At 65.4% G+C, this 57,671-nt stretch carries 50 protein-coding genes, 1 other RNA gene, 1 pseudogene and 2 CRISPR repeat arrays (2 of these 54 only partly in view); of the genes and pseudogenes, 13 read left to right on the plus strand and 39 right to left on the minus strand.

The genetic code is table 11. The annotated features are described in order from the left end of the window. From HLH36_RS13075 to HLH36_RS13100, 6 genes are all read right to left on the minus strand, one after another. Positions 1-788, minus strand: the 5' portion of a protein-coding gene (locus HLH36_RS13075) for a PQQ-dependent sugar dehydrogenase (protein WP_182986803.1). It extends 316 nt beyond the left edge of the window; 788 of the gene's 1,104 nt are visible here — the first part of the coding sequence; it begins with the start codon at positions 786-788; its stop codon lies beyond the left edge, outside the window. Positions 789-807: 19 nt separating this feature from the next. Further along, positions 808-1,287 (minus strand): low molecular weight protein-tyrosine-phosphatase, encoded by a 480-nt coding sequence (locus tag HLH36_RS13080; RefSeq protein ID WP_182986804.1) that lies wholly within the window; start codon positions 1,285-1,287, stop codon positions 808-810. 93 nt (positions 1,288-1,380) lie between these two features. Then, positions 1,381-2,238: a carboxylating nicotinate-nucleotide diphosphorylase gene (nadC, locus tag HLH36_RS13085; RefSeq protein ID WP_182986805.1), complete on the minus strand. Its 858-nt coding sequence runs from the start codon at positions 2,236-2,238 to the stop codon at positions 1,381-1,383. Further along, positions 2,235-3,776 carry an L-aspartate oxidase gene (locus HLH36_RS13090; protein ID WP_182986806.1) on the minus strand — a complete coding sequence of 514 codons (1,542 nt, stop codon included), beginning with the start codon at positions 3,774-3,776 and terminating at the stop codon, positions 2,235-2,237. The genes nadC and HLH36_RS13090 overlap by 4 nt, the downstream gene beginning before the upstream one ends. After that, positions 3,773-4,756 carry a quinolinate synthase NadA gene (gene nadA / locus HLH36_RS13095; protein ID WP_182986807.1) on the minus strand — a complete coding sequence of 328 codons (984 nt, stop codon included), beginning with the start codon at positions 4,754-4,756 and terminating at the stop codon, positions 3,773-3,775. The genes HLH36_RS13090 and nadA overlap by 4 nt, the downstream gene beginning before the upstream one ends. A 243-nt stretch (positions 4,757-4,999) precedes the next feature. Continuing rightward, positions 5,000-5,887 (minus strand): NUDIX hydrolase, encoded by an 888-nt coding sequence (locus tag HLH36_RS13100; protein ID WP_182986808.1) that lies wholly within the window; start codon positions 5,885-5,887, stop codon positions 5,000-5,002. Between the two features lie 194 nt (positions 5,888-6,081). Here HLH36_RS13100 and HLH36_RS13105 point away from each other — a divergent pair, with 194 nt between their 5' ends. Next, positions 6,082-6,846, plus strand: coding sequence for a VOC family protein (locus HLH36_RS13105; RefSeq protein ID WP_182986809.1), 765 nt, complete (start codon positions 6,082-6,084; stop codon positions 6,844-6,846). 24 nt (positions 6,847-6,870) lie between these two features. On the opposite strand, the gene HLH36_RS13110 is transcribed toward HLH36_RS13105, so the two are convergent. The 15 genes and pseudogenes from HLH36_RS13110 to cas3 form a co-directional block, all read right to left on the minus strand. Beyond that, the gene (locus tag HLH36_RS13110) at positions 6,871-7,971 is read right to left on the minus strand and encodes a sulfate/molybdate ABC transporter ATP-binding protein (RefSeq protein ID WP_182986810.1); all 1,101 of its coding nucleotides are present in this window, start codon (positions 7,969-7,971) and stop codon (positions 6,871-6,873) included. After that, positions 7,968-8,783, minus strand: a complete 816-nt coding sequence (cysW, locus tag HLH36_RS13115) for a sulfate ABC transporter permease subunit CysW (RefSeq protein WP_182986897.1) — start codon at positions 8,781-8,783, stop codon at positions 7,968-7,970. Before cysW ends, HLH36_RS13110 begins: the two co-directional genes overlap by 4 nt. Further along, on the minus strand, positions 8,783-9,628 hold the full coding sequence (gene cysT, locus HLH36_RS13120) for a sulfate ABC transporter permease subunit CysT (protein WP_182986811.1): 846 nt from the start codon (positions 9,626-9,628) through the stop codon (positions 8,783-8,785). The genes cysW and cysT overlap by 1 nt, the downstream gene beginning before the upstream one ends. 11 nt (positions 9,629-9,639) lie before the next feature. After that, positions 9,640-10,674: a sulfate ABC transporter substrate-binding protein gene (locus HLH36_RS13125; protein ID WP_182986812.1), complete on the minus strand. Its 1,035-nt coding sequence runs from the start codon at positions 10,672-10,674 to the stop codon at positions 9,640-9,642. 44 nt (positions 10,675-10,718) lie between these two features. Then, positions 10,719-12,389: an OprO/OprP family phosphate-selective porin gene (locus tag HLH36_RS13130; protein ID WP_182986813.1), complete on the minus strand. Its 1,671-nt coding sequence runs from the start codon at positions 12,387-12,389 to the stop codon at positions 10,719-10,721. A 293-nt stretch (positions 12,390-12,682) separates the two neighbouring features. Beyond that, positions 12,683-12,937: pseudogene (locus HLH36_RS13135) on the minus strand (porin); the annotation flags it as partial. 127 nt (positions 12,938-13,064) lie between these two features. Further along, positions 13,065-14,660: an isocitrate lyase gene (locus HLH36_RS13140; protein WP_182986815.1), complete on the minus strand. Its 1,596-nt coding sequence runs from the start codon at positions 14,658-14,660 to the stop codon at positions 13,065-13,067. Between the two features lie 465 nt (positions 14,661-15,125). Continuing rightward, a CRISPR array of direct repeats spans positions 15,126-15,581; the repeat unit is 29 nt; unit sequence CGGTTCATCCCCGCGTATGCGGGGAACAC. 72 nt (positions 15,582-15,653) lie between these two features. Further along, the gene (gene cas2e / locus HLH36_RS13145; RefSeq protein WP_182986816.1) at positions 15,654-15,995 is read right to left on the minus strand and encodes a type I-E CRISPR-associated endoribonuclease Cas2e; all 342 of its coding nucleotides are present in this window, start codon (positions 15,993-15,995) and stop codon (positions 15,654-15,656) included. Beyond that, positions 15,976-16,935, minus strand: a complete 960-nt coding sequence (gene cas1e / locus HLH36_RS13150) for a type I-E CRISPR-associated endonuclease Cas1e (protein ID WP_182986817.1) — start codon at positions 16,933-16,935, stop codon at positions 15,976-15,978. Before cas1e ends, cas2e begins: the two co-directional genes overlap by 20 nt. An 11-nt stretch (positions 16,936-16,946) precedes the next feature. Continuing rightward, a complete protein-coding gene (cas6e, locus tag HLH36_RS13155) occupies positions 16,947-17,630 on the minus strand; it encodes a type I-E CRISPR-associated protein Cas6/Cse3/CasE (protein ID WP_182986818.1) in 684 nt (227 codons plus the stop codon). Further along, complete coding sequence (cas5e, locus tag HLH36_RS13160; RefSeq protein ID WP_182986819.1) at positions 17,627-18,415, minus strand: type I-E CRISPR-associated protein Cas5/CasD; 789 nt, start codon at positions 18,413-18,415, stop codon at positions 17,627-17,629. The genes cas6e and cas5e overlap by 4 nt, the downstream gene beginning before the upstream one ends. An 8-nt stretch (positions 18,416-18,423) precedes the next feature. Then, the gene (gene cas7e, locus HLH36_RS13165; RefSeq protein ID WP_182986820.1) at positions 18,424-19,485 is read right to left on the minus strand and encodes a type I-E CRISPR-associated protein Cas7/Cse4/CasC; all 1,062 of its coding nucleotides are present in this window, start codon (positions 19,483-19,485) and stop codon (positions 18,424-18,426) included. After that, positions 19,482-20,075, minus strand: a complete 594-nt coding sequence (gene casB / locus HLH36_RS13170; protein WP_182986821.1) for a type I-E CRISPR-associated protein Cse2/CasB — start codon at positions 20,073-20,075, stop codon at positions 19,482-19,484. Before casB ends, cas7e begins: the two co-directional genes overlap by 4 nt. Next, positions 20,072-21,721 (minus strand): type I-E CRISPR-associated protein Cse1/CasA, encoded by a 1,650-nt coding sequence (casA, locus tag HLH36_RS13175; RefSeq protein WP_182986822.1) that lies wholly within the window; start codon positions 21,719-21,721, stop codon positions 20,072-20,074. The genes casB and casA overlap by 4 nt, the downstream gene beginning before the upstream one ends. A gap of 136 nt (positions 21,722-21,857) precedes the next feature. Beyond that, positions 21,858-24,569 carry a CRISPR-associated helicase Cas3' gene (gene cas3 / locus HLH36_RS13180; protein WP_338030455.1) on the minus strand — a complete coding sequence of 904 codons (2,712 nt, stop codon included), beginning with the start codon at positions 24,567-24,569 and terminating at the stop codon, positions 21,858-21,860. 212 nt (positions 24,570-24,781) lie between these two features. After that, positions 24,782-26,641: a CRISPR direct-repeat array (repeat unit 29 nt; unit sequence CGGTTCATCCCCGCGTGTGCGGGGAACAC). Between the two features lie 307 nt (positions 26,642-26,948). On the opposite strand from cas3, the gene HLH36_RS13185 reads away from it, so the two are divergent. Then, the gene (locus HLH36_RS13185) at positions 26,949-27,782 is read left to right on the plus strand and encodes a DODA-type extradiol aromatic ring-opening family dioxygenase (protein WP_182986824.1); all 834 of its coding nucleotides are present in this window, start codon (positions 26,949-26,951) and stop codon (positions 27,780-27,782) included. Positions 27,783-27,791: 9 nt separating this feature from the next. Here the strand turns inward: HLH36_RS13185 and HLH36_RS13190 are convergent, their stop codons facing one another. The 5 genes from HLH36_RS13190 to HLH36_RS13210 all read right to left on the minus strand — a co-directional run bounded on the left by HLH36_RS13190 (position 27,792) and on the right by HLH36_RS13210 (position 33,079). Continuing rightward, positions 27,792-29,930, minus strand: a complete 2,139-nt coding sequence (locus HLH36_RS13190; RefSeq protein ID WP_182986825.1) for a TonB-dependent receptor — start codon at positions 29,928-29,930, stop codon at positions 27,792-27,794. A gap of 156 nt (positions 29,931-30,086) precedes the next feature. After that, positions 30,087-30,536, minus strand: a complete 450-nt coding sequence (locus HLH36_RS13195; RefSeq protein ID WP_338030456.1) for a DUF2946 family protein — start codon at positions 30,534-30,536, stop codon at positions 30,087-30,089. A 108-nt stretch (positions 30,537-30,644) separates the two neighbouring features. After that, positions 30,645-31,337 (minus strand): YfdX family protein, encoded by a 693-nt coding sequence (locus tag HLH36_RS13200; protein WP_182986826.1) that lies wholly within the window; start codon positions 31,335-31,337, stop codon positions 30,645-30,647. Positions 31,338-31,580: 243 nt separating this feature from the next. Next, positions 31,581-32,276: a uracil-DNA glycosylase gene (ung, locus tag HLH36_RS13205; protein ID WP_182986827.1), complete on the minus strand. Its 696-nt coding sequence runs from the start codon at positions 32,274-32,276 to the stop codon at positions 31,581-31,583. Between the two features lie 95 nt (positions 32,277-32,371). Beyond that, a complete protein-coding gene (locus tag HLH36_RS13210; RefSeq protein WP_182986828.1) occupies positions 32,372-33,079 on the minus strand; it encodes a pirin family protein in 708 nt (235 codons plus the stop codon). A 194-nt stretch (positions 33,080-33,273) separates the two neighbouring features. Here HLH36_RS13210 and HLH36_RS13215 point away from each other — a divergent pair, with 194 nt between their 5' ends. After that, entirely contained in the window at positions 33,274-34,206 is a 933-nt protein-coding gene (locus HLH36_RS13215) for a LysR family transcriptional regulator (RefSeq protein ID WP_182986829.1), read from the plus strand. Positions 34,207-34,234: 28 nt separating this feature from the next. On the opposite strand, the gene HLH36_RS13220 is transcribed toward HLH36_RS13215, so the two are convergent. The 5 genes from HLH36_RS13220 to HLH36_RS13240 form a co-directional block, all read right to left on the minus strand. Next, positions 34,235-36,535: a putative bifunctional diguanylate cyclase/phosphodiesterase gene (locus HLH36_RS13220; protein WP_220792833.1), complete on the minus strand. Its 2,301-nt coding sequence runs from the start codon at positions 36,533-36,535 to the stop codon at positions 34,235-34,237. Next, entirely contained in the window at positions 36,532-38,574 is a 2,043-nt protein-coding gene (locus HLH36_RS13225; protein ID WP_182986830.1) for an EAL domain-containing protein, read from the minus strand. The genes HLH36_RS13220 and HLH36_RS13225 overlap by 4 nt, the downstream gene beginning before the upstream one ends. Before the next feature lie 167 nt (positions 38,575-38,741). Continuing rightward, positions 38,742-40,517 (minus strand): FUSC family protein, encoded by a 1,776-nt coding sequence (locus HLH36_RS13230; protein ID WP_246376816.1) that lies wholly within the window; start codon positions 40,515-40,517, stop codon positions 38,742-38,744. Between the two features lie 265 nt (positions 40,518-40,782). Next, the gene (locus HLH36_RS13235) at positions 40,783-41,685 is read right to left on the minus strand and encodes a LysR family transcriptional regulator (protein WP_182986831.1); all 903 of its coding nucleotides are present in this window, start codon (positions 41,683-41,685) and stop codon (positions 40,783-40,785) included. A 99-nt stretch (positions 41,686-41,784) separates the two neighbouring features. Beyond that, positions 41,785-42,240, minus strand: coding sequence for a hypothetical protein (locus tag HLH36_RS13240; RefSeq protein WP_182986832.1), 456 nt, complete (start codon positions 42,238-42,240; stop codon positions 41,785-41,787). Positions 42,241-43,485: 1,245 nt separating this feature from the next. On the opposite strand from HLH36_RS13240, the gene HLH36_RS13245 reads away from it, so the two are divergent. From HLH36_RS13245 to HLH36_RS13260, 4 genes are all read left to right on the plus strand, one after another. Beyond that, positions 43,486-44,856, plus strand: coding sequence for a carbohydrate porin (locus HLH36_RS13245; RefSeq protein ID WP_408871894.1), 1,371 nt, complete (start codon positions 43,486-43,488; stop codon positions 44,854-44,856). Between the two features lie 161 nt (positions 44,857-45,017). Beyond that, positions 45,018-46,271, plus strand: a complete 1,254-nt coding sequence (locus HLH36_RS13250; RefSeq protein WP_246376837.1) for an MFS transporter — start codon at positions 45,018-45,020, stop codon at positions 46,269-46,271. A gap of 479 nt (positions 46,272-46,750) precedes the next feature. Beyond that, a complete protein-coding gene (locus HLH36_RS13255; protein ID WP_182986835.1) occupies positions 46,751-47,422 on the plus strand; it encodes a hypothetical protein in 672 nt (223 codons plus the stop codon). A 250-nt stretch (positions 47,423-47,672) separates the two neighbouring features. Continuing rightward, complete coding sequence (locus HLH36_RS13260) at positions 47,673-48,278, plus strand: DUF6037 family protein (RefSeq protein WP_182986836.1); 606 nt, start codon at positions 47,673-47,675, stop codon at positions 48,276-48,278. Between the two features lie 219 nt (positions 48,279-48,497). Here the strand turns inward: HLH36_RS13260 and HLH36_RS13265 are convergent, their stop codons facing one another. The 5 genes from HLH36_RS13265 to HLH36_RS13285 all read right to left on the minus strand — a co-directional run bounded on the left by HLH36_RS13265 (position 48,498) and on the right by HLH36_RS13285 (position 50,770). Beyond that, positions 48,498-49,313, minus strand: coding sequence for a YmdB family metallophosphoesterase (locus HLH36_RS13265; RefSeq protein WP_182986837.1), 816 nt, complete (start codon positions 49,311-49,313; stop codon positions 48,498-48,500). A 165-nt stretch (positions 49,314-49,478) separates the two neighbouring features. Then, positions 49,479-50,084, minus strand: a complete 606-nt coding sequence (locus HLH36_RS13270; protein WP_182986838.1) for a 5-formyltetrahydrofolate cyclo-ligase — start codon at positions 50,082-50,084, stop codon at positions 49,479-49,481. Further along, positions 50,071-50,227, minus strand: a non-coding RNA gene (ssrS, locus tag HLH36_RS13275) — 6S RNA. Before ssrS ends, HLH36_RS13270 begins: the two co-directional genes overlap by 14 nt. Positions 50,228-50,236: 9 nt before the next feature. After that, positions 50,237-50,578 (minus strand): cell division protein ZapA, encoded by a 342-nt coding sequence (locus HLH36_RS13280; RefSeq protein ID WP_182986839.1) that lies wholly within the window; start codon positions 50,576-50,578, stop codon positions 50,237-50,239. Positions 50,579-50,581: 3 nt separating this feature from the next. Then, positions 50,582-50,770 carry a hypothetical protein gene (locus HLH36_RS13285; RefSeq protein ID WP_246376818.1) on the minus strand — a complete coding sequence of 63 codons (189 nt, stop codon included), beginning with the start codon at positions 50,768-50,770 and terminating at the stop codon, positions 50,582-50,584. Positions 50,771-50,971: 201 nt separating this feature from the next. Here HLH36_RS13285 and HLH36_RS13290 point away from each other — a divergent pair, with 201 nt between their 5' ends. Together HLH36_RS13290 and thiE are read left to right on the plus strand one after the other, a co-directional pair. Then, positions 50,972-51,409 carry a hypothetical protein gene (locus HLH36_RS13290; RefSeq protein ID WP_182986840.1) on the plus strand — a complete coding sequence of 146 codons (438 nt, stop codon included), beginning with the start codon at positions 50,972-50,974 and terminating at the stop codon, positions 51,407-51,409. 44 nt (positions 51,410-51,453) lie between these two features. Continuing rightward, positions 51,454-52,080 (plus strand): thiamine phosphate synthase, encoded by a 627-nt coding sequence (gene thiE, locus HLH36_RS13295; RefSeq protein WP_182986841.1) that lies wholly within the window; start codon positions 51,454-51,456, stop codon positions 52,078-52,080. A gap of 16 nt (positions 52,081-52,096) precedes the next feature. On the opposite strand, the gene HLH36_RS13300 is transcribed toward thiE, so the two are convergent. The 3 genes from HLH36_RS13300 to epmA form a co-directional block, all read right to left on the minus strand. Beyond that, the gene (locus tag HLH36_RS13300) at positions 52,097-52,801 is read right to left on the minus strand and encodes a fasciclin domain-containing protein (RefSeq protein ID WP_182986842.1); all 705 of its coding nucleotides are present in this window, start codon (positions 52,799-52,801) and stop codon (positions 52,097-52,099) included. 65 nt (positions 52,802-52,866) lie between these two features. Then, entirely contained in the window at positions 52,867-53,295 is a 429-nt protein-coding gene (locus HLH36_RS13305) for a hypothetical protein (protein WP_182986843.1), read from the minus strand. A 110-nt stretch (positions 53,296-53,405) separates the two neighbouring features. Beyond that, the gene (gene epmA, locus HLH36_RS13310; protein ID WP_182986844.1) at positions 53,406-54,452 is read right to left on the minus strand and encodes an EF-P lysine aminoacylase EpmA; all 1,047 of its coding nucleotides are present in this window, start codon (positions 54,450-54,452) and stop codon (positions 53,406-53,408) included. A 47-nt stretch (positions 54,453-54,499) separates the two neighbouring features. Between epmA and HLH36_RS13315 the strand changes: the two genes are divergently transcribed. The 4 genes from HLH36_RS13315 to HLH36_RS13330 all read left to right on the plus strand — a co-directional run. Beyond that, positions 54,500-55,609 (plus strand): lysine-2,3-aminomutase-like protein, encoded by a 1,110-nt coding sequence (locus tag HLH36_RS13315; protein ID WP_182986845.1) that lies wholly within the window; start codon positions 54,500-54,502, stop codon positions 55,607-55,609. A 40-nt stretch (positions 55,610-55,649) separates the two neighbouring features. Then, positions 55,650-56,216, plus strand: a complete 567-nt coding sequence (gene efp / locus HLH36_RS13320) for an elongation factor P (RefSeq protein WP_182986846.1) — start codon at positions 55,650-55,652, stop codon at positions 56,214-56,216. Positions 56,217-56,323: 107 nt separating this feature from the next. Beyond that, positions 56,324-57,154 (plus strand): inositol monophosphatase family protein, encoded by an 831-nt coding sequence (locus tag HLH36_RS13325; RefSeq protein WP_182967848.1) that lies wholly within the window; start codon positions 56,324-56,326, stop codon positions 57,152-57,154. Between the two features lie 75 nt (positions 57,155-57,229). Further along, positions 57,230-57,671: the 5' portion of an OmpA family protein gene (locus HLH36_RS13330; RefSeq protein ID WP_246376820.1), read on the plus strand. It continues 362 nt past the right edge of the window; the window shows 442 of its 804 coding nt (coding positions 1-442); the start codon lies at positions 57,230-57,232; the stop codon falls past the right edge of the window.

Here is a 57,671-nt window from a genome sequence, read left to right on the forward strand (position 1 = left end):
TTCAGCACCGGCGGGGTGAAGGCACGGCAATCCTGCCCACGCCCGAAAACCGGGTCCAGGATGTCGCCCTGATGGCAGAAGGGATAACCGAAGGACTGGCCGGGATGGTCCAGCCGGTTCAGCTCGTCACTGGGAATATCATCGCCCAGCAGGTCGCGCCCATTATCGGTGAACCACAGCCTCCCCGTGCCCGGCTGCCAGTCGAACCCGACACTGTTGCGGATGCCCCAGGCCATATCCTCGCGGCCGGACCCGTCCGCATTCATCCGCATCAGCTTGCCGAAACGATGGCCGACATCGCAGATATTGCACGGCGCGCCGATCGGCACATACAGCTTGCCGTCGGGCCCGAAGGCGATGAATTTCCAGCCGTGATCGCCCATCCGCCATGGCAGGCCGGTCACGGCCACCTCGGGCTTCGGCGGGTCGTCCAGATGGTCCTCGATCCCGCGCAGCACCACGATGTCCCGCACGTCGGAAATATACAGGTCGCCCTCATGAAAGGCGACGCCCACCGGCATGGTCAGCCCGCGCGCCACGATCCGCACCCGCGTGGCCCGCTCGGGCCCACCCGTCACCGCATAGACCACGCCCCCGCTCATCGAGCCCACGAACAGCGTGCCCCGCGCCCCCACCGCCATTTCCCGCGCCGAAGGAACCTGGTCGGTATAGACCGAGACATGGAACCCCGCCGGCAGGCGCAGCCGCTCGACCGGCGGCGCGGCCCACCCGCCCGCTGGCACCGCCAGCATGGCCCCCAGGCAGGCGATCAGCCCATATCGCGCCATCACGCGTCTCCTCTGCCGGTCACATCATGGTGGCCCGCGCCAGCTTCAACGCCAGGGCCTCGGCCCCCTGCCGCACATCCGCCCATGTCACGTCGAAAGCCCGCGCGTCCCCGTAATACGGATCGGCCACGCCCTGCCCCTCCCGCCCCGGCACATGATCCAGCAGCAGCGAGAGTTCGGCCTCCGAATCGATAGGCCGGCGACTGCGCAATATCTTCAGATGGCCCGGATCGAGGGCGACGATATGGGTAAAGGTCCGGAAATCGGCCGCGCTGACCATCCGCGCCCGATAATCGGCGATATCGAGCCCATGCCGCCGCGCCACCGCCTGCGCCCGCCGGTCGGGCGCCTCGCCCCGATGCCAGTCGCCGGTCCCGGCCGAATCGACCAGCCCCTCCAGCCCATGGCGTTCGGCCGCCACCCGAAACGCCGCCTCGGCCAGCGGCGAGCGGCAGATATTGCCGGTACAGACAAACAGAACGGCGGGACGCATGGACATCGCGCGGCTTCCATCATCGACGGGCGCACCGGAGCGCCCGATCCGTCATGATGGACAGGGACACGCTCCGCTGTCGAGCCACCAGTGTGGCTTTCAGCCATCCACCTCATGATCCAGCCCGATATCCAGCGCCCGCACCGTATGGGTCAGCCAGCCGACCGACAGGATATCCACCCCCGTCGCGGCAATCCCGGGCGCGCTATCGGGCGTGATCCCGCCCGAGGCCTCGGTCACGGCGCGCCCGTTCACCATGGCAACGGCCTCGCGCAACTGGTCGGGATTCATGTTGTCCAGCAGGTACGCATCCGCTCCCCCCGCCCGCAGCGCCTGCGCCAACTGGTCGAGCGTATCGACTTCCAGCTCGATACTCACCAGATGCCCCGCCCGCGCCCGCGCCGCCGCCAGCGCATGCGCCACATCGCCGCCAGCCAGCGCGATGTGATTGTCCTTGATCAGGATCGCATCATCCAGCCGAAAGCGATGATTCGCCCCGCCACCGGCCCGCACCGCATATTTCTGGATCGCCCGCATCCCCGGCAGCGTCTTGCGCGTACAGCACACGCGCGCCTTCGTCCCCGCGACGGCACGGACGATCCCGGCCGTGGCGGTGGCGATCCCGCACAGATGCGACAGGAAATTCAGCGCCACCCGCTCGCCGCCCAGAATCGCCGGCGCCGGCCCGGTGACGCGCGCAATCCGCTCACCGGACGCCACCGCGCTGCCATCCGGCCGCTCGATCTCGAAGCGCACCGACGGGTCCATCAGCGTGAAGGCCAGCCGGGCCAGTGCCAGCCCCGCCACCACGCCGGGCTGCCGCGCCACCAGGGCGGTGCGGAGCCTCTGGCCGGGCGCCGCCAGCGCATCGGTCGTCAGGTCGCCGCCGCAACCGAGATCCTCCAGCAATCCCGCACGCACCAGCGGTTCCAGCATCAGGTCGGGCAAAGGGGTCATGGCACGGTCAATCCATCGGCAGGAGTAAGGACAGGCTCGCCGGACGACAGGTCGGCCAGCATGGTCAGGGTCCGCGCCAGCGTCAGGCGCGAATGCACGGCGGTCCCGGCGGTTCGCGGATAATCGGTACGATAATGGCCACCACGGCTTTCCCGGCGCTCCAGCGCCGCCAGGCACAGCATGGCCCCGACCAGCGCACGATCGTCAGTGGCCACATGCGGTGCCAGCGCCCGCGCGGCGCGGGCCAGCCCGGCACCATCGCGCAGAATGCCGGCGGCACGGCCAAGGCAGGCGTGAATATCCGCCAGCCCCACCCCGTCCCCGGCATCGGGCGCCGGCTCCCCGACCGGACGCGGCATGGGCAGCGAAGCGGCATCCAGGTCACGCGCCACGAACCCTGCGCAGACGAAAGCCTCCAGCAGCGAATTGCTGGCCAGCCGGTTGGCGCCGTGCAGCCCGGTCGACGCCGCCTCACCGCAGGCCCACAGGCCGGGCACGGTGCTGCGCCCGTTCAGGTCGGTCTCGATCCCGCCCATATGGTAATGCACAGCCGGCCGCACCGGCATCGGCTGGCGGTCGGGGTCCAGCCCCCGCGCCGCACAGGCACGCGCGATCCCGGGAAAATGCCGCGCAAACGCCCCCCGCGTGGCCGTCCGCGCATCCAGCAACACCTGATGCCCGGCCGCCAGATGGGCCTCGATCGCACGCGCCACCACGTCGCGCGGCGCAAGCTCGTCGGTAAAGCGCGCCCCGGTCTCATCCACCAGGATCGCGCCGGCCCCCCGCACCGCCTCGCTGACCAGCGCCCGCGGCGCACCGGCCGGCCCATCGGCCAGCGCCGTGGGATGAAACTGCACGAACTCCATGTCGCGCAGCACCGCCCCCGCCCGCGCCGCGCAGGCCAGCCCCATTCCCTGCCCACCCACCGGGCTGGTGGTGGCGGGAAACAGCGCCCCCACCCCGCCGGTGGCGATGACGCAGGCAGCCGTCGGCAAGGCCCGCACCACGCCGCCCCGCATGAACTCGACCCCGACCACCCGCCCGTCCCGCAGGACCAGGCGGCGCAGCGCAGCCCCCTCGATCACCGTAATGCGCGGCGTGGCCCATACCCGCGCCACCAGCGCCCGCATGATCTCGGCCCCGGTGCCGTCGCCCCGCGCATGGGCTATACGCGCGCGGGCATGCGCGGCCTCCAGATGCAGGTCGGGCTGCCCGTCGGCACCCAGGTCGAAGACCACGCCCAGCGACCGCAACCCCGCCACCGCCTCCGGGCCCGCCCCGACAATGGCGGCAACGGCGTCCGGGTCGCACAGCCCGGCACCGGCGGCCAGCGTGTCCGCCGCATGCAGGGCCACCGAATCATCCGTCCCGATCGCCGCCGCGATCCCGCCCTGCGCCAGCGCACTGGCGGCATCCCGCCCCAGCGGCGCGGGCGACAGCAGCACGCAGGGCCGGTCCATCAGCAGCGCGGTCGCCAGACCGGCCAGCCCGCCCCCGGCAATGACCGGCTGCCCGGCCAGGGCGGCGAGAGCGGTCATGCCGCCAGCATCCGTTCGACCGCGCGGCGCCCGCCCGCCACCAGATGCGCCGGGATCGTCACCTCATGGCTCATGGTCTCCAGCGCATGGCGGATGGCCCGCAGGGTGATGCGCTTCATGTGCGGGCACAGATTGCACGGCCGGACGAACTCCACCTCCGGATGCGCGGCAGCGAGATTGTCGCTCATGGAACATTCGGTCACCAGCAGCACCTTGCGATGCGCGCCACCGGCGACGAAATCCGACATCGCGGCCGTCGAGCCCGAAAAATCGGCCTCCGCCACCACGCCGGGCGGGCATTCCGGATGCGCCAGCACCGCGACGTCCGGATTGTCGGCGCGCCAGTCGCGGATCTCCTGCGGCGTGAAGCGCTCATGCACCTCGCAATGGCCGCGCCAGGTGATGATCTCGACCCCGGTTTCCCGCTGCACGTTCTGGGCCAGGAACTCGTCGGGGATCATGATCACCCGCGGCACGCCCAGGCTTTCCACGATCCGCCGCGCATTGGCCGAGGTGCAACAGATGTCGCTCTCCGCCTTCACCTCGGCGGTACTGTTCACATAGGTCACCACCGGCACGCCGGGATGGGCGCGGCGCAGGGCCCGCACATCCTCGGCGGTGATCGAGTCCGCCAGCGAACATCCCGCTTCCAGCGACGGCATCAGCACCGTGCGGTCGGGGTTCATCAGCTTCGCCGTCTCGGCCATGAAATGCACGCCGGCCATCACGATCACCTCGGCATCCAGCCCCTGCGCGTCGCGCGCCAGGGCCAGGCTGTCGCCCCGAATGTCGGCGATGCAGTGAAAGATCTCGGGCGTCTGGTAATTATGGGCCAGGATCACCGCACGGCGCCGCCGCTTCAGCTCCAGGATGGCCGCGATGTCGTCGGCGAACAGATCCCATTCCAGGCGCGGGACGACACGGGCGACACGATCATAGAGCGCATCGAGCTGGGACGGAGCGGCAAGGGTTTCGGACATCACGGTCTCCTCCGACCTTTATGCTCATGTTGAGCATAATATAGATACATAACGTCGTCCTTGTGCTGTTCAACCCGCCCGCCGCGCGCGTCAACCCATGCCGGCGCGCGTCCTAAAACCCATCACGGAAAAAACGCCGACATTCCAGTTCACTGATCCCGTCAAACATATCCGTGAACGCCGCATTCAACAGCATTTTCTAAAGAAGGCACGCAAAGCCGGCCCGCATTGTCGGTCAGGTTTTCAGACCGGGCGCGCCAACGGCAGTTTCGACCCCGCAATCCGCCGCGCGCCCATCACCTCGCGCCGGAAGCGGAACAGCCGCGCCGGCCGGCCGCGCGTGTCCGGCGCCACCTCGCCCGTCTCCTCGATCAGGTCCTGCTGGGCCACCAGCCGGCGGAAATTCTGCTTGTGCATCGGCTGGCCAGCCACCGCCTCGACCGTGCGCTGCAGGTGCAGCAGCGTGAAACTGTCGGGCATCAGCTCGTAGATCACCGGCCGGTAGCGGATCTTGGCCCGCAGCCGCGCCATCGCGGTGGCCAGCACGCGCCGCTCGTCGCGCGCCATGCTCAGGCCCGGCAGCACCGCCGCCCCCGGCGGCGCGGATTCCGGCACCAGCGCCGCCTCCCACAGCAATTCGTAGCGCTGCAGCACCAGCTCGTCGTCCCAGCCCAGCCCATCCAGCCCGAAGGTCAACGCCACACGCTGGCGCCGCGCCTCCTGCCCGGCGGCCGAGGGCGCCCGCCCGGCCCAGTCCTCCAGCAGCCGCACGATACGCTGCACCAGCGCGCGGCCTTCAGGCGCCGTCTGGTCCTCCCACGGGAAATAATCGTACCAGCCCCGCCAGCCGCGCTCGCCCCGGCGGGTGCGGGTCAAGGCGAGGTAGGAGATCATGACCCGCCGCTCATCCGGCCCGCCATCGACCGGCGCATCGGCAAATGTATAAAGCTGCTCCACATGCCCCAGCGCATGGCCGGTCTGGTGCTCCACCCACAGGCGCAAACCCGTCTGCAGCGACCGATGCCCCGCTTCCAGCGGCCCGGAGGGCAGCAGGCGGCCGCCTTCCAGCGTCAGCACCATCGGCCGGTCGTCGCTGACCGCGATCAGGACCGCGATCAATTCCGGGGGCATGGCGCATTTCCTTCGGCTGGCGTGGCGGGGGCACGGGCGGCAAAGCCCGGCTATCGGGCCATATCACCGCGCGGCCGGCAAAAAAACCGCGAATGGGGGCGCTTGATATGGTCCCGGTTCCGCACCACGGTCATCAGGGCCGCCGCAACCCGCGCGATGCCCGCCGGGGCCGGATCGGCAGGAGAGGATGCGCCATGTCGACCCATTCGGGCACGTTCGTCTGGTACGAACTGATCGCCGGCGACCCAGCGGCCGCCGAGTCGTTTTATTGCACCGTCATCGGCTGGCACGCGCGCGATGCCGGGGTGCCCGGCATGGCCTACCGTATCCTGAGCGCCGCGGAACGCCCGGTGGCCGGCATCCTCGGCCTGCCGGACCTGGACGCCGCCGCCCGGCCGGGCTGGATCGGCTATATCGGCGTGGAGAATGTCGATGCTGCCAGCGCACGGATCGCCGCCGCCTCCGGCGCCATCCTGCACGCCCCGGACGATATCCCCGGCGTCGGCCGCTTCGCGGTCGTCACCGATCCGCAGGGCGCCCCCTTCGCCCTGTTCCAGGGCAATGGCGAAGCACCGATGCCGCCGGCCCCGGAAGGCACGCCCGGCCATGTCGCATGGCACGAACTCTATGCAAGCGACGGAGAGGCGGCCTTCGCCTTCTATGCCGGCCAGTTCGGCTGGACCAAGGCCGACGCGCTGGATATGGGCCCGCGGGGGATCTACCAGATGTTCGCCACCGGCGGACCGCCAGTGGGCGGCATGATGACGGAACCCGACGCGGCAGCGCCATTCTGGCTGTTCTATATCGCCGTCGAGGCCCTGGATGCCGCGCTGGAACGCGTCGCACAGGCGGGCGGCCACGCCATCCAGGGGCCCATGGAAGTTCCCGGCGGACAGTGGATCGCCCAATGCCGCGACCCCGAGGGCACGCTGTTCGCGCTGGTGGCCCCCCACCGCTGAACCGCCCGCCCCGCCTCTGCCGCGTCAGCCGACGGTCACACGCGGCAATTCCTGCCCGCTCGCCACGGGGGGCGCGCCGGCCAGCGGCGCGCCATCGCGAAACAGGCGCGCCCGCCCGATATCGAGCCCCAGCCCCTCGGTCCCCACCTGGCCCAACCGCTCCGGCAGGACGAGGATCTCGACCTCCCGCGTGCCCAGCGCCACCGCCAGCCGCCGCAATCCCCCCTGCCCGCCGGTCAACGGTATGGCCCGGGCCGCCCCACCCGCCGCCACCAGCCGCGCCTCATGCGGGCGCAGGTAGGCCGTCGCCGGCCCATCGCCGGCGCCAACGGCAAAGGACAGGACATTCGGGTCGTCGGGCAGGAACCGCCCGTGGGCGACCTGGCCCGGGAATTCCAGCGCCTCGCCCAGAAATTCCATCACGAACGGCGTGGCGGGTGCGGCATCCAGCGTCTCGGCCGCCGCCTCCTGCACGACGCGCCCGTTCTGCATCACCACCAGCCGGTCGGCCACTTCCAGCGCCTCGTCATGGTCGTGGGTCACCAGCACCGTCGTCAGGCCAAGCTGGTCGTGCAGCCCGCGCAGCCAGCGACGGATCTGCCGCCGCACGATCGGGTCCAGCGCGCCGAACGGCTCGTCCAGCAGCAGCAGGCCCGGCTTCGTCGCCAGCGCGCGCGCCAGCGCCACGCGCTGCCGCTGCCCGCCGGACAACTGGTCCGGATAGGCCCCGCCCAGCGTCGGCAACTGGATCAGCTCCAGCAATTCGGCCACCCGGGCGGCAATCGCCCCCCGATCCGGCCGCTCCCCCCGGGGCAGCACATCCAGCCCGAAGGAGATATTGCGCGCCACCGTCATGTGGCGGAACAGCGCATAATTCTGGAACACGAAGCCGATCCGCCGCTCGCGCATCGGGCGCCCCGCCAGCACCCGGCCATCGACCAGCACCGTGCCCTCATAAGGCCCGTCCAGCCCGGCGATGGTCCGCAGCAGCGTGGTCTTGCCGGCGCCGGACGGCCCGACCAGGGCCACGAAGGCCCCGTCCTCGATGGTCAGCGAAACCCCGTCGAGCATCTTGCGCGACGCATTCGGCGCACGGCGCGTCAGGGACCGGATCTGGACGCTCATGACGACGCCTTCCTGAAATCATGCTCGAGAAACGACCGCAGCAGGACGGTGGCCATGGCAATCAGCGCCAGCAACGCCGCCATGGTGAAGGCGGCGACCGTCTGATAGCCGTTATAGAGCGTCTCGATATGCAGCGGCATGGTTTCCGTCAGCCCCGGAATATGGCCCGAGACGACCGACACCGCGCCGAACTCGCCAATCCCCCGCGCGGTCGTCAGCAGGATGCCCGACAGCAGCGCCCAGCGCGCATCGGGCAGCGTCACCCGCCACAATGTCCGCCAGAACCCGGCCCCGAGCAGGAACGCCGCTTCCTCCGCCTCGCGCCCCTGCTGTTCCATGAACGGCATCAGCGTCCGCGCGACATAGGGAAAGGTCACGAAGAGCGTGGCCAGCAGGATACCCGGCGTGGCAAAGGCGATCTGGATATCGTGCCGGTCCAGCCAGTCGCCCCACCAGCCCTGCCGCCCGAACAGCAGCAGCCAGACCAGGCCGGCAATCACCGGCGAGACGCTGATCGGCAGTTCGATCAGCGCGACCAGAATCCCCCGGCCGCGAAAACGATATTTGGTCACCAGCCACGCCGCCATGATCCCACCCGCGGTATTGACGATGGTGGCCACCAGCGTGACCAGCAGCGTCAGGCGGATCGCGGACAGCGCATCCGGGTCCAGCAGGCTGCGCCACGCGGCCCCGATTCCGGTGCGCAGGGCTTCGACCATCACCAGCAGCACCGGCAGCACCAGCACGGCCAGCACCGTCAGATAGGTGGCGGCAACCAGCACGGCATTGCCGCGACGCGACGGCCCGCCCATCACGCCGCCCCTCGCGCCACCAGCCCGCGCGACACGCGGCGGCGCAGCGCGGCCACGCCGGTCATGCACGCCAGCGCGCTCATCAGCAGGATCAGCGCGATCGCGGTCGCGCCATTATAATCATATTCCTGCAACCGCACCACGATCAGCAGCGGCGCGATCTCGCTACGGAACGGCTGATTGCCGGCGATGAAGATCACCGACCCGTACTCGCCGATGCAGCGCGCGAAGGCCAGGCTGAACCCGGCCACCAGCGGCGGCAGCAGGGGCGGCAGGATGACCCGGCGAAAATTCTGCAACGGGCTGGCCCCCAGCAGCAGCCCCGCCTCTTCCAGTTCCGGCGGCAGGCCGCGCAGCACCGGTTCGACGGCCCGCACGATAAAGGGCAGGCCGACGAACATCAGCGCAGCCACGATGCCGGCCGGCGTGTAGGCCACGCGGATGCCGGCACGGGCCAGCAGCGCGCCGACCCACCCGGTAGGGCCGTACAGGGTCGCCAGCGTGATGCCCGTCACGGCGGTCGGCAGGGCGAAGGGCAGGTCGATCAGCGCATCGATCGCCCGCCGCCCGGGCAGGCGCGCGCGCACCAGCGCCCACGCCAGCAGCAGGCCCAGCGGCACGTCGATCGCGGCGGCCAGCGCGGCACAGCCAAAGCTGACGCGCAACGCCGCATACATGCGCGCGTCATGCAGCACCCGCAGCATGACGCCGCCGCCATCCTGCCACGGACGCAAGACCAGGGCCGTTAGCGGCAACGCGACAATCAGGCCGATCCAGACCAGCGTGAACGCGATGGATATGGAAAGACCTGGCAGCCCATCGCGCCGCCGCAGGCAAAACACCATGAAAGAGTCCGTTATCGGCTATAGATCTGGTCGAACACGCCGCCATCGGCGAAATGCGTCTTCTGGACCTTAGTCCATCCACCCAGGCTGGCGACATCGAATGTTGTCGTCTTGGGGAAGACAGACGCCGTTTCGGCCACGATCGCCGGATCGACCGGGCGGAAATAATGTTTCGCCCCGATCCGCTGCCCCTCGGGCGTGAACAGGAAGTCGAGGAACCCCTTCGCCACCGCTTCCGTTCCATGCGCCTTGACGTTCCTGTCCACCACCGCGACCGGCGGTTCGGCCAGGATCGTCACCGGCGGCACGACGATGTCGAACGTGTCCGGCCCCAGCTCGCGCGTCGCCAGCAGCGCCTCGTCCTCCCATGCGATCAGCACATCGCCCAGCCCGCGCTGCACGAAACTGTTGGTGGCCCCGCGCGCGCCGGTATCCAGCACCGGCACATGGGCGAACAGCGACTTGAGATACGCGGTCGCCGAAGCTTCGGACCCGCCGGGCTGGCGCAGCGCCCAGCCCCAGGCGGCCAGATAGTTCCAGCGCGCACCGCCCGAGGTCTTGGGGTTGGGCGTAATCACCTGCACGCCGTCCCGCAGCAGGTCCGGCCAGTCATGGATGCCCTTGGGGTTCCCCTTGCGCACCAGGAAGACGATCGTGCTGGTGTAAGGCGTGGAATTGTGCGGCAGGCGCGTCTGCCAGTCCGCCGCCAGCAGCCCGTGCTGGGCCAGGATATCGATGTCATAGGCCAGGCCCAGCGTCACCACGTCGGCGGGCGCCCCCTCCAGCACCGAGCGCGCCTGTGCGCCCGACCCGCCGTGCGAGGATGTCACCACCACCTGCTCACCCCCATGGGCCTTCGCCCAGAAGACGGAAAAGGCCCGTCCGGCATCGGCATAAAGCTCGCGCGTCGGATCGTACGACACATTCAGCAGCCGCGTCGCCGCCGCCGCCGGACGCGGGCGCGCGCCCACGGCAAGCGCCGTGGCGGCGGCAGCCGTGCCGGCAAGAAAACCGCGCCGCGACGGCGCCATGAAACCGTTCTTCATATCGTTTCTCGTCCAGGTGACAGTTGCGGATGAAAAAACCCGGTTCAGAACGTGGCCTGCACGCGCCCGGCGACGGCATTGCCCGTCCGGCCCAGCAGGTTCACCCCGCCGGACACACCCTTCGATCGGGTGACGATGAAATGGTCGAAATCCAGCATGAACTTGAAATGCTGGTTGGGATACCAGTTCAATCCCCCCGCCCAGACCGTCTGCTGGTTGCCGTTGACACCCACCCCGCCCTGGTTGGCGACATCGGACAGGTCCGCCACGCTCCAGCGGCCGCTGAGTTCCAGCGCGCCCCAATCGCCGCGCGCCGGATCGAAATCATGCTCGACCCCCGGCGTGGTGAAGGCACCGGTCTTGACGTTGTATCCACGCCCCCGGCCGAACAGCGTATAGTTGGCCGCGACATACCACCCGTCGAAATTCAGCGACGGCAGCGGAGACGCCCCGGCATTATGCCCGCGCTCCACGCCCACATGGTAATATTCGCCCTTCAGCAGGAATTTCCGCCAGCGGAAGGCCAGTTGCGGACCGGCCGCCCAGATCTGGGACACATTGCTCAGCGCCCCCGATGTCAGCAACGAGGTCTCGCCCAGCGGCACCTCCATATTGTCGCTGAACGTATAGGTACGGCCGCTCGAATTCTGGTTGACCTTGAAAGCGCTGGTCGCGCCGGCCCCGACATGGACGTCGATATCCTTGCTCACATAGGGCCGGCCGACGATGCGGGCCACCGCGCCGGTCTGGCTGTCGGTAATCGTCGTGTCCTTGTTCCGGTCGCCGAACTTCTGGCCGGTGAAATAAGCGGCCGCCTGCCAGCGGTTTTCATAATGCTCGCCGCCGATGCTGAAGCGTGCGACGCCGCCCGCCAGGTTGCGCACCAGATCGATGATGGTCGGGCGCTCGAGGAACTCGAACGACGAGGCCCGCTCCGCGCTTTCCTCTTCCATGCGGGGCTGGAAATAGCCCACGGTCAGCGTGGTATGATGCAGGCCGGTATAGTTCATGTTGGCCTCGAACAGGCTGACCGACCCGTCCACCGAGCTGGAGCCGAATTCCGGCGTGACGTTCGCCACCCAATCCTTGTAGCGCCAGGAGAAATAGATCCGCAGGCGCCGGGCATTCTGGGTGAATTTGTTGAAATTGCCGGCCCCCTCGCCCCGCCTGGGCCCGGCGCCGAGAAAGCCCCCAAGATCCTCCATCGCCGTCAGGCCGAGCGAGAAGCTGTATGCGCCATCCTCCGACGAGATCGTGGGCCGCCCGGCCGGAAAACCGATCCGCATCCCGCCCACATGCACGGTCTCGTCCCGCGCGGTCGCGGCCCGGATCTCGGCCCAGGACGGAATCGGCCCTTCCGGGGTGATCAGGCGCGTCTCGGCATCCGTGCGGGGCCGATGCGTGGCGGCCGGTCCCCGCGGTTCCCCGATCGCGGGCAACGGACCACCGGCCCAGCGATGCGCATGGACGACACGCGGCGCCCCCTCCCCATCATGGCCGGCGGAGGCGGGCACGGCCCGGCCCTCATCGCGGGCGATCCGCGCCTGCAGCACCCGGATCTCGTCCCGCATCTGGCGCTGCATCTCCCGCATTTCACGCCGCAATGCCGTGATTTCGTCATCCTGCGAAGCCGCCTCCGCCAGAGCCGGCAGAAAACTGGTGGACAGGGCCGTTGCCAGGGCAAGCACGCGCCGGACTTTGAAACCTTCTTTCATGTTCTACGAACCCTCGACCCAGCACACGCAGGCACATTTCACGATATTTTTCGCATTTAATGCGAACCGCAATGATCGATGACACGTTGTAATTTAACGGTCAATAGAGACATAAAAGTCATTGACTGTTTTTGTTCGTTTAATTCGGACAGTTCCCGAGCGAAAACACGGATATTCCACTATTTTTATAGTTATTATCCGTCTATGAAGGCGACCTCAGGATGGCCGGCCCTCACCCCGAAGAGGTATGGGCAGGCGGCACGTCCCACCCGGTATCCCACCCAAAAAACGCCTCAAAAACTGGCCTGGACCCGCCCCACGACCAGATTGCCGGTCCGTCCGAACAGATTGACCCCGCCAGCCCCCCCCTTCGACCGGGTGACGATGAAATGGTCGAAATCCAGCATGAACTTGAAATGGCGGTTGGGGTACCAGTTCAGGCCCCCCTGCCAGACTGTCTGCTGGTTGCCGTCAACCCCCACGCCACCCTGGTCGGCGACATCGGACAGATCCGTGACGCTCCATCGCCCATTGAGTTCCAGCTCGCCACCGACGCTGAAGCGCGCTGCCACGTCATCCATAAAAAAAGCCCGGCCTCCATCAGGAAGACCGGGCCAGCAGTTTCAATAACCGTTATTGCTTGTTCTTATTCCGCAACGCCAGGGGGTGCCGGCTTCAGCCGAACTGCCCCATGGTGTTATGCGCGCCGCCGGCCTTCAGCGCCGCTTCGCCGGCGAAATACTCCTTGTGATCGTCGCCGATGTCCGAGCCCGCCATGTTCTGGTGCTTGACGCACGCGATCCCCTGGCGGATCTCCTCGCGCTGGACGTTCTGCACGTAACCCAGCATCCCCTCCTCGCCGAAATATCTCTTGGAGAGATTGTCGGTCGACAGCGCCGCCGTGTGATAGGTGGGCAGCGTGATCAGGTGATGGAAGATGCCGGCCCGCTTCGACGCATCCCGCTGGAACGAGCGGATGCGCAGGTCGGCCTCCGTCGCCAGTTCGGTCTCGTCATAGCTCTGCGCCATCAGCTTCGCGCGGTCATACGCCGTCACGTCGCGCCCTTCTTCCTTCCAGGCATCATAGACCTGCTGGCGGAAATTGAGCGTCCAGTTGAAGGACGGCGAGTTGTTGTAGACCAGCTTGGCATTCGGCACGGCGTCGCGGATACGGTCCATCATGCCGGCAATCTGCTCGATATGCGGCTTTTCCGTCTCGATCCACAGCAGGTCGGCGCCATTCTCCAGCGCGGTGATGCAGTCCAGCACGCAGCGATCCGCACCGGTTCCGTGACGGAACTGGTAGAGGTTGCTGGGCAGCCGCTTCGGACGCAGCAGCTTGCCTTCGCGGGCAATGATCACGTCGCCATCGCGCACGGTGCCGTCGGTCACCTCTTCGCAATCCAGATAGGCATTGTACTGGTCGCCCAGATCGCCCGGCTGGCTGCTATAGGCGATCTGCTTGGTCAGGCCCGCACCCAGGCTGTCGGTGCGGCAGACGATCACACCGTCTTCCACCCCCAGTTCCAGGAACGCGTAGCGGACAGCGCGCACCTTCGCCAGGAAGTCCTCATGCGGCACCGTGACCTTGCCGTCCTGGTGGCCGCACTGCTTTTCGTCCGACACCTGGTTCTCGATCTGGATGGCGCAGGCACCGGCCTCGATCATCTTCTTCGACAGCAGGTAGGTCGCCTCGGCATTGCCGAAACCCGCGTCGATATCGGCGATGATCGGCACGATATGGGTCTCGTGATTGTCGATCTTCGCCTGGATCTCGGCCTCGCGCGCCGCATCGCCGGCTTCACGCGCGGCATCGAGGTCGCGGAACAGCCCTCCCAGCTCGCGGGCATCGGCCTGGCGCAGGAAGGTGTAGATTTCCTCGATCAGCGCCGGCACCGCCGTCTTCTCATGCATCGACTGGTCGGGCAGCGGGCCGAATTCCGAGCGCAGCGCGGCGACCATCCAGCCCGACAGATACAGGTAGCGGCCCTTCAGCGACCCGAAATGCTTCTTCACCGAAATCATCTGCTGCTGCGCGATGAAACCGTGCCAGGCCCCCAGCGACTGGGTGTACTGCGCCGGATCGGCATCATAGGCAGCCATGTCCTGGCGCATGATGGCAGCCGTGTAGCGCGCGATGTCCAGCCCGGTCTGAAAACGGTTCTGCAGGCGCATGCGCACGACATAGTCGGGATTGATCCCGCCCCAGGTGCCCTGCTTGGCCTGGATGATCTGGTTGAGCTTGGCGGTTGCCGATTCCTGATATGACATGTGACGGTTTCCGTATTCTTGGGAAGCGTGGCGTCACAAGGCTTAACGCCATCACACCCCATCCCGGAAGGTGGAAACCGGTATTCGCGCTGTATTTCTGTAAAGAATTTACAGACAGTAATTTCCAATTGAAAAGTCTTTTTACGCCGTGATACGTGGCTCGGGGGCAGGCTTCCGCACAACCCGCGTCCATCATCAACCGTGCGCCGGTATCGCGAATTCCGGTACCGGTACCGGAATCGGCACGTTCACACCCGTCATGCCCACCTCCCCCATGGGTGAACGCCCGGCGTCATCGCCGTCGCAGGTAAAGATCGCAACGCCATTCCAATAGGGGCTTTCATTGATCAGCGTCAGCCGGGCCAGGACACGAATACCACTCGTAGCAGACGGTTTTCCTGTTCGATTCATCCCCGCGTGGGTGGGTGAACATGCTGCGCCGGGCGACCGCGCATGCCCGGAGCCCGGTTCATCCCCGCGTATGCGGGGAACACGGCATGGGGCGGCAGGCATCGCACGCTCAGATCGGTTCATCCCCGCGTATGCGGGGAACACGCAAAGGCGGATCAGCTCTGCAACCGGATGGACGGTTCATCCCCGCGTATGCGGGGAACACGGCGGCAGGGCGCATGCGGCGACGCTCGAGGCCGGTTCATCCCCGCGTATGCGGGGAACACTTCGCGACATGCCAGTCCGATGCCAATGCCCGCGGTTCATCCCCGCGTATGCGGGGAACACGACTGCATGAGCATGTTGATCGCGGCCGGATTCGGTTCATCCCCGCGTATGCGGGGAACACTTCAGGACTCTTTGCCCCAGCCGTCGCAACGGCGGTTCATCCCCGCGTATGCGGGGAACACGCAGGCTGGCGCTGATCGGTATCGATCTCGATCGGTTCATCCCCGCGTATGCGGGGAACACTCTTCCATCAAACAATTGATATAAAACACCTATTCCCTTGTCAAAAATTCTACCGACCAAAGAGCCCTCGTTTCAGCGAGGTCTGCGCCGCCTTGGTGGTGGGGTAGCGGCTGGCCCGGGCTGGGTCGGAAGTGCCGCCTCTGTCCCGAATGCGACAAGCCGGAGCCCGTCGAAATCCACAGGCACTCGACGGTTGCGTCCGCAGGTATCGAATGCGAATCCGGCGTCGTTCGGTGCTGCCCAGGCGATGACGGCGTTACCATCCTCAATATAGGCGCAGACCTGACCCCAGATCATCTCGCGCACCCGGCGCCCATACGTGCCGACATAGACGCCTGCCCGAACTTCCAACAGCCAGACGGCGAGCCGCCCCCTCAAGCGGGGCGGCGCGTTTTCAACCACGATGACCAGCATCACCCAGGCCTTTAGAGTCGTCAAACGCAACCGGCATGGCCTCATCCGAAGCGACCGGCATGTCCATGCCGCCGGCCGCCAGAACCTCTTCAATCAAGGGAATGAGCCGTTCCAGAATATTCGTGCGCCGAAACGCATCCCGGCAACGATGACGCACCGTCGCTACAGGATCGGTAACCCGCCACCCGTCCAGAAGCCGACCATGCTCGACGGCAGCCGCAACCCGAAAAGCTTCTGGCACCACCGTCTCGAACTTCACGATATCCGCAATATCATAGACAAAACTTTGCGGCTTGCCCGAATGCAGGAACCCGATCGCCGGGGCATAACCAGCCGCCAGAATGGCCGCTTCGGTAATGCCATACAGCGCCGCCGTGGCCGCCGACAGGCAACGATTGACGAGATCGGCAGTATCCCATGCATGCGGATCATACGCCCGTCCATCCCATCGGGCCCCATGCGTGCGGGCCAGCAGGCGATAGGTTTCACGCACCCGCGCACCTTCGATTCCCCGCAACTGGTCCACGGATCGCCGCTCAGGCGGGTCCTCTCCGAAGCGCAGCGCATACATTTTCCGTACGACCTTCAGGCGCGCAGTATCGTCCAGCGCCAGCCGGGCCTGAAGCAGCAGTCGATCAGCACGGGCTCCGCCCGGCTGGCCGGACGCATAAAGCCGAACACCAGCTTCACCCACCCAGATCAGCAGCGTACCCGCACGCGCCGCCAACGATGCCGCAGCATGGCTGACACGCGTACCTGGTTCCAGCATCAGGCACACGATTCCGCCAATCGGGATGTGGGTCCGAATACCCAACTGATCCACCAAAACGAATGCGCCATCCAGAACGTCTAACTGCCCCTTCTCGACGAACAGGATCGACGACCGTTCCTTCAACGGAATCGGGCGCGGCGGTGGCAGACCAGGCATGGAACGCGACATAGCCTGCGTTGCTATCCCGTGCGGCGGATCAGCATCAGGCCGCAACCAAAGGTGCGTGCCCGCCCGAACCCCCGCGACAAGGTCGCGACAAATTCCGCAGGCTCCCTCACCGTCAGATCCCCCGTCAGATCAATGACGCCGAACGATGCACGAGCGCCTCCAGGGCGCGCAATCCGCAGAACATCGTAGGCCCCGACTTCAACAGGCACAGCCGGTACAAAGCCGGCGCGCGAGCCCTGCCGCTCCAGCCAGGCTGCCGCCGCGCCGGCCACCGCGTCGGCACGGGCCGACGCACGTTGGTCCCTTGGCAGATGATGAAGCACATCCATCACCACGTCATGCCGCTGGCTGCGCGTCTTGCCCGGCATCTTGCGATCGACCGTGGCATTCGCCCGCAACAGGAAACGCAACCGGTCCCCCTCGCGTAGCACCGGAGCAAACGGACGACTCTCGATCGTAAACAGCCCATGCGTATCCACGGGAGGCCGGGCGGACAGGACCATATAGCGACCGGGCTCCACCTGCCGCCAGAGAAAGTCGCGGTCGCGGTCAGGTCTATCGCCAAACAGGGCCCACAGCAGATGATGCGCGGCACCATGTTGCAGCGCCTGCCCTTCTGGCACCAACAGGCGGGCAAATGCCTGCACCGGCGCGTCGCGCCGCAAGGCGACGCGCGAGAGAAAGGGCGACATCATGACTCTCCCTTCGCACCCGGCACCAGCACGGCCTCTTCCCGTAAAGCAAATTGCCAGCGTGTCCGCGAAAGTGGCTGGTCTCGCCGGACTTCGCGCCGTAGCACAGGGGCGCCTCCCCCTTGTCGCGCCACATCGGCCGTATCGAGAACCAGCAGCGGCCGCGCGCCTCGCACCCGCACACGCCCCGCAAGCTGCTCGCGGAAAGAGCCGCTACGAACCCTCAACCGCGCCTCCGGCCCCGTATCATGCCGGTCCATCAATACGTCTGCCGCCGTCCCGCCACTGATCAGAATGGGTGCGAGAGGAAGACCCAGCGGACAGGAACGACGACCCAGGGACGGGGTAAATACGGGCGCAGCCATCGCGGCCGCAATGGCTTCCAGCGTCCAGCGCGGCGCGTCCACCCGGGACCATAGCGCCCCAAGATGCCATGCTCCGGTGCGATAATCCCGACGGGAGAGGATCGTGGCCAGACCTTCCGCCGGGCCTGACAGTTCCTCGGCCCGCGTTGCCGGCCGCCATCCGCGTCGCGCCGGCGCTGTCTGGGTCGTATGGTAATCCGTCATCGGTTCTCCGGGCGCATGACACAACATGGCCAGCCCGTATTGAGCTGCCAGCGCCGACTGCGCTGCCTCATCCTCGCGCGTCAGGCCAAGGCAGGCCGCAACCAGCCCCAACACACCCGACCGCGCCGGACGATCCCAGCCCTCACGGCGTTCACCCACTGCCAGAGCACCGAACGAGGCGACGGGCGCCACCATAGCAAAGGTCAGAAAACGGGCCATGGTGCCGGTCAGGTCCGGCAAAATGCCACGACGTCCGACAGCGTTGCGCTGCCAGGATGCCCGATCTCGAGGGCGCATTCAGCATCGCAACCGGGCCCATAGGCGGCGGCAAGATCGGCTCGGAACGCTTTCAGAGCGTCGATCGAACTCTCCATCAGAGATGTTCCGGTCACAGGCTTTGCGAATGCGCCAGCCAGAGTGCGCGGCTGGGCATCGCCCTTTTCGGCCAGGACGTAATGCGCCCGCGCCAGCGCGGCGAAGCTGTTCTGCTTGCCAGAGGGAGCCACTGTCGCCGTCGCCTGTGCCAACGCCCCCAGCGCGTCATCCATCACGCCGCTTTCCGCTTCCCCGCCGAGATTGGCCCGCAACAGATCGCAATTGACGCAGAGATAAAGGTAGAACACGCCGGAGCCGAACCCGGCCTCCCCCATGAAACCGGCGCCGGCATCATCCTGGTCACCTTTCAGGTCGTCGATCGCGGTGTAGTAATCGTCCTCGACCGTGACATGATGCGTGGTGATGGCGTGCGACACCTGCACGGCCGCCTCACGGTTATAGACGGGATCGGCGGCCAGCATCCGGCCGAACAGGGCGATATCGGCGGCGGAATCCACGCGGCACAGCAGGCTGTCCTTTTCCTTCGCAGGATCGACCTCCTCACCCGCAGCCAGCCGATCCGCCAGTTTCAGCGCCGCGGCACGTTCCGTTGGCGAGACAAAGACAAGCTGCTCGGTATGGGTCGGGTTCTTGTCCTTCTCGGCCTTGACCTTGCCATACACGCCGGCGATCGACCGGGCGATCTCCAGCGCCGTCTTTTCCGCCATGCCTTTTTCCTCGCGCAGATAGCGGAAGATTTCGTCGCCCAGGCGCTGGGTACGCTGCCCCATATGCCCGGCCAGCGCCCTGGTAAAGATATCGGACGTGCGCCAGGCCCGCTTGAGCGCCTGTGAGGAAATCCGCAGGCGCGTCACACCGCCCACCACCGCCGTCTTGGGATTGCCCGTATCGTCGCGATTGACGTTGGACGGCGGATAAAAGGTCAGAAGATGCAGTTGCAGAAAACGGCTCACGATTGCAATTCCTCGACAGAGTCATGGACCTGATCCGAAGGCATGTCACCCTCCGGCTCTCCGGCGTTCCAGTATTCGTACACCCATCGCACGCGAACGCGGTCCGCCGCAGCGCTATCCCGCCCATCGGGACGGGGCCACAGAAAGACGGATTCCGCCAGGTCGCGCACATTCATTTCGGCATCGGCAAGGGCGACCAGCCGACGGAAGCCCCTCAGGCAATCGTCGAATTCCGCCATGTCGAGCAATCGGCGGAAGCGCACCGGCTTGCACAGCGCCGTTGCCCCGTCTGTAGCGTCCACCGGACCGATCTGGCGCGCCACCCGCAGGCCGGATCGGTCCGCACGCACATGGGCCAGCACACCGGCTACCAGCGCGATGCGTGCCAGTTCATCATCCCCTCGCGCTCCACAAGAGCGCGCGAGAGACTGGGCTGCCGGCTCGAACAGCACATCGATCACGCTGCCGCAGCGCCGCAACTTCGCCAGCGCGGCCCGATCGCCAGGCTCCCCCCGCGCGGGATCAGGTTGCAACGCCCGCCACCAGCTTCGGGCCTTACTGGCCACGATCCCGGCATGGTGCCCGCTCATGCCCGTTTCCTGGTGGAGACCTGCTTCTTACTTTCAGGCACAGGAATGTTCATCACCTGCATGATCGCACCGCCTTCCTTTCCGAAGCCCGAAACCGCTGCCCGCAGCCGGCGTCGCGCCTGCGCCGCCCGCATCGCCTCTGCCTCCCGCATGTCCGGCGACAAGTGCACTGTGGCATCGAACCGCGCCATCGCCTGCACCCGCAGCGTCGTCATCCATTCCACACGTGCGGTCTCCACCGCATAGGCATCCTGTTCCGTAAGCCTATTGAGAAGATCGAAAAACGCTCCGGAGGTTCCGGCCCAAAACCGCTCGCGCACACCGGACAGCAACGTGGCATCCAGCGACACCGTCGCACCACCGAACAAGGCTTCGCGCACCGCACCACGCAGCACGCTGGCGACCAGATCAGCCGCCTCGACACAATCGCGCGCAAAACCGTCCAGTTTTTCCTGGCGAAGGGCATCGGTCGTGCCCGGCAAAGGCATTTCGCTTTCTACGAAACCACGTGCCTTCATATTGTCCATGTCAAAGCCGGCGGCCAGCAGACGTGGCGATTGGGCGCCCCCGGCATCGCGTGCCCGTTCGGCACGCCACGTCGCCACCGCGCTGGCGGGCAGCCGGTTCCCCTCCCGGCTATCCACCACCACGCCGACCCAATGGCGATAGCCGATCCCGCCAGGCTGCGGATGGACGCTAAGCCACTCGCTATCAGGCTTCTGGCGATAGCGCGGCGTCAGAGGATGAATGCACGCGCCGCCTCCATAAGGCATGCCGGTCCATCCGTCATAACTGATGCCATAGGGCCGCTGGCGCCAGCCGGTCACGGTGGCGGCATCCAATTGGCCCGTCAAACCGCATGGTCCACCATCACCAAAATCGAGCCGGATGCGCCGGGGCATTCCCCACCAGCATTGCAGCGGATGCGCGTTATGCTCCGCCCGCACTTTCGTCCCGCCCTTGCCCGAGACCAGCGTGGGCGCCAGCCAGGGAAAGATGCGCGCCAGATCATCCACCGGCGCAGGCTTTCCGCATGGGGTATTGGCCCAGGCGATCTGCCACAGGTTCGCCCCCTCCCCCGGCAACACCAGCGAGACCAGCGGCCCGCCACCGCGCAGGCCGGTCATATTCCCTGCTCCGCCACTGGGCGCCCAGGATTGCAATGTAAACAGCGCCATCGCCGCCGCCGGGCGCCCCAAAGCCGCGACCTGCCCTCGATGCACGAACAAATCGGCATTCCTGCGCAGGGTACTTTCACCCGGCGCCTCGATCAGCAATCGCTCCACCGGCTCCGAACTGCTGACCAGATCATCAAGATCCTGAAGAAAGCGCGCCCCCGGCCCATCCAGCCAGAACGCCTCGGCCACACGGGCAAAAGCCTGATCCAAGGCCTCGACCGACGGCGGCTCATACCACAGATCCATCCACTGCGCCGTATCGGCAGCGGGGAAGGCCGTAGCCAGCAAGCCAATCAGGAACTCAATGGATGCAATACGAAAATCCGCGCGCGGCCACTCGAAGGCCACAACCGGATCATCGGCCAGCCCATCGACGACCTGCGCCGGACGGATACAGACGACAGAACCGGAGCGCCTGCGAACCGGCAGCCACGAGTCAAAGAGGAGATTGAGCGGAGGCGATGTCATTACAAATAAAAACGTCACTCCTGTCGCAGAAAATGTCCATAGCCATTTTCATACAAATGAACGGAATTGATTTTATTTTCCCCGTTCAAAATGACCAGAAATCAAAATATCGTGACAAATTCTTATCAAAATGCATTCATGAAGTTTCTTGTCTTACATAGGAAAAACCGCAAGCACGATCATATCCGACCACAACCTCCTGCCCATCCTCCGCCCGCCCCATCCCCCGCCATCCGTCTTTCGTTTCACGAAGGACCAGCAACAGCATGGTCCGCTCCGCCTCACGCTCCCAGCGCGACCATCCTGATCGAGCAGCGGCCACAGCCGCCTCCAGTCCAACCGGTGCGGGACAAGACGCCAGGCGGTACTGCGCCACCGACACTTCGGAGAGAGCCCAGGCATGTCGTAGATCGGAGTGGACGACCGAGTCTGCTTCCGAAGCCCATGGCACCACCACGCCATCGCGCACGACCGCAAGCCGCACGGTTATCTGCGGGATCTCCTGCAAACGCGTCGGGGTGGCCAGTTCGGCCTCCCACTGCGCGGTCTCAGGAGCATAACCTCCCTCGAACGACAGGACATTCCGCGCCGCCATCGTAGCTTGCGCCTGCCCCCGCCCGGTTTCCTGAATGTTCGCAGCCAGCATGGCCTCAGGCACAGCATCTGCCGCGTCATCCCCAGCCGCCTCGATCAGCGCCCTGATCTCTCCAGGGCTATCGATGCAGCCACGCGCAAACAGGACCCGCGCGGTGCGCCACAGCAATGCCGGGTCGCGATACACAGCCGCTGTCCGAGGCAGAACACGGCACACCCATAGCGCATCGGGCTCAGCAACCGGTTCGGGCGAGACAACCAGCATTTCCTGCGTCTCGACCGGCCGCCCGGCGCGCGAATGGCGCCACAACCGCCCAGCCCGCTGAATCAGCAGGTCCATCGGTGCCAGATCTGTACATAACAGGTCGAAATCCAGGTCCAGGCTCTGCTCAATCACCTGCGACGCCACCAGGACCGCCGCCCGCTGACCGCCCCCGCCATTCTTTCCGAAACGCGCCAGAACATCACGTTCGATTGTCAGACGATCGATCATGGCGAAGCGCGCATGAAAGACCAGCGCGTCCACGCCTTGGCTGCGCAATGTCCGTGCGGTCTCGATAACGTCGTCCACCGAATTGCGAATCCATGCGACCGCCGCCCCAACACCAGCCCCGCGCTTGACTTCGGCCAACGCGGCATCGGCATCCGTCAGCCGCCGGACCGCCACGGAACGGGCCAGCCCATTCCGTGGCGCGCAGGCATGCTCCCCGACGTCTCCGCTTCCCGCCACGGTTACGAGCGGATAGGCCATGGCTGAAAGCGGCACCGGCTGCGCCCCCAGGCCGCTCCGAAATGCATCGACCAGCGCCTGACGCACCCGTCGCGTCAACGTGGCGGATAACAGAATGGCCGATCCCCCCATTGCCGCATGAAAGCGCAGCATTTCGATCATTTCGCGCCGCATGTAGGGATCGAAGGCGTGGCATTCGTCAACAATCAGGACCTTCTCAGCCAGCCCCTGCTGCCGCACCGTCGCGAAACGCACCGGCAGCACGGCCATCAAAGCCTGGTCGATCGTTCCAACCCCCACCTGCGCCATCAACGCCCGACGCGACTGGCTCCCCAGCCACGCAGCGCAATGGGCTTCAGCCGTACCCTCCATGGCGGAACCCGAGCGCGCTGTATCGTCATCCGGCGCCAAAGCCGCAGCAAATCGCTCATCCAGCGGCGCACGGCCATGCGCCAATGCCAGCGATGGATGAGCCGATGGCTGGAAAAGCCGTCGATAGGCCGCCACCAACCGGTCATACATGGCATTCGCCGTCGCCATCGTGGGCAGCGCAACGAACAGACCGGCGCCGCGTCCGGCCGTCATCAGCCGATGCGCCATTGTCAGAGCGGCCTCCGTCTTGCCGCTGCCGGTCATATCCTCGATGACGATCAGTGCCGGGCCATCAGGCAGAGCAACGCCTTCCGCCAGCGCCTGCACCGGTGACGGCTGGCTGATATGGTCAAATAACCCTCCGACTCCGGCGAAGGGCGCCACGGCCATCGGTGCCAGACCGGCACGGGCAATGGCAGAATGCGCCCGGGGCAAGGCCTGATTCCAGAAATATGCAGCCGGATCGACTATCTCATCGGGTGCGGCATACGGAAACCACTCGGCTCTGGACCCGATCCAGTCCGCCGTCACCGTCAGCCCCGCGAGCCGCCATTCCAGTCGCCGCAGCGCCGCGACATCAAGCAGCGGAATCGGCGGAGGCCGAAACAAATCGAACAACAGAGCGACGATTCGACGCGCCCAGACCATCACCCGGTCATCCAGCCTGTCGGCCCGTGTTTCCGCTACCGGGCGCCCGTGATGCCCGGCAACCGCGCGCAACACCGCACCCCGAGCAGAGAGAAGCCACGGCCGCCGCGAAGGCGACGGAGCGAATAACGGCGCCAATTCCGCATTCGCCATCGCATTCAGAAGCGCCAGCCCATCCGCATCGTGAGAGGCGGAGGCCAACCTCGACGACAACGGCCCGAACACCGCTGCGGGCCAATGCTCCGGCACCTTCGCCTGGAAACCTGGCGTCAGTTTGCCGATATCATGCAGAGCGACCAGAAAACCGATCTGGCGTCTGTCGAGCGCGCATTGTGACCATCCAGGCAGAAGAACCGCTACTGCCGCAACGTCGAGCATATGGGCGACAAGCGGATGCATGGCAGGACCTGAAAGACCAGACTCCCCGAACACACCCGCTCGCGCCTTGCCCCAGAATAGTGAGAGCCCGTCCTCACCTGAAATAGACACCCGACCTCCCCCCACTTCTTATGCGCCAGCGCGGTTCCCTCGTCAGACGGGACGATCTGTTCCAAGCCTCGCCCGGAGAGATAACGGGATGGCGATGAGATACCTGTTCCCAGCCTCACACAGAATGAGGGGAAAATCTAATCGATGAGACAATATAGAATTTGAACAAAGAATATCCCCGTGTGAGGGGAACACGTGTTCCGGATATTGGCGACACCGCGATCCACCAGTTGATCCCCGCGTGTGCGGGGAACACTGCGTGTCCAGGATGTTGATCGGTGCCAGCCACGGTTCATCCCCGCGTGTGCGGGGAACACCCGATCGCCGGGTTGATCGCGAGGATGGCACCCGGTTCATCCCCGCGTGTGCGGGGAACACCATTTTCCGCCACACGACTGCTATGTCGAGCCCGGTTCATCCCCGCATGTGCGGGGAACACAAGTGGTAGGCCGACATCGTGTCGTAGGCCGCCGGTTCATCCCCGCGTGTGCGGGGAACACGCGTGATCGGCCGTGCGCCCCAGCCCGTCGATCGGTTCATCCCCGCGTGTGCGGGGAACACCTATACGCGCGCGTCATGCCCGATCGCGCTACCGGTTCATCCCCGCGTGTGCGGGGAACACGGACGTCAGCATCAATGCGGCGCCGTTGGTGGTCGGTTCATCCCCGCGTGTGCGGGGAACACTGGCCAATGGTACGACTCCACCACTCGCGCTGCGGTTCATCCCCGCGTGTGCGGGGAACACGGTCAAGAGAGAAAAGGACCCAGACAATGACGCGGTTCATCCCCGCGTGTGCGGGGAACACAGGAAACGCTGCTGGATATTTACCGTCGGGCCCGGTTCATCCCCGCGTGTGCGGGGAACACCCATCCTCGCGCGTGGCGCCGACATAGGAGCCCGGTTCATCCCCGCGTGTGCGGGGAACACGATGGCATTCGTGTCATCACCTATGCCGAGCGCGGTTCATCCCCGCGTGTGCGGGGAACACGGCGATTTCGGACTGGAGGGCGGCAACAGCGGCGGTTCATCCCCGCGTGTGCGGGGAACACGCCTGGATCGAGCACCGCAATCATCGCCTGGTCGGTTCATCCCCGCGTGTGCGGGGAACACATGCGGCGCGTCTGCTCCTGAAGCTGGTTCATCGGTTCATCCCCGCGTGTGCGGGGAACACCTAGTGACGCTCTCAAATAATACCGGGGCGCCCGGTTCATCCCCGCGTGTGCGGGGAACACAGAACCAGCCAAATTCCGGCACACCTGGGCGCCGGTTCATCCCCGCGTGTGCGGGGAACACTCCTGCACTTCCGGGGGAAGGCGTCCCTGCTCCGGTTCATCCCCGCGTGTGCGGGGAACACCGGTCGGGTCCCGCTGGCCGACTGCGAGCGAGCGGTTCATCCCCGCGTGTGCGGGGAACACTGCTCCATCACGGCCGCGCACATCGAGAACGTCGGTTCATCCCCGCGTGTGCGGGGAACACACGATCTTGATGAACTCATCCAGCGGAACGGCCGGTTCATCCCCGCGTGTGCGGGGAACACTGATCGGCGCGCTGAACGTGCTGGCCAACGTCCGGTTCATCCCCGCGTGTGCGGGGAACACGCCAAGACCGTCCGCATCCATGCTGATGGCTCCGGTTCATCCCCGCGTGTGCGGGGAACACGCTACGGCCGCATGGCGCGGCGTGACGTTCTACGGTTCATCCCCGCGTGTGCGGGGAACACAATGCCCGCCTTGACCAGGATGTTGATCAGCTCGGTTCATCCCCGCGTGTGCGGGGAACACATTATGTTCGAAAATGGACGATGCATTTATCCCGGTTCATCCCCGCGTGTGCGGGGAACACTGACAGCGTTTCGGGTCGAGGCGCCGCGTGCTCGGTTCATCCCCGCGTGTGCGGGGAACACGGTCGCGAATAGCGTTGGTGGCACTGGGATTGCGGTTCATCCCCGCGTGTGCGGGGAACACATATAGTCGGCCTCACTCCATACGAACCGGTCCGGTTCATCCCCGCGTGTGCGGGGAACACCTGACGAAATCCGCGATCGTTTTCTTTCTCGCCGGTTCATCCCCGCGTGTGCGGGGAACACTCTTCCCAGAGCGCATTGATATTAAAAGGCTATTCTCATGTCAAAGATTCCACCGATGATAGAGCGTCATTTTATCACCCTCTCTTTCTGCCACCAGAGAGTAATCCAGACACCCGACTCCGATATACGTCCCAAGGCTCCAGCTAACCAATGTAATTTCTTTGATCGTTGCAAAGCCAGCTATAGCCTCTTCGGAAACGTTCCAAGCGGGATGGGATGAATCGGGGTGGTTGGCGATAGCCCGGGCTTATCGTGGTGCCTCAACCATGGCATGATATCCGCGCCCCTCACCCATCAGGAGCACATCATGGAATCGCAAGCCCCCGCCCCACAGGCCAGCGTCGCATCCGCGCGTCAGCCGGTCCTGTTCCTGCCCCATGGCGGCGGCCCCTGCTTCTTCATGGACTGGCCCGACACCTGGGACCATATGGCCGCCTACCTGCGCGGGCTGGCCGCGACGCTGCCCCGGCGCCCCGACGCCATTCTTGCCGTCTCGGGCCATTGGGAAACGGACGTGCCGACCGTCACCGCCGCCCCCCATCCGCCGCTGATCTACGATTATTACGGCTTCCCCGCCCACACCTACCGGCTGCGCTACCCCGCCCCCGGATCACCGGAACTGGCGGCACGGGTGCGCGCATTGCTGGACGCGGCCGGGATCGCGAATGCCGAGGACCCGGCACGGGGTTTCGACCACGGCGTCTTCATCCCCTTCATGCTCGCCTTCGAACAGGCCGATATCCCGATCGTGGAACTGTCCCTGCGCCGCGATATGAATGCAAAAGCCGAAATGCAGGTCGGCGCAGCACTGCGCCCCCTGCGCGACCAGAACGTGCTGATCGCCGCCACCGGCATGACCTACCATAATCTCGCGCATTTCATGGCGCCCGACCCGGCGTCCGACGCCGCCGCGCGCACCTTCGACAATTGGCTGGCGCAGGCCGTGGAAGCACCGCCGGAGCAACGGCGCGAAGCCCTCCTCCACTGGGACCGCGCCCCCGGCGCCCTGCAATGCCATCCCCGCCCCGAACATCTGCTGCCGCTGATGGTCGCAGCCGGGGCAGCGGGACAGGACCCCGGGCGGCGCGACTACAGCGACACCATCATGGGCAAGGCCCTGTCCGGCTTCCGTTTCGGCTGATCCGCCCCCTCAGAACGTCGCCGTCAGGCTCAGATTGTACGAGCGCCCCAGTCCGGGCAGCGCCCCCAGCACGCCCGTCGCCCTGTAATCGCCCAGCGAAAGCCCCCCGAGCGGCAGATCATATTTCTGGTCCAGCACGTTATCGATGCTGGCATCGAGCGTAAGATTCCGCCACCGATAGCTCCCGCCCAATTCCAGCAATGCATAACCCGGCGTGCGCGGCTCATGCCGCAGCCAGTCGACCGTGTCCTTGGCCTTGACCAGCGTCACCTCGACGCGACCGGTCCAGTTCTCATAAATCTCGTGCAGCGCGACCGTGCCGTTGGCCGGCATCTGATGATAAAGGCCGGAATGCGTCACCAGATCCTGCCCGCGCACCCAGTTGAGGTTGGCCTGCACCTCGCCGGTGCCGAACGCGTCGCTCCGCCATAGCCGCGCAAAGGCCGAGCCGTTGATGCCGTAGCTCCGCGCATCGTGGTTGACGAACTGCAATTGCGACAGGCCGTTCGAAAGCGCCCCGATACGCATCACGTTGATATAATGATGCGTGTATGTGTAGTAGGGCTGGATTCTCACCAGCCACGCCTGATCGCGCGGATCATGCCACGTGATCGTCATGCTGGCGGTATTGGCAATCTCCGGCGTCAGGCCCAGATTGCCGACATAGCCGTTCCCGTCGCCGAACCAGCCGATCATGCTGCTCGCCATCGCCCCCCTGCCCCAGGCATAACGTTCGTACAAATTGGGCGAGCGCGTCTTGCGCGCATACCCGCCCTCGACCATCAGACTGTCGAGCGGATGCCAGCGCACCAGCGCCGTGACATCGAAATTGGTATCGGTCCGCCCGCGCGAGGCCGCATTGAACCGCCGCGCCGCCATGATATCGGCCATGCTCATCATCCCGGTCCAGGAATAGGGCGCGACCGGGCCGGTATTCATCATCACCAGGTCACTGCGCATCCCCAGTTCGGTGGACAGGCGCGGCAGCCATTGCGCCTTCCATTCGATGTAATGGCCCAGCCGGTCCCGATACCCGTTATTGACGTTATGATAGGTATCCGGCCCCATCATCATGCTGCCCGCCAGCGGCGGCCACCAATCGTTCAACCCGTTATGGTCGAACGAACTCCCCAGGCCCAGCTCATGGCGCCGGCCAAGCGGAATCGTCGCCTTGATCGCATAACCCGCCGTCCGCGCATCGGTATTCATCGGCATACCGGTCGAGGCCGTATGCCCACCCTTGTCCGACATCATGTCCATGACATGATCCACCCGTTGCCAGAATCCCCGCGCCTCCAGCGTGCCCCAGTCGAAATCGCCCTTGTACTTTCCGTTCACGAAGGTCGACCGGTTGTTGGTCATATCCATGTATTGATTCGGAAAACCCTCATACGGAATATCCTGCTGCCCGACCGTCAGCGCCAGCAGATGATTGTCCTTGTGCACGCCCAGCGTGACGGCATGGTTGAAGCTCAGATAACTGGTCGACCGCACGCGCGGCCCGTCACCGCCGGCATGGTAATCGCCGGCATGGCTGTAGGAGCCGGTATAGCGCAGGCTCAGCAGGTCGTTCGCCACCGTCACCGAGCCCGACGCGCCGGACCCGCCTCCATTGCTGCGATAATCTCCCCGCAGCCGGCCGGTGACGAGAAGCGCCCCGGCCTTGGCAAATTGCGGATCGCGCCGCTCGACCGAGACCGTCCCTCCGGTACTGTCACCCCCCTGGCTGACCGAGGTGATCCCGGCGGTGGCGACTACCGACGCCACGCTGTCCGGATCGATATAGGACATCGCCGGATTCATGTGATTGGGACAGGCCGAGGCAATCCGCATCCCGTCCACAAAGGTCGCCACCCGGTCATCCGCCATCCCGTTCAGCACCGGCAGCGCCGACACGCCGCCGGCCGCATAACTGCTGAACCCCAACGCATGAGACAGCAGGGCACTCGTATCCGCACTATGCCCCGCCGGCCGCCGCACGCCATTGACGGTAATGAACTCGCCCGCCGTTCCGGCAGACGAGGATCGAGAGGATATCGGCGCGGACACGGCCTGGTCGGCCCGGGCAGGAACAACGGTCAACCCGCCGGCGACGGCCCAGCCGCACGCCACGGCACCGATCCACAGGGACCGGACATGATCTGTCATGACAGAAACCTGATCTGAGAGAGAGCAACAGCCCACGGGCCACGCGCACCGGTTTCCCCGTACGCAGGCCATGGGCGCGTCGTGCGCGGAGACGGTTCAGGATCGTACAGGCCCATCCCTTGCAGGCATGCGGCGGCACGATCGCTGAAAAATCTCTCAGATCGTCAGGGGCGGCCCAATGGCCGGGGGCCGCAAAAGGGCCCGCCGCATCGGCGGCGCACGCGGCCGCGCCGGGCTGTAGCGCACCCGCACCAGCCGGTGCAGGAGACAGAGCGCCGCCAGCACCACCGGCAGCACAACCAGCGACAGGTGCAGAAGCGGGCAAAGCGGGCAGGCATCATTGTCCGGCGCATGGTCATGCGACCGCTCGCCCGGCCCCGGCATGCCGGCCATCGCCATACCGGGCATGTGGTCACACATGCCGGACGCGGATGCCGGCGTCAGATGAATGCCCGTCAGACGCTCCAGCGTGGCCCGGGGCATCTCACCGGGCAGCGCGCGCGCCTGAATGCCCAGCAAGCCGAGATAGCCGCACAGCACGAGCAAGGCGACCGTCCAGCGGCCCCATCCCGGCCGCGCCTTCCTGATCGCGTCCCGCCCGTTCACGGTCCGGCCACCTCGTTCGCTGCAAATCCGCCCATCCACTAGCGCCGGACAGCCGGAAGACGCAAGCACGACCGGGGCGAACGCCGTCCGCCCCGGCCGCCGCGATGATTATTTCTTCGCCGGCTGCGCCGAGGGCGCCGGGGCGGTCGGCGCCAGGGTCTCGATGAAATCCTGCGAGACGAAGACAATTCCGTCCAGCGCCTGGTCCAGCGCCTCGGCCGCCTGCTTCGGCTGGCGGCCCTCGACGAACACCGTCGCCCGGTTGATCGCGCCTTCCATCTGGTCCAGCGGCGCCAGCGCGACGATGAAATCGACATCCTCGCCCACGACCTGCATCGTCTGGGCCGCGGCCTTGCTGTCGCCTGCCTTCAACTGGGCGTTGGCCGACGCGACCGCCGCCTTCTTCTCAGGCGCCAGAACGTCGCTGGCGATGAACTCGCCGCCCACCGGCACCCAGTCCGTCGGCGTCGTCACCGGCCGATGCGTCGGCGGCAGCGGATGCTGCGGCGCGGGCTGAAGCGCGCTTTCCGCCGCGTTGTAGCGTTTCTCGGCCTTGCGGGCGGCCTCCAGCCGCTTCTGCGCGTCATAAAGGGGCGGCACCGCCTGATCCACCTTCCCCTGCGCGACAAGCTGCCGGGCGGTTACGATGTCCGACAGCGCCCGCTCTCCATCATTGGAGAGATGATGCAGCGCACGGCCGGCCTTGAACTTCTCCCACGCCGCATGCAGCGGCGCCGCATGCGCCAGCGAGGGCACGGCACCCAGCGCGGCAACCACCGCCAGCGAGGCCACAATCCGCATATCTGACATCCTTCTCGTCCGTTAGAGTCATTTTTAACATAATGTTGCTGGCGATCGGAGGACAAGGCAGGGCAGGAATGCGCCTGGCGATCATGGAATTTAATTGAATACCGAACCATTCCCGGTGCGGCGCCGACGACAGGACTCGCGCGCCCCTCCGCCGCCCGCCGTCGTCAACTGCGCCCCAGCACAAGACCCCTGAACGAATCAGGGTTTTTTGGTTCTTTTTTTCAAAAAGGACCGTCAAACATCCCTCGGCGGCTCCGCCGGCAACCGCCAGTCGATCGGCGTCAGCCCATGGCTGACCAGAAACGCATTGGCCTTGGAAAAATGGTGGCAGCCAAAGAACCCGTTATGCGCCGATAGCGGCGACGGATGCGCCGCCTTCAGCACCAGATGCCGCGACTGGTCGACAAAGGCCGCCTTGCGCTGGGCATAGGCCCCCCACAGCATGAAGACCGCCGGCGTGCGCTGCTCGTTGACGCGGGCGATCACCGCATCGGTAAACTGCTCCCATCCCCGCTTCTGGTGCGAGGCCGCATTGCCCCGCTCCACCGTCAGCACGCTGTTCAGCAGCAGGACACCCTGCTTCGCCCAGGATTCCAGATAGCCGTGATGAGCCGGCGGAATACCCAGGTCGCTCTGGAGTTCCTTGTAGATATTGACCAGCGACGGCGGAATGCGCACGCCGGGCCGCACGCTGAAGCACAGCCCATGGGCCTGGCCATCGCCATGATACGGGTCCTGGCCCAGGATCACGACCTTGACGTCATCCAGCGGGGTCAGGTCCAGCGCCCGGAAATATTCCGCCCCCCTGGGGAAGATCACCTTGCCGCGCGCCTTCTCCGCCAGCAGGAAATCCTTCAGCGCCTGCATGTAGGGCGCATCGAATTCGGGGGCCAGCGCCGCCTTCCAGCTATCATCGAGCTTGATCGTCATGGCGGCATCAAGCGACGCCCCGCGGCAAAAATCAAGCAGGCTGCCCGCCCCCGCCACGAAGGGCAGGGGCGGAACAGGGGCGGACGCCGATCCGGTCAGGGCGCAACGTCCACCAGCACGATCTCGGCATCCTCCAGCGCGCGCACCGTCAGCACGTCGGTCTCCGAAATCGCCGCCCCATCACGGGTGCCGACCGTCCGGCCCTCGATCTCCACGCTGCCCTTGGCCGGGACCAGATAACCCAGCCGTTCCACGCCCAGCCGGTATTCCGCGCTTTCCCCCTTCTTCAGGGTCGCGCCCAGAACCCGCGCATCGGCATGGATCGGCAGGGCATCGCCCGCCGTATCGGCATCGTAGCCCGAGGCCAGCGCCACGAACCGCCCGCCACGCTCCCCCCTGGGAAAGGCCCGCGTGCCCCACGAGGGCGCATGCCCCGCCCGGTCCGGCATGATCCAGATCTGGAAGATGCGCGTCCTGCCGGGCTCGCGATTATACTCGCTGTGCATGATGCCGGTGCCGGCCGACATCACCTGCACGTCGCCCGCCTCGGTGCGCCCCGTATTGCCCAGATTATCCTGATGCGTAATGGCCCCTTCGCGCACATAGGTGATGATTTCCATGTCGCGATGCGGATGGGTGCCGAAACCGGTCCCCGGCGCAATGGCGTCATCGTTCCACACACGCAGCGCACCCCAGTGCATCCGGCGCGGATCGTAATAATCCGCGAAGGAAAAATGATGTTTCGCATCGAGCCACCCATGGTCGGCATGGCCCAGTTCCGCGAACGAACGAACCTCGATCATCGTGATCCCTCCAGTCTGATGTTTCTGGACGGACCCTACGCCCCCGCCGCAACACTCCGATACGGCAGGAAGCGAAACCCTTCGTTTCCGGATTTTCCGCCCCCGGAGCCTGCCGGAGCCCCCGTCTGGACGGGCACCGGCAGAAAATATATGGAAAGAGACCCGTCTGACCGTTTCCAAAAAGGCCATCCTTCATGCGACTGCCCGATTTCGAAGCCTGGGCCATCTTCGCGAAAGTGGCCGAATGGGGGTCGTTCGCACGCGCGGCGGAGGACATCCAGCTATCCAAGCCCACGGTCTCGAAGGCCGTAACCCGGCTGGAACAGGCGCTGGGCGCCAGCCTGTTCAACCGCAATTCGCGCCAGTTATCCCTGACCGACATGGGCCGCCACGCCCTGGGCCATGCCAGCCGCATCATCGCCGAAGCCGAAGCCGCCGAGGCCCAGGCCCGGGACGGCACGCTGAAACCCTCGGGCCAGATCCGCATCGCGGCGCCGATGACATTCGGCGTCAAGCATCTCTCGCCGGTCCTGCCCGCCTTCCTGCAACGCTATCCCGACATCGACCTCACGCTCGATTTCAGCGACGCGATCGTCGACCTGGTGGCCGAGGGCTACGACATCGCGCTGCGGATCTCCTCGCTGGCGGATTCCTCGCTGCGGGCCCGCCGGCTCTGCGCGGTCAGGCTGCTGCTGGTCGCCACCCCCGCCTGGCTCGATGCGACGGGCCGGCCGACCCACCCGCGCGATCTCGAGGCCCACAAGAGCTTCGTCTACACCAACACCTCCGCCCCGGGGACGATCCGCCTGCGCCATGCGCCATCCGGCAAGGATTACGTGCTGTCCCAGGCCTCCCGCCTGCGCGCGAACAATGCGGAAGGCTTCCTGCCGGCACTCGAAGCCGGGCTGGGCTTCGGCCTGTTCCCCGAATTCATGATCTGGGACAATCTTCAGGCCGGATCGCTGGAAATCATCCTTCCGGAGTGGCAGGCACCGCCGATCGCGCTCTACCTGGTCACCCCCCCCAGCCCGCTTCGCCCGGCACGCGTCAACGCGCTGCTGGACTATTTCGTCGAAGCGTTCGCGCTGCCACCCTGGGCCCGACCGGACGATCCGCCCCCCGCATAGCCCCCACGCCAGGCCTTGAGGCAGCCCCTCAGCGCCTTCCGCCGAGCCGGGCCACCAGCGGCGCATCCGCGTCCGCCGGCGCCGGGCGTCCGTAGAGATAACCCTGCACCTCCCGGCACCCTTCCGCACGGACCAGCGCAAGCTGGTCCTCGGTCTCGACCCCTTCGGCGACGATCCGCACCCCCAGCCGCTGGCCCAGATCGGCAATGGCCCGGACCACGGCGGCGCATTCCGGCCGCTCCAGCGCATCCCTGACGAAGGAGCCGTCGATCTTGATCTTGTCGAACGAGAAGGTCCGCAGATGGGCCAGCGACGAATAGCCGGTGCCGAAATCGTCCAACGACACGCGCACCCCCATCTCGCGCAGGGCCAGCAGGTCCTGGATACCGCGATGCTCGTCGCCCAATAGCGCCGTTTCGGTCACCTCGATCTCCAGCCGCTCCGCCGGCAGGCCCGCGCTGGACAGCGCCGCCGAGACGATATCGATCAATGTGCCCTTGCCCAACTGGGCGGCCGACACGTTGACGGCCACATGCGCCTCGTCCGCCCATTGCGCGGCACTCCGGCAGGCCCGCTCCAGGATGAATGCACCCAGCCGGTCGATCAGCCCGCATTGCTCGGCCACCGGCACGAACCTGGCGGGAGAAATCCAGCCCTGCTGCGGATGATGCCAGCGGGCCAGCGCCTCGCGCGACGTGACGCGCCCCGACTGCAGATCGACGATCGGCTGGTAGAAGACGAACAATCCATCCTCGCGCGCCAGGGCCGACCTCAGCTCCTCTTCCAGGCGCACCCGCTCCTGCACGCGCTTTTCCAGATCGGGCGAGAACAGCCGCGACGTTCCCCTTCCCGCCTCCTTGGCCGCATACAGCGCCATGTCGGCCCGCGACAGCAGGATATCGGGCTCCCCGCCATGTTCCGGCGCCAGGGCAATGCCGACCGACGCCCCGATCTGGATCGTCCGGTCGTAATCGAGATCAAAGGGCGCCCCCAGCGCGGCGACGATCAGGTCGGCCTGCACCTTGGCCTGCTGGCGGGAATCATGGGGCAGCAGCACGGCAAACTCGTCCCCGCCCAGCCGGGTCAGCGTAACGGCGGGGCCGTTGCAGACCATTTTCAGCCGTGCCGCGACCTGCTGCAGCAGGGCATCACCGACCTGGTGCCCCCGCGTATCGTTGACCAGCTTGAAACCATCCAGATCGACATACAGCAGCCCGACGCGATTGCCCGGCCAGGCCAGACGTTCTTCGAGTTCCCGGCGAAACGTGACCCGGTTGGGCAGATCGGTCAGCGCATCGTAATGCGCCAGATGCCGGATGCGGTTTTCCGCCTCGACCTCCTTCGTCACCAGCGCCCAGGTCAGCATGGGCGCCATATAATGGCCGTCCCGGGCGGTGATGGCGGAAATCTTCAGGTCCAGCACCTCGTTGCCCAGGCGGATGCGCGCATTGTGCGGCAGGTTGTTCGGATCGGCCAGAATGCCCCGCTGATGGGCCGGCGAACGATGGAACACGTCGATGGAGGTGCCGATCAGGTCATCGGCACGGATCGGCAGAAGATGCTCGATACTGCGGATCAATGCCTTGGACATCTGGTTCGCGTAGTTGATGATATAGGTGTGCGGCTCCACCGTCATGACCGCCACGGGCATGTTGTCGATCATCCGCAGCAGCAGTTCCTGCTCCTTCGCCCGCCGCAATTCCTCGGCACGCGCATTCACGGTTTTCGAAAAATCGCGATAGGTGCTGCTCAACACGCCAATCCCGCCGATCGAATCGACAAGCAGGCCCAGGGTGGCGGCCAGATGGGTCGACGCGCCATCGAACAGGCACAGGACCAGAAGCGTCACATTGGCGATGATCGCCAGCCTGATCGCCGCGACCCGCAGATGCGCCAGACAAGATATGACCGACAGCGTCGTGGTGGCGACGTAGAAGAACAGGAAAGAACGCGTCGCCTCGTCACCATAGGAATAAAGCGCCAACGCCCACACCGCCTGAACGATGACCAGCCCGACGGAAAGCCGGCCCGTCCTGGTCAACACCGCCTGGACATGCTCCAGCGTCGGCTCGCTCCGGCGTGCCTGAATCCAGGACCGTATCCTGAAGGCACAGAACACGCTGGCCACGGCCGGAAAGAAGATCGAAAGCCAATCGGGCGCCTGCCGGCCAAAGACGGCGGCAAGCAGCCACGCATTGACGATCAGCACGACATACATCGTCGGCATGTGCTGGGCACACCGGTGATACCGCGCCACGGCCAGCTCGGCAGTCTCGATCTCGGCGGTGGAAAACCAGCCTTCACGGCCGAAGGGCCAGTTGATGCTCATGCCGCCTCCTCCACCCGCGCGACCTGCCCCTTGCGGATAATGTCCTCCATCGTGACCGGATGTCCCAGCAGGAACCCCTGCGCTTCCTCGCAGCCTTCGGCGTTCAGCATCGAAAGCTGGTCATAGGTCTCGATGCCCTCGGCCACCACCGGAATGCCGAAGCTCTTTCCCAGCGCCAGGACGGCCCGGATAATGGCCATGGTCTGGCCCGTCGCCGCCGAGGAACAGAAGAAGGACCGGTCGATCTTGATCCGGTCGAAGGTGAACGACCGCAGCGTGTCCAGCGACGAATAGCCGGTGCCGAAATCGTCCAGGGCGATGCTCACCCCCAGCTCCCGGATCTGGCGCAGCATCTCCAGCGAGCGCTCCCGATCGGCGAAAATGGTCGATTCCGTCAGTTCCAGTTCCAGCCGTTCCGGGGCCAGCCCGGTCTCGGCCAGAACCGCCCGGACCACCGAAGGCAGGTCGGCGTTGATGAACTGCACGGCGGAGAGATTGACCGCGATCGTATAGGGCGGTTCCCACGTCGCGGCTTCACGGCACGCCGTGCGCAGCACCCATTCCCCGATCGCCAGGATCAGCCCGTTCTCCTCGGCCAGCGGAATGAATTCGCCAGGCGGAATCTGGCCCCGCGTCGGATGCGTCCAGCGCAGCAGGGCCTCGTAGCCCCGGATACGCCCGGTCGATACGATGGTCTGGACCTGATAATGCAGCGTCAACTGGTTACGGCTGATCGCGTCGCGCAGGTCGGCCGCCAGCGCGCGCCGCTCGCGAACCCGCTCGTCCATGCCGGCTTCATAGAAGCAGATCCGCTGCAACGGGTTCGATTTCGCGCGATACATCGCCAGGTCCGCGCCGTTGATCAGGCTTTCCCTGTCGGCGGCATCGTCGGGAAAGAGCGCAACCCCCAGGCTGCCGCCGGAGGCGATTTCCAGGTCATCGGTCCTGATCGGGAGGGAAAGGGCCTTTTCGATCCGGTCGACAAAGCCCTCCACCTCGCCCGACGCACCGATGCGACAGATCGCGGTGAATTCGTCACCACCGGTCCGGGCGATGAATTCGCCCCGTTCCTCATGCGACAGGGCCTTCATGCGGCTGCCCAGCACGCGCAGCACCTCGTCGCCGACCGAATGTCCCCGCAGGTCGTTGATATCCTTGAACCGATCGAGATCGATACCGATCAGCGCCAGCCTGCTCCCGCGCTGGGTCGCCAGCGCGATTTCCAGGTCCAGCCGGTCATTGAAATTCGCCCGGTTCGGCAGCCCGGTCAGTGCATCGTTCAACGCCATGCGCCGCAGGCGTTCGATGGTCTCCGCCCGCGTGCTGTCATCGATCAGATAACTGACCATGCCCATCACCAGAATGACCAGGCTCATGCCGATCACGGCCATGGTCATGGTCTTCAGGGCTTCGGAATGGGCGGGCACCATGCCCTCGCCCGTCGAGACGACATGAAATGCCGTCATGCCCAGAAAATGCACCGACAGGATGGCGGCGGCGAACAGGCCCGCCATGGCATTGGTGCCCTGCCCGGTCCGCTTCAACGCCATATGCAGCGCCGCCATGGACAGGACCGGCCCCAGGATGCCCGACCCGATCACATAGGGCGGGTCCCACCGCACCTGCCCGTGGACGTGAAAGGCCATCATGCCGACATAATGCATGGCCGCGATGGAGGAGCCGAGCAGGACACCCCCCGCGACCGAAGGCCATGGAACGACGCGGCTGCCGGCGGCGATGAAGCCCAGCACGCTGCCGACGATGCAGATGAACAGCGAGAGCAGGGTCAGCAACGGGTCGAACGTCACCCTCACACCGGCCCGAAAGCCCGCCATCGCAATGAAATGCGTGCACCAGATGGCCACTCCGGCGGCCAGGGCGGTCAGCACATGCCACCCCACCCGCTGCAACCCGCCCGTCTGCAACGCACGGCGGAACAGGCGCGCCGTTACCCAAGCTCCCACACCACAGAGAAAGGCGGCGACCAGGACTATCCGAAGATCATGCTCGCGAATAACACACAAAAATAGAGAATTCACCCAGCATGTCTTTCTTCAAAGGCAGAGAAGCAAGAATCCAGCCATCAATACCACTGGAGAAATATCCTTCAAGGCCTCCTCCGCCACCGTTGATACTCTCTTCCGGCGCGATCGGGCCATCACCAGCCCCGACCGGGCATGCCCCGCGCAAGGCTCGCGGCGGGACCCTACAGCCCCTCCTCCATCGCCGTCGCACCAGGCGGATGCCCGTCCTGCCGCACGATGGCCCTCAGCGCGGTCGCCAGATCCTCCCTTTCGGGCGCCTGCATGTCAGCCCGGCGCAGCAACACCGGCACAAATGGGGCCGCCCGCGCCGGATCGCGCGTCCATGCGCGCAGAAACGCCGCCAGCCGCCGCGCAACAGGCACCGGCAGCGTGCCATCCGCCATGGCCTCGCGAATTTCAAGGACGCACATCCCCCGCACCGTGACGGCCATATGGGACGCGAAATAGGCAAAAAGCCGCTCTCGCGGCACGTCGCATCCCGTGCGGACGGCACGGACCATGCTGTCCGCATTCGTCATCAGCCAGGCGCGCGCCGACGGCACGCTCCGGCCCGTCGCCAGCCCGGACAATCGCCGCTCCGCCCAGGCCATCGTGCGCCGCAGATGCTCGTCGGGCCGGAAAGGCAGGACCAGCCGGAACATCGCCCCCGCGAAGAAGACCGCGGCCAGAAACGCCATCGTCCCGTTCAGGAAGGCGCTTTCATCATACCGGCCGGCATTGGACGGCCCGATCAGCACCGGAAGGAACATGTTGAAGGAAAAGGCATGGTTGACCAGGCGCGGCGTGCGCGCCGCCAGGCCGCCGGCCACCATGGGCACCAGCAGGCAGAAGGCCAGCATCTCCGGCGCGGTCACCATCGGCACGATCAGCAGCACATAGGCGCCCGCGACAAGCGCACACCCCATCGCTCCACGCGCAAAGCCGGCCGAGGCCAGCACCGGCACCTCGCGCGTCGCCAGCAGCCCATAGACCAGCACGACATACGCGATAAACCCGATCCCCGACGGCCAGGCGGTGACATACCAGGCAGCCGACGCCGCCAGCACGCCCGCCGCCACGCGCGCGCCATTCCGCAGCCCCTGCGTCGCCTGCCGCACCGAACGGGCGCGAAACCGAAAACGATCCCCCTTACGGGGCTCCGCAATGGCATCGATATGCAGCACCCCGGCATCCAGCGTCCGCCGCACGGCCTCCCACGGCGCACCGGCCCGCCGCCGCGCCACGGCGGCCAGCAGGTCGGCCAGCGCCGCGCGGGCATGGTCGGCCACCCGCCCGGCCGCAGGCCCCATCTCCAGCACGTCGAATTCGATCCGGCCCGACGCCGCCATGATATCCGCCAGCAAGGCACTTTCCGTCGCAGGGCCGGGCACAGCCCGCTGCCAGCTCTCCAGCCCCTGCCGGGCCGTCGCGGACACGCCGCGCAGGCGCGCCAGCAACGCCCCCCGCGCCCGCTCGCGCAGACCGGGCGAGAACAGCATGGCCAATACGGCCTCGCAGAGAATACCGAGCGCGATATACGTCCCCCGCGCCATCGCGATAAAGAACGCATCGTCGGGCGACGCGATACCGTCCGTGGCGACGATGGCGGCCGTAAAGCTCGCGACCAGAAAACCGTAGCTGCGATAACCGTCGAACACCGTCGCCAGCCCGCAGCACAGCCCGGCCCACACAGCGAGGCAGATAAAGAACAGCCCCGCCTCCTGCGGAAAGGCGGCAATCAGCGCCACCCCCACGCAGCATCCCACGACCGTACCCGCCAGCCGCCAGCGCGCCTTGGAAAACGACTCCCCGCGCGAGGCCGTCGCCACGGTCCAGACAGTCAGCGGCGCCCATTGCGGGCTGCCCAGTTCCATCCACATCGCAATCAGCAGCGACAGGATGGCCGCGCACGACGTCCGGAGCGCAAATCCCAGATCGGCCCGCGAGGGCGCGAACAACCAGCTCCATCGCCCCCCGATCACGCCCGCCCCCACCTTCCACTCGGCGGCGGACAGTGGCCGGAGCCACGGGCGGCGTCCAAGTCATTCTCGTGATCAGGTGATAAAGGTAGCTTATGATCAGCGGGCGAAAGCTCTCTTCTTTTGTCTTCCGAAAAAGAAGCAAAAAGACTTTTATCCGTTCAGGGCCGTCCCATACCCCAGCAAAAAACTCCAGAACGAATCAGAGTTTTTTGGTTCTTTTTTTCAGAAAAGAACATCCTTCTTACATGGTCAGCACATCCGTCAGCACCAGCCCGGACGCAACCTGCCAGCACCGCGCCATCAGCGCGCTCGTCATCGTCTGCCGCACCCGCACCAGCCCCACCGAAGGCGTCGGCGACGGATCGAGCCGCCGGACCTGGAACGGCACCCCACCGGTGCGCGACGGCAAGGCCGCCACCGGCAGGATCGACGCCAGACGTCCCGCCCGCAGTTCCACGTGCAACAGTTCCAGCGCATTCGTCTCGAACCGCACATCGGGGGTGCGGCCCGCCTCCGCGAAACACCGATCGACGATCTGGCGGCTGCGCATCGAACGGTCCAGCAGGCACAGCGGCAATCCGGCCGCCTCGCTCCACGCGCAACGCACACGCCCCGGCAGGGTAATACCCGGACCACCGACCAGAACATGCTGCTCGACATAGAGTTCGTGGGCCTCGAACGACCCGCCGGCCGGCAACTGGTCGAGATAGACGATACCCAGCCCGAAACGCTGTTCAGCCAGCCCGCGCAGGATGTCGCCATGCGCCGCGACGGTCAGTTCCAGATGCAGCGCCGGGATGGCGGCACGCAGGCTCTCCATCAGCAGCGGCGCCAGTTGCTGGGCCGGCGGCATGACACCGATGGCCAGGCTGCCGCCCGCGACCTCATGGGCAAAGCCGGCCTCCTGCCGCAAGCCGTCGAGCGCCGCGAGGCTCTGCCGCGCCCAGGCCAGCACACGCTCGCCCTCCGGCGTCAGGCCCAGCACCCGCTGCCGGCGGCGGATGATGGTCACCCCCAGCTCATGCTCCAACTGCCGGATCGCCGCCGAAAGCGCGGGCTGGGACACACCGCAATGCTCCGCCGCGCGCGAGAAATGGCGAAACCGATCGAGCGCCACGAGATAGGTCAACTGCCGGAGGAACAAGACGGCCTTCCTTCACACTACGGAACGTCCTGTTCTCCTCGCGGAATGCGCCCGTCCCCGCAACCCCGGCCGCACCAGGCATCTACCCGAAACATGTTCTCAGTCCGTAAAGCCTGCATTAAGGCCGCGCGTCAGGGCGATGACCCGCGCGCCGTCGCCCCGCCGGCCGGCGGGCAGACGAAGCTGGATTTCCATCAGGTCATTCGTGGCGCTCAGATGCGCCACTCCTTCGATCGGATCGCCATCGCGCCTGAGCCAGCTTTGGGTACCCATGCCCTCTGCGCCCGCTGGCGTCGTATACGCGATATCAGCCGGCCCGCGCGCGGTGATGATGTCGGCCGGATAGGGCCCGCCGGGGAAGTTGCTGGCGGGCTCGATTCCCTCGGCGACGACCTGTCTGACGAAGGCAGCGTGCTCGGGAAACATCCTGGCGATCACCCGCGCGACCGCGAAACGCCCACTGGTATCGCCACTGGTCGCGGAAATCTGGATAGCCGGTCCGGTGATATGCGCGTCTTTCGAAAGACCGGCGGAGGACGACAGGCCGGGCGCCACCAGAAGATACGATCCAGCAGACCCGTACCGTTCAGTACACGTCCAACCGACCGGCGCGACCGCCGCCAGATCCTGTGCCTCATAAACTGCGTATCCCGCAGGCAGGCTGGCGGGGAGAACGAATTTCGGGTCCGGCCGCGCTGGCGCCGCAATCGGGCCCACCTGACCGTCCGCCGGGCAACCGACGAACCGGACCGGCATCGCCATGGCCCGGCATCCGCCCGATACGGCACAGGAGATCACCAGCGAAAACAGCCAGACAGCACGAAAACATGTTGGAAAGGTAGACATTCCTGCCTCGCATCGGAAGCGTGTTCCGTGACAATACGTCAACACCCCCTGTCTTGAAATATCGCCGAATAAAAATAACTTGGGGGCTGACATAGGTAAGCGATTTACCTGGAACGCTCCGCTGGCAGCTTAACCCATTGGGTGAGGATTTTCACGAGCTTCGCAGGCGAACGGTGATGGAAGCGCCATTCACATTCCGCGAGGAAGAGATGAAAGTCTTCCGGGGCATTCCATTGTATCGCCGCAAGTGGCGCTTGGCCGGGCTCCAGAAATCCTCGATGCCGTTGATATGATTCCTGCCTTCAGCAAATCGCGCGCCGCGATGTATGCGACGATGATGGAACTCCGAAACGTCGAGTTTATCATATGCCTGCCATGACTTGCTGCGGCATGGGCGGAAGAGCCGGCTCCCCCTCAGGCGCCAGACAGGTCCAGATCAGCCCATAGGGCTCGACCGCCGGATATCCCGGCCAGGCTCCGGTACCACCCGATCGCTGAAGTCACCAGTTGGTGAAGACAGCCTCTCACGAACCGGTGAAGCGCGGCACGCCATGAACCGTAACCCAATGGTTCAGAAAATATTTCTCGATTCCGGCAGAACTCATTCAAATAAAACATAATTTATATTCAGGCCGGCATCTCTTGTCCTTCCGGCATGACGATGCTGAGAATGGCGCCACCGACGATGTTTTCATGCATCATGAAATAATAACAAAGAATTCGGTTAACGATACCATGCCCCTCGCGGTGACTGCCCCCTCTCGCGCACGCCCCTGCCCGGACAGAATGCCGTCTGCAGAAAATCCGTTCTCCGACGCCTTCCGCAACAAGGCATCCGATATCCGCAACATCATCAACGACCGCACATCCCTCACCGTCTCACTGCTCGCGGCGCTGCTCTGCATGGCCGCAACCGCCTGCCTCGGTGCGCCCGTCAACCCGGCCGTGGCAACCATGCAGGGAAAACAGAAGCGCCCGCTCGCCGAAGACAGGCTGAACCCGCTCTTCGAGGGGGAAAGCCTCTCCGCCCTGCTGGCGCCCGAAGACGACGCCCTGCGCGCCGGCGACCCGAGCGCCGATTATTTCGCGATCGACCGCTCCCCGGGCAACCTGCTGCCACAGGCCAAACCATGGCGCCGATGGCTGAGCCAGCGCGGCTTCACCTTCGACATGATCTACAAGGCCGAAGGCATGGCCAATATCGCGGGCGGCCTGTCCCAGGGCATGGATTATGTCCATGACCTGCGCGTGACCATGCTGTTCGACCTGGGCAAGCTGCCGGGGCTGGACGGATGGTATGTCCACGGGCTGGTCATGAACCGCGAAGGCCGCCAGGTCGGCTGGGACCATGTCGGCGAACGCAATGTCCTGCTGACCGAACTGTGGAGCATCCACGGCCCCGCCGCCGCGCGCCTGGCCGATCTCTATGCCGAGAAATCGTTTCTCGGCGACCGGCTCAACATCAATATCGGCCGCATCGCGCTGACCCACACCTACGGCACCTCGGCGCTGCTGTGCACGTTCATGATGCAATGTTCCGCGCCGATGGCCATCCGCGAACCGCCGGGCTGGAGCGTCTATCCCAAGACTTCATGGGGCGGCACGCTGCGCTTCCGGCCGCTGCGCGACCTGACTTTGCGCACCGGCATCTACAAGATCGCCCCCAAGCCCGAGGACAATACCGGCTGGGCCTGGGCCAGCGAGACCACCACCGGCATTCAGACACCGGTGGAACTGACATGGGAACCCTTCTTCGGCCCGCACAAGCTCGTCGGGCACTACAAGTTCGGCTACGGGCACGACACCTCGCCCTATGCGGACATGATCGGCACCGTGCCGGCCATCGACCGGGAAACGATCCGCGCCCATGCCGACAGGCCGCGCGACACGTTCTATATCGAGGCCGACCAGATGATCTATCGCACCCAGGGCACCAGCCAGATGTCCGGCGGTTACCTGATGGCCGGCTATATCCACAATACGCCGAGCATCTCCACCTTCGCCGACGAATTCTATTTCGGCACCGCGCTGCTCGGGATCGTGCCCGGGCGCCCCTTCGACCGGCTGGGCCTGATGTATTCCTATTACCAGATGAGCCCGCGCCTGGCCTACGGGCAGCGGCTGCGGCAGGATGCCGGCCTGCCGCTCGGCCCGTACGTCACGGGCCCGCAAACCCATTCGGCGGTGCTGGAGGCCTATTATGGCATGCCCGTGCTGCCGGGCCTGATCCTCTACCCCGAATTCGAATATATGATGCGCCCGGGCGAAACATCGGTCATTCCCAATGCCACGTTGGTCGGCATCAAGATGATCGCCAACCTGTAACTCCACCACAGCGGCAGCAATCGCCGGAATATGATCGCACGACCTCGGTAAAATAAAAATTAGGCGCATCTTCGCCTAACCGATGCTCTCTACGGAAGAGCAGGCAAAAACGCGCCGGACCGGAAAAGCGCTTGCAAGGGATGGAAACAGGCATGAACGACATGGCAGCCGCACCGGCGACGATCACAGGACAGGCGCAGACCTACGACGTGGCGACCTCCCGCCATGTGGTCGCGGCCTCGCTGCTGGCATGGCTGCTCGATGCCTGCGATTTCTTCATCGTGCTGTTCACGCTCGACGATGTCGCCCGCAGTTTCCACGTCTCGCTGCAAAGCATCCTGCTCGCCCCGACGCTCACCTTGCTCACCCGCCCGATCGGCGCCTTCCTGTGCGGACACGCCGCCGACCGGTACGGGCGCAAACCGGTCATGATCGCCACCATCATCGTCTATTCCGCGATCGAGATCCTGTCCGCCTTCGCCCCCAACCTCGCCATCTTCCTGCTGCTGCGCACGTTGTTCGGCGTGGCGCTGGGCGGCGAATGGGGCGTGGGCACGTCGCTGATCATGGAGAGCATCCCGCCCTCATGGCGCGGCACCGCCTCGGGCATCCTGCAGGCCGGCTACCCGGCCGGATACCTGCTGGCGTCGCTGGTCTTCCTGCTGCTGCCCTTCGTCGGCTGGCGCGGGCTTTTCATCCTCGGCGGCAGCGCCCTGCTGGCGGCCGTCTATATCTGGCTGCGCGTGCCCGAAAGCCCCGAATGGCTGCGCCGCCGGCACGACCAGGCCGCCCGCGCCACCAGGCCCCCCGGCCTGTGGTTCATCGTCCGCAACAACGCGGCACTGTGCGTCTTCGCAATCACCCTGATGGCCGCCTTCAATTTCATGAGCCACGGCTCGCAGGACCTGTATCCCAAGATCTTCCTGGGGCTGGAACGCCACCTGCCCCATCCCTCCATCACGCTGATCGTGGTGCTCTACAACATCGCCGCCATCGTCGGCGGCCTGTTCTTCGGCGTGCTGTCGCAGAAGATCAGCCGCCAATACAGCATCGCCCTGGCCGCCCTCCTCACACTGCCCTTCCTGCCACTGTGGGCGCTCTCCCACTCCCCCTTCTGGCTCGCCGTCGGCGCCGTCTGCATCCAGTTCTGCGTCCAGGGCGCCTGGGGCGTCGTCCCCGCCTATCTCAGCGAACTCTCCCCCGCCTCGGTCCGCGCCACCTTCCCCGGCCTCGCCTACCAGTGCGGCAACCTCATCGCCGCCAGCAACGCCCTGCTCCAAACCGCCCTCGCCACCTGGTTCGGCACCGGCCTCGCCCCCGCCATGATGCTCACGGTAGGCACCGCCGCAACGGTCGTCCTGACCCTGATCCTCCTCAACGCCCGCCTGTACGGGCGTTACCGACCCATTCAATAAAGAGCAGCCATATCGTTCGAAGACATGTCGGCTTACGCCCGCATGTGAGACATTGTTACGTATCATAAAGCCGTCCAAAAGCTGACATGAACTAACAAGGTGCCGGACTTGGCTCGGTGTACTGCCGCCAATAAGAATATGCACGAGCGGTTGTCTCTTATATTATAAATTACACAATTAATATAGAATTTAACTGTTTGTTGTGCACAGTCAGAGAGGGACAGTAAAATAAAATATTACGAGAAAATTCAAAAATTTTTGAATAATTATTTTACATTTACTAATTACTTTTGTTAATTCATTATATTTATACTAAATATTTTTATTTACCGTTTAGTGCGCCAACTAAATAAATTCACATATTTTATAGTGAAATAAATTGCATGGATGTTATTTGAAACTAATTCATTTTGCGCCAGATTACTTTATATCAAAATGGTGCCCTAGGCTATCATTTTGATATGTGAAAGGAAAATTAAGTGCACATCAGAATTAGGTGTATTAGTGACCTGCCGGTCGAAGAGTGCAATAATATTGCAGATTCTTTTTCTCCCCTCGGATCGACTGATGTTTTCTGCGCACAGCCTGGTCCACAGCAAATAGTGAATGAACTACTTCCTGCTGTATTCACAGTCGCTTTAACCGAGATTGCAGGAGGATTTCTAAAACAAATCGGCGCAGATCTGGAGAAAGATCTAAAAAACGCGCTCATCAAATTATTTCGACGTGGGCGCGAATTACCAACTGATTGGTATCGAAGCGGCTCCGAACGCCGGGAACCAAGCTTATCTATACCTAGTCAGCATGAAAAAAAGCCGGAAGCATACGCTAGCTCTCCTCCGCTAAGGGTGGAAGCTTCGTTAGGACAACTAGGAGAGGCAAAATTTATATTTCCTGCGGAGCTTTATGCTGAGGCGATGGAAACGGCAATATCGACGATGCAAGGTAAATTGATTTTTCTCCAACAATTCGTCAATGATTTTTGTCTTCAGGAGCAGATTAAGCAGAGCGCGCCAGAACGTTATTTTGGCAAGATGCCGCTTGAAATGGTTCGACAGCGCTTGATGTACGAACGAGTTAACGCAAATAACTTGCTTCTAAAACCCTATATATACACTATTGAATCAAAAACGTGGGTTGGAATAGGTTAATTTAAAGGTATCTTTCTAATAATTTCATCCAAGAAGCGACATAATTGTTCCAATTAGTCTAAATTGCCTGTCTCTGCCTGTGGATGACAGGCAAGCAATAACCGCCTCTTTTCAGTCATTTCGATGATGTTTGCAACCCTTCGAAAGCGGCTTTTGTGGAGAGATATTTGCGATTACAAAATAAATTCTGCTAGACTACGTTGTGTCAATGTTGTTGATATCCGTCTATATTGAAATATGGAATTAGATAATGATCCGCCTCACAGTGCTAAATCCTCTTTTAACGAGTATGCGCAATCAGGGAATTACGAGGTGTGTATTTCGATATAGACGAGGAGAAGTTCAGTTTTCTGTAGTGTTCACTACAGAAACAAACAACGCTTTATATCCATTAGCTTTACTTTTTGGGTTTTCTGGTCCACCTACGTTTGCATTCATTTTTTTTGGAGATAATAATCTGAATTTCTCCACATTCTTGGAGAGTGGTGAGTATAAAAAACTTTGCAGCATACTTAACCTGAAATATGATCCCAATAATAAATTCTCACCTGCAGAATTTTTGAGAAATTTTGCAGGAAGTGGTCAAATACCTCAGCAAGTATCTCCGACTATGATTCCAACACCAGATCAGGTGCCTGCGCCTGCACGTTACGTTTCAGACGCTGATCGTCCTTATTTTAGTAGGTGGATGTACTTGCCTGAAGGCAATCAGGTAAGCGATGCCAACTATAATCGAACTCTTTTCTCTTTTGGTTTGCAATGTGCCACCTTTTGCAGGAATCAAAGAATTTCTTCATGTTGGACAGCCGTACAGCCCAACGAGCCAAATTACGATCCACCTCCTAACATGCCGTAATTACTAGAGAGAAACACCTTTAACCTTCAACGAGGTTTCGTATCTGCACAAAAAACATCCACAGTGGGCGTCAATACAATGAATATCTGCTTCTTAGATCATCCCGTCCAAAAGCTGATATTCCGCTCTCCCCGCCAAGCGGCCATGTTTGCAAAGGGTCTAGCCACGTAATGCAGGCAACGGGCATGGGTCACCCCACGCCCGTTTCCCATCCCGAGTTCAGAAATCCGGCATCGTAGGCGCCAACAATCCGCCCATGCGCAGCGGCGCCATCCGACGAGCCAACCCTGTAGCATCATCGGTTTCCACCATCATGCCCGCCACCGTCGCCACCCCTTCCGCCGGCTGCAACCGCTCACCGGGCATCCGGCGCAGGAAGCGCGCAATGGCCGCATCCTTGCCCATGCCGATCACACTGTCATAATCCCCACACATGCCCGCATCCGTCTGGTACGCCGTGCCACCGGGCAAAATGCGATGGTCGGCCGTAGGCGTATGGGTATGCGTGCCCACCACCAGCGAAGCCCGCCCATCCAGCACATGCCCCATCGCCCATTTCTCGCTCGACGCCTCGGCGTGGATATCCACCACCACCGCATGCACCGTCACCCCCAGCCGATGCCGGGCCATGATATCGGTCACGGCGCGGAACGGATCATCCAGCGCCTCCATGAACTGTCGCCCCATGACGTTGATCACCAGCGCCTTGCGCCCGTCCACCAGTTCCACCACCACACTGCCCTGTCCGGGCGTGCCGGGCGGATAATTGGCCGGGCGGATAATGCGCGGCTCGGCATCGATCTGGCCGACCAGATCCTTGCGATCCCACGCATGGTTCCCCAGCGTCACGACATCGACGCCAGCCGCAAACAGGTCACGGGCGATGGGCAGCGAGAGGCCGAACCCATGGCTCGCATTCTCGCCATTCACCACCACCAGGTCCAGGCGCAGATCCCGCCGCAGAGTGGGCACCGCCTCCATCACCGCCTCGCGCCCCGTGCGGCCGACAATGTCGCCCAGAAACAAGATCCGCACCCGTTTTTCCTTCTTCCACTTTGGGGCCGCCATCCTTCTTTTTCTGAAGAAAAAGAAGCAAAAAGACTTTTATCCGTTCAGGGACATCGTATGTCCCCAGCAAAAAGCTCCCGAACAGATCAAAAGTTTTTTGGTTCTTTTTTCCAAAAAAGAACAGAAAACCCCTCACACCCGAATCACTTCCCGCTCCGTCACGATCAACGGCAGCGGCACATCATACGGCCCCACCGGCACCGCCGGCACTTCCTGCGCCGACAGGCCAAAGCCCACCGCCGGCACGCCGGGCAGCCCGGCCAGCGTGCGGTCGTAATAGCCGCCCCCGTATCCCAGCCGGAACCCCCGCCTGTCAAAACCCAGCAGCGGCACGAACACCAGATCGGGCCGCGCCGCAGGCCCATCGGGGTGCAGCGTGCCGAAGCGGCCACGATGCATGACCGCCTCCGGGCACCAGCGATGAAAGCGCAAGGGCTGCCCACGCGGCGGCGTTTCCGGCAGCAGCACGCCATACCCGTCCTCATGCAGCCCGGCGCACAGGCCGCGCAGATCCACCTCGCCCGGCAACGGCCAAACGGCCGCGACACAGGCCCCCGGCGGCAACACGGCGCGGACATGCTCCCCCATGCGGCGGCACAGCGCCGCAGCGGCACCCGGCGCGGGCGCGGCCGCACGCAAGGCGCGCAGATGCCGGCGCAGCTCGGCCTTGGCCTCCACCAGCGCAGGCGGATCGGATTGGGGAAGATCGGATGGGGTAGGAATGTGCGGAGCCGCCATGACCGTTGGTCTTTCAGCCCTCCCGGACCTGCTCACGCAGGTGGGCGCCAGATAACATGACCAGGATCACGCCAGAGCCAGCTCCCTAAGGAAGTGCTTATCGGCCCAGGGGTTGAGTTGCCTGACAAGTCCGGCAGCCCCGCTCCCCATATTTAGGGATGTTCGAGCGCCGCCGCAATGCTCTCGGCGCGCTCGACCAGCAAGGCCAACTGTTCGCGCCGGCGCTCGTTCTCCACACGCGCCTGCCGCCCCTCGGCCAGTTGGCGCGCGGTATCCGCCGGCATCTTCTCGACCGAGAGGTCATGGATCTCGTCAGCCATCAGCAAAGCCGCCAGGGCCAGGATGCGCGCCTCGCCACTCTGCCCGCCAATGGCGCGGATATGCTCGATCCGGCGCTCGACCTCCAGCGCCATGGCCTGGAGATGGCGTTCCTGGCCGTCCTTGCAGCCGACGACATAGGCATAGCCGTTGATGCGGACCGTGACCTGCGCCATGGCTCAGCCCTCCTCCATCCCGTCAATATCCTCGTCCGGCCCCAGCACGTCGCGCACCCGCGCGATCAGGGCATCGATATTGGCCGCCAGCGTCTGCAGGTCAGGGCCCGGGGCCACCGCCTCGTCCCGACGATCCAGGGCAAAGGCAATACGGTTCAATGCCTGTTCCAGGCGGTCTGCGGGATCGCTCATCCCCCAGGCAACCGGGCTGTCCGGTCCATCAGCGTGCCCCACGGTCGTCATTCCCGTCACTCGGCGTCTCGGTCGCCGTCCAAATCCATGCGCCGGCAGCAATCCGCCACGCATACCCCGCGCGGCCCGCTCGCCAGCCTACATGTCCGGACAGACACTCACTCTTGAACTGATCGCCCGCGCGGGGTTCAACGTCAAGCAATGATCCACCCTCCGATCCCCCCGCGCGTCTTCGTCGTCGCCTCGGCGGTCGAGGTCCGCGCAATCCTCTCCATCCTGCCCGCGCCCGAAGCACCGGGCACAGCTTGCATCGCCCTGCTGTCACCGGCCGACGCCGGCTGTTTCATGGGCCCCGCCTGGTGGCGCGCGCTCCTGGCCGAAACCGGGGCCACACTGCCCGCCTTCCTCGATTGCGGCACGGCCGCAGGCCGCGCCGCCGAGGCCCTGGGGCTGGGCCTGCGCCATATCGTGCTGCATGGCACCGGCCGCCAGGCAGAGACAATCCAGCATCTGGCCCACACGCTGGGCGCAACCTGCCTGCCCGGCCGCCCGCCCCATTGCGTGGTGGGCCCCACCCCCTCGCCCGAACGGCTGCGGGCCTATATCGCCGGCACGAACGGCCCACCGATCCGCCCCTGACCCCCCTGTCGTTGCGGCGCGGGGCGCCGTATGATCGGCCCACGATGTATGATTGTCAGCTTTATCTCGTCACCCCCCCGGTCCTGGACCCGGCCGCGTTCGCGCCGGATCTGGCGCGCGCCCTCGATGCCGGCCCCGTCGCCGCCGTGCAGTTGCGCCTGAAGGACGTATCCGACGATGCGATCCTCCGCGCGATCGACACCCTGCGCCCGGTGGCGCAGGAGCGCGACGTCGCCTTCATCCTGAACGACCGCCCCGACCTCGCCCGCCGCAGCGGCTGCGACGGCGCGCATGTCGGTGGCGAGGACACGGATGCCGCCGCCTCCCGCGCCCTGCTGGGCGACGAACTGCAACTGGGCGTCTCATGCTATGACAGCCGGGACCTGGCGATGCGCGCGGGCGAGGCCGGGGCCGATTACGTCGCCTTCGGCGCGTTCTTCCCCTCGCCCTCCAAGGAGACCGAGATCCGCGCCTCCGTGGAACTGCTGACCTGGTGGAGCGCGATGATGGAACTGCCGGTGGTGACCATCGGCGGCATCACGCCCGAAAACTGCGCCCCCCTGGTGCGGGCGGGCGCGGATTTCCTGGCCGTGATCAGCGCCGTCTGGTCGCACCCCGAAGGCCCAGCCGCCGGCGTGCGCGCCATGAACGCCGCGATCGACGCAGCCTGAGCAGAAGCCGGCCCGATCACCCGGTCCGGGCCGGCGCCCCATCGTCCGAGGCCGGCGGCACCCCCAGCAGCGAGCGGGTCAGATACAGCACCCCGTTGGATTGCGGCATCCCGTCGATCCAGATCGGCGCCACACCCCCGGCCCCGTCCGACAGCACCAGCCGCCCCGTCCCCGGGTCGCGCCCCACCAGCACCGTCCCGCCGGCAACCGTCGGCAGGCTGACCCGGTTGCCGGGCGCCGCGGCGACCATCTGGCGCAGGCGCGCCGCCGGATAGGCTCCGCGCACGATGCTATAGGCCAGCGCCCGATGCAGCACCGCCGGCGCCGGCACGCTGCCCGACGGGCCGGACGCACGGGCCAGTTGCTCCATCGGCAGATTAGGGACGGCAAACACGGTGAACGGCCCCGCCTGCCGCAACGGCGCCATCATCCCGGCCAGATCGAGCGCCCGCGTATAATCGGCCAGCTCGATGCTGCCGCGCAGGGTCTCGTTCAGCGGCCGGTCGCGATAGATCGGCGTGTCGGGCGCGCCATAGGCCACCCGACTGTCCGGCCGCCCCTGATCCAGCGCCGGCGTATAGCTATGTTCGACCGAAACGGTGGGAATGGCGGCCGCCCGGCTGTCGCCACGGACCAGAAACGGGTCCTGCCAGGCCGCCGGCGCACAGGCCGCGACAGGGCACGCCAGCAGGCCGGCCATCAGAACGCGCGCCGCACTCATTCCACCCCCTTTGCGGGGCGGACCCGGCGCCGCCCCGTCATCATGCCCGCCTCAGCGGGCGGCAATCAGCATCCGTCGCCCCGCATCGTCCAGCCCGAAACCCGGCCGGCAATGACCTCGAAGGTCGTCTGGCAGGTGCTGGTATAGACGGTGCCGCCCATGCCACCCCAGCCACCGCCCCAGCCGGGGCCCCAACCGGGGCCACCCCAGCCGCCTCCCCAGCCACCCCAGCCGCCGCCCCAGCCGGGGCCGCCACCCCAACCCCAGCCCCAGCCGCCGGCACCGGGCGAATAGTTGGTCTCGCTGTCGATATAGGCCAGGAACGTATGGCCCTGGGCCTCATAGGAGCGCGTGGGCACGCCGAACGTGCGGATCACGTCCACCTCGCCCCGGCCGACCATCGAATTGAGCAGCTTCCGCTGCTCGGGAGAGGGTACCTCGCACGCCGTCAGGGCGAGCAGGGCAGCCAGCGGTAGGAGCGAGAGGTATTTCATGATCCGGTTACCGATCTACAGGATAGAATTTATCATGACGTTAACGTAGCATAACCGCCATGGCGTACGAATTGGGGACGAAATTACAAATATTTCAATCCGTCCATAGTTCAGCCCATCCATAAAATGTCATTTATGCGGGCCGTCCCCGCCGCCAACATGACCAGCCGATCAAATCCCAGTGCAATGCCCGCGCAGGGCGGCAGATGCGCCAGCGCCGCCAGCAGGGCCTCGTCCATCGGCCAGTCCAGCCCGGGCGCTGTGCCATACAGCGCCGCCCGCCGGGCCCGGTCCTCCACGAAGCGCCGGCGCTGCTCCACCGGGTCGGTCAACTCCTCGAACGCGTTCGCCAGTTCCATGCCGGCGGCATAAAGCTCGAAGCGCAGGGCGGTGCGCGGGTCGGTGGGGTCGCGCCGCGCCAATGCCGCCTGGCTGGCCGGCCAATGCGTCAGGAATGTCGGCCGGTCCCGGCCGATCGCGGGCTCCACCCGCTCCATCAGCAGGCGAAAGAACAGATCCTCCCACGTCTCGCCGTCCCGCAGGGCACAGCCCGCCGCCACGGCCAGCGCGCCGGCATCGCCCTCGGTCGGCAGCAGGTCCACCCCCGCATGCCGGGCAAAGGCCTCCTGCATCGTCAGGCGCTCGAACGGCCCGTCCAGCCGCAGGGGAATGGCGTCCGCCAGCCCGGCCGGGCGCGCGACGACCGGCGGCAGCACCGCGCGCATCAGGGCCTCGGTCTCGTCCATCAGCGCCGACAGCGACGCGCCGGGCCGGTACCATTCCAGCATGGTGAATTCCGAGGCATGCAGATGGCTACCCTCCTCGTTCCGCCACACGCGCGCCAGTTGGAAGACCGGCAGCCCGGTCGCGGCGACGATCCGCTTCATGGCGAATTCGGGGCTGGTATGCAGGAACAGCGCCTCGCCCGTGCCGTCATGATGCCGCCGTTCGGTGCGGAACACCTTCAGATGCACCTCCTCGCCCGGGGTCGGCACCGCATAGGGCGTGTCGACCTCCAGATAGCCCCGCGCATCGAAGAAGGCGCGCACCCCGCGCGCCACCAGCGCCCGCCGCCGCAGCAGCGGCAACCGGCCGGCAATGCGGTCGGGGTCCCGATCCGGCACGGAAAAAGGGGCTGAACCGCCGCGATCGGCCATGCACGACTCCTGTTGCGGGACGAAGACCGGTCGAGTAGAGCCAGCCGATGACACGATCGGTCAACCATCTCCAGGACGATTTCGCCCCGCAAGCGGGCCGGACCCTGCGCGACATCCCGGCCCTGGTGGCAGCGGGACTGGTGCCCCCGGACGCAGCCCTGGCGCTGGAGGATGTCGCCCGGCAATACGCCACCGCCATCCCCCCCGCCTTCGCCGCCCTGATCGAACGGCCCGACGACCCGATCGGCCTGCAAGTGATCCCCGACGCCGCCGAACTGGCCGTGGCGGCGCATGAACGCGCGGACCCGATCGCCGACGACGCCCTGTCGCCCGTGCCCGGCATCGTCCACCGCTATGCCGACCGCGCGCTGCTCAAGCCCCTGCTGGTCTGCCCGCTCTATTGCCGCTTCTGCTTCCGGCGCGAACATGTGGGCCCCGATGGCGGCGTGCTGGACGACGCGGCCCTGGCCCGCGCGCTGGACTGGCTGCGCGACCACCCCGCGATCCGCGAGGTGATCCTGACCGGCGGCGACCCGCTGATGCTCTCCCCCCGCCGGCTGGGCGCCATCGTCCGTGCGCTGGAGGCGATGCCCCATGTCACGACCATCCGCATCCACAGCCGCGTGCCGGTGGCCGATCCCGCCCGCATCACCGACGCACTGGCCGATGCGATGCAGACCGACCGCGCCATGTGGGTGGTCATGCATGCCAACCATGCCCGCGAATTGACCCCGGCCGCCCGCGCGGCGCTGCGCCGCATCCAGGCGCGGGCCATCCCGGTGCTGGGCCAGTCGGTGCTGCTGCGCGGCGTCAATGACAGCGTCGCGGCGCTGGAGGGGCTGTTCCGTGCGATGGTCGAGGCAAGGGTGAAGCCCTACTACCTGCACCAGCTCGACCCCGCCCCCGGCACCGCGCGCTTCCACGTGCCGATCGCCGAGGGCCGCCGCCTGCTGGCGGGCCTGCGCGGCCGGGTGACGGGCCTGGCCTGGCCCACCTACACGCTCGACATTCCCGGCGGGCACGGCAAGGTCCCGCTGGGGCCGGACTATCTGGAAACCGGCGACGGGGGCGCCGTGGTGCGCGATCCGGCCGGCGGGCGCCACAAACTCGACGCGGAATCCGCCCCCAACCTTGCCCTCGGCGCCCGAGAGCGTTAGAAGCCCGCCTTCCATACCCCATAGCCAGACAGGGCCCACCATGAAACAGCAGGCGAACCTGATCCGTGCCGGACAGGTCATCGAGCACGAAGGCCGTCGCTGGACCGTCCTGAAGCAACAGATCATCACCCCCGGCAAGGGCGGCGCCTTCATCCAGGTGGAGATGCGCGACCTCAAGACCGGCAACAAGACCAACGAGCGCTGGCGCACCGCCGACACCGTCGAACGCCTGATGACCGAGGAAAAGGAATATACCTATTCCTACATGGACGGCGACAATGTCGTGCTGATGGACCCGGAGACGTTCGAGCAGACGCTGATCCCGCTGGACCTGCTGGGCGACCAGGCGCCGTTCCTGCAGGACAACATGACGCTGGTGATCAACCTGGTCGAGGGCGACCCGGTGGGCGTGCAGCTTCCCGCCCAGGTGACGCTGGAAATCGTCGAGGCCGATCCGGTCGTGAAGGGCCAGACCGCCAGCTCGTCCTACAAGCCGGCCAAGCTGTCCAACGGCGTCAAGACCATGGTGCCGCCCTTCATCGAAGCCGGCGAACGCGTCGTCATCCGCACCGAAGACGCCAGCTACGTGGAACGCGCGAAGGGCTGAGGCCCCCGCGCTGCGTTTTTATCGTTCCACAGAACATCTTTGCGTGATGAGGTGAGTCGACCTCATCACGACCCGCTCTAGCCCAGACAGGACCGACCGCCGTGGCCATGCGACTCTCTCCCCATATGACGGTGATGCAGAACGCGGCACAGAAGGCCGCGCGGCGCCTGCTGCGCGACTTCAACGAAGTCGAGCAGCTCCAGGTCAGCATCAAGGGCCCCGGCGATTTCGTCTCGCAGGCCGACCTGCGCGCCGAAGCCGCGATCCGCGAGGAACTGGAGCGCGCCCGCCCCGGCTACGCCTTCCTGATGGAGGAAAGCGGCGCCTCGGGCAGCGACAACTGGACCTGGCGCTGGATCGTCGATCCGCTGGATGGCACCACCAACTTCCTGCACGGCATCCCCCACTGGGCGATCTCGATCGCCCTGCAGCGCCGCCTGCCGGACGGCACGATCGAACTGGCGGCGGGGCTGGTCTACAACCCGGCGGCCAACGAGATGTTCTGGGCCGAAAAGGGCGTGGGCGCGTTCCTCAACGAACGCCGCCTCCGCGTCTCGGCCCGCCGCGACATGCACGAGGCCCTGTTCGCCACCGGCATTCCCTTCGCCAAGGTCCCGGCGCAGCGCCGCCTGTCCTTCGCCCGCACGCTGGGCGCGCTGATGCCGCAGGTGGCGGGCGTCCGCCGCTTCGGCTCGGCGGCGCTGGATCTCGCCTGGGTGGCCGCCGGCCGGTACGAAGGCTTCTGGGAACTGGGGCTGAAACCGTGGGACTGCGCCGCCGGCCTGCTGCTGGTGCGCGAAGCCGGCGGCTACGCCACCGACCCGGATGGCGCCGACCTGCACGACATGGGCGATTCGGTCAATGTGGTGGCCGGAAACGCCCAACTGCACGGAAAACTGCGCGAACTGGTGGCAGAGAGCCTGACCGCGCGGCCCTGAGCCGCGACAGCCTCTTCACCTCCTCGCACGCCGCCCCTTCGACCCGCGGGCGATCTGGTCTAGGCTGCCCCGATCATGCCCGATATCCGCCCCGCTCACTCCCCGCGCTCCGGCCTCCGCCGCCCGCCAGCATCCCGCGCCCTGCTCGCGGCCCTCTCGGTGCTGGGCGGACTGGCATTCACGCCGGTCCACGCGCAGGTCACGACCGACGACAGCGCGCTGTCCGCCCTTCCCGGGGCCGGGACGCCGAAGCCGCGCCCGACCCACACCGCACCGACGCATCCCCCCGCCGTCACCCCTCCCGCCAGGCCGGCACCGGCTCCAGCCCACCCCGCGCCATCCCCCACCATACCCGCCGCCCCACCGCCCCCGCCGGTCATCCGTCCCCCCGTGATCGACGTCCCGCTCCATCCTCCCGCCCCCCCGCCGGAGATCCAGGCGAAGGCGGATGCCCAGGGCGCGGCCACCGACCTGCCCGCCGGCCTGCGGCTGACCTTCGCGGCTGGCAGCGCGGACA

The sequence above is a fragment of the Gluconacetobacter aggeris genome, from assembly GCF_014174395.1.
Taxonomy (GTDB): Bacteria; Pseudomonadota; Alphaproteobacteria; order Acetobacterales; family Acetobacteraceae; genus Gluconacetobacter; species Gluconacetobacter aggeris.

Bases quoted from the DNA above. Each gene is read 5' to 3' on its own strand.
- HLH36_RS13080 (WP_182986804.1), bottom strand. From the start codon at position 1,287: ATGTCCATGCGTCCCGCCGTTCTGTTTGTCTGTACCGGCAATATCTGC.
- nadC (WP_182986805.1), bottom strand. From the start codon at position 2,238: ATGACCCCTTTGCCCGACCTGATGCTGGAACCGCTGGTGCGTGCGGGA.
- HLH36_RS13090 (WP_182986806.1), bottom strand. From the start codon at position 3,776: ATGACCGCTCTCGCCGCCCTGGCCGGGCAGCCGGTCATTGCCGGGGGC.
- nadA (WP_182986807.1), bottom strand. From the start codon at position 4,756: ATGTCCGAAACCCTTGCCGCTCCGTCCCAGCTCGATGCGCTCTATGAT.
- HLH36_RS13100 (WP_182986808.1), bottom strand. From the start codon at position 5,887: ATGCCCCCGGAATTGATCGCGGTCCTGATCGCGGTCAGCGACGACCGG.
- HLH36_RS13105 (WP_182986809.1), top strand. From the start codon at position 6,082: ATGTCGACCCATTCGGGCACGTTCGTCTGGTACGAACTGATCGCCGGC.
- HLH36_RS13110 (WP_182986810.1), bottom strand. From the start codon at position 7,971: ATGAGCGTCCAGATCCGGTCCCTGACGCGCCGTGCGCCGAATGCGTCG.
- cysW (WP_182986897.1), bottom strand. From the start codon at position 8,783: ATGGGCGGGCCGTCGCGTCGCGGCAATGCCGTGCTGGTTGCCGCCACC.
- cysT (WP_182986811.1), bottom strand. From the start codon at position 9,628: ATGGTGTTTTGCCTGCGGCGGCGCGATGGGCTGCCAGGTCTTTCCATA.
- HLH36_RS13125 (WP_182986812.1), bottom strand. From the start codon at position 10,674: ATGAAGAACGGTTTCATGGCGCCGTCGCGGCGCGGTTTTCTTGCCGGC.
- HLH36_RS13130 (WP_182986813.1), bottom strand. From the start codon at position 12,389: ATGAAAGAAGGTTTCAAAGTCCGGCGCGTGCTTGCCCTGGCAACGGCC.
- HLH36_RS13140 (WP_182986815.1), bottom strand. From the start codon at position 14,660: ATGTCATATCAGGAATCGGCAACCGCCAAGCTCAACCAGATCATCCAG.
- cas2e (WP_182986816.1), bottom strand. From the start codon at position 15,995: ATGCTGGTCATCGTGGTTGAAAACGCGCCGCCCCGCTTGAGGGGGCGG.
- cas1e (WP_182986817.1), bottom strand. From the start codon at position 16,935: ATGTCGCGTTCCATGCCTGGTCTGCCACCGCCGCGCCCGATTCCGTTG.
- cas6e (WP_182986818.1), bottom strand. From the start codon at position 17,630: ATGATGTCGCCCTTTCTCTCGCGCGTCGCCTTGCGGCGCGACGCGCCG.
- cas5e (WP_182986819.1), bottom strand. From the start codon at position 18,415: ATGGCCCGTTTTCTGACCTTTGCTATGGTGGCGCCCGTCGCCTCGTTC.
- casB (WP_182986821.1), bottom strand. From the start codon at position 20,075: ATGAGCGGGCACCATGCCGGGATCGTGGCCAGTAAGGCCCGAAGCTGG.
- casA (WP_182986822.1), bottom strand. From the start codon at position 21,721: ATGACATCGCCTCCGCTCAATCTCCTCTTTGACTCGTGGCTGCCGGTT.
- HLH36_RS13185 (WP_182986824.1), top strand. From the start codon at position 26,949: ATGGAATCGCAAGCCCCCGCCCCACAGGCCAGCGTCGCATCCGCGCGT.
- HLH36_RS13190 (WP_182986825.1), bottom strand. From the start codon at position 29,930: ATGACAGATCATGTCCGGTCCCTGTGGATCGGTGCCGTGGCGTGCGGC.
- HLH36_RS13200 (WP_182986826.1), bottom strand. From the start codon at position 31,337: ATGCGGATTGTGGCCTCGCTGGCGGTGGTTGCCGCGCTGGGTGCCGTG.
- ung (WP_182986827.1), bottom strand. From the start codon at position 32,276: ATGACGATCAAGCTCGATGATAGCTGGAAGGCGGCGCTGGCCCCCGAA.
- HLH36_RS13210 (WP_182986828.1), bottom strand. From the start codon at position 33,079: ATGATCGAGGTTCGTTCGTTCGCGGAACTGGGCCATGCCGACCATGGG.
- HLH36_RS13215 (WP_182986829.1), top strand. From the start codon at position 33,274: ATGCGACTGCCCGATTTCGAAGCCTGGGCCATCTTCGCGAAAGTGGCC.
- HLH36_RS13220 (WP_220792833.1), bottom strand. From the start codon at position 36,535: ATGAGCATCAACTGGCCCTTCGGCCGTGAAGGCTGGTTTTCCACCGCC.
- HLH36_RS13245 (WP_408871894.1), top strand. From the start codon at position 43,486: ATGCAGGGAAAACAGAAGCGCCCGCTCGCCGAAGACAGGCTGAACCCG.
- HLH36_RS13250 (WP_246376837.1), top strand. From the start codon at position 45,018: ATGGCAGCCGCACCGGCGACGATCACAGGACAGGCGCAGACCTACGAC.
- HLH36_RS13260 (WP_182986836.1), top strand. From the start codon at position 47,673: ATGATCCGCCTCACAGTGCTAAATCCTCTTTTAACGAGTATGCGCAAT.
- HLH36_RS13270 (WP_182986838.1), bottom strand. From the start codon at position 50,084: ATGGCGGCTCCGCACATTCCTACCCCATCCGATCTTCCCCAATCCGAT.
- HLH36_RS13280 (WP_182986839.1), bottom strand. From the start codon at position 50,578: ATGGCGCAGGTCACGGTCCGCATCAACGGCTATGCCTATGTCGTCGGC.
- HLH36_RS13285 (WP_246376818.1), bottom strand. From the start codon at position 50,770: ATGAGCGATCCCGCAGACCGCCTGGAACAGGCATTGAACCGTATTGCC.
- HLH36_RS13290 (WP_182986840.1), top strand. From the start codon at position 50,972: ATGATCCACCCTCCGATCCCCCCGCGCGTCTTCGTCGTCGCCTCGGCG.
- thiE (WP_182986841.1), top strand. From the start codon at position 51,454: ATGTATGATTGTCAGCTTTATCTCGTCACCCCCCCGGTCCTGGACCCG.
- HLH36_RS13300 (WP_182986842.1), bottom strand. From the start codon at position 52,801: ATGAGTGCGGCGCGCGTTCTGATGGCCGGCCTGCTGGCGTGCCCTGTC.
- HLH36_RS13305 (WP_182986843.1), bottom strand. From the start codon at position 53,295: ATGAAATACCTCTCGCTCCTACCGCTGGCTGCCCTGCTCGCCCTGACG.
- epmA (WP_182986844.1), bottom strand. From the start codon at position 54,452: ATGGCCGATCGCGGCGGTTCAGCCCCTTTTTCCGTGCCGGATCGGGAC.
- HLH36_RS13315 (WP_182986845.1), top strand. From the start codon at position 54,500: ATGACACGATCGGTCAACCATCTCCAGGACGATTTCGCCCCGCAAGCG.
- efp (WP_182986846.1), top strand. From the start codon at position 55,650: ATGAAACAGCAGGCGAACCTGATCCGTGCCGGACAGGTCATCGAGCAC.
- HLH36_RS13325 (WP_182967848.1), top strand. From the start codon at position 56,324: ATGCGACTCTCTCCCCATATGACGGTGATGCAGAACGCGGCACAGAAG.